Raw genomic sequence first — 57,671 nt, 5'->3', positions numbered from 1 at the left:
GGGTTGGGATACCTATTCAGACGGGGAGAGACCTGTGTAAACCCATGGCTACCGTTAATGTGGAAAATTTCAGGGAAGTCTACCTGGATAATAACGCCACAACCTTTATACGTGATGAAGTAAGAAAGAACCTGGTGGAATATTACAGCGGTTCTTCCGGTTTTGGAAACCCGAGCAGCAGCACAAATCCCGGTATCTTATCCTATGACATAATCCGAAATTCCCGCATACAAATCTCTGATTGCCTTAAGGTAAACCCTGAAGAAATAATTTTTACGGGTTCCGGTTCAGAGGCTAACAATGCGGCCATTAAGGGAATCGCCTTTAAACATCTTGATAATAAAGGACATATTATCAGTAGCAAGGTAGAGCATCCTGCAGTATTAAAGACTTTGGAATATCTTGAAGACCTGGGTTTTTCGGTAACATATCTGAATGTATCTAAGGATGGACGTGTCACGGCCCAATCCGTAAAAAATAATCTGAGAACAGATACCATCCTTGTATCAATAATGGCAATAAATAATGAGATTGGAGTCATAAACCCGATCAGTGAAATTGGAAAATCCTGCAAAGAAGCGGGTGTCCCGTTCATGGTAGACGCCATACAAGGATTTGGGAAGATAACGCTCCTTCCAAAGAAAATGGGGTTATCATTAATGACTATGTCCGGCCACAAAATCTATGCTCCAAAAGGGGTTGGAGCTTTATATGTAAGTAAAGAAATATCAGTTGTGCCACTTATTCATGGTGGAGCGCAGGAATACGGATTACGAGCAGGGACAGAAAATGTAGGAGCAATAATGGCTTTTGGCCAGGCAGCCAGACTGGCCTGCTCTGAAATGGAAAAGGAAAATAGACGCTTACTTGAACTGAGGAACTATTTTCTAGAAGGACTTCGAAAAATTGAACCCGGAATAATTGTAAACGGTTCACTGGAACACCGAACAGCTAATAATCTTAACATAGGCTTCCCGGATGTCGACAGTGGGTCTCTTCTCCTAAGCCTGAATCAAATCGGAGTGTATGTTTCATCCGGCTCCGCCTGTAGTGCGGGCAGTACAGACGCGTCATATACCATTAAGGCACTGGGTGTCGATACCGATCGTTACGGTATTATCCGTTTCAGTTTTGGTCTTTCAAGCACTAAAGAAGATGTGGAATACATGTTCGAATACCTCCCCTCGATCCTTAAACAACTTAAGGCTGAATCTGCCGGAGAGTAAGGTATGGAGATGTAGGAAAGCAGGAGTATAGTGCTTCTATCCAACCCACTGATGTTCCAACTAATGCCTCTCTCAGGACACTCTGTGACTTTTCTTTGACTCGCCTCTAACCAATTTACGTAATTCGCCGCCACCGGGAGGCAGAATAGCCTTGTTCTCCGAAGCAACCCACACAAAACGAAACTCCGATTTACTCCCCTTGTATGCCGGAACACGAAAACGCCGCACATGAAAACCGCAGCCTGTCAATAGCCGTTCGAATTTTTTACTCGGCTCCACCGACCACACAGCCAGACACCCCTGTTTTCGTAACGCGTAGCGACATGCCATAACTCCTTCATAACAATAGAGACGGCGGTTTGCTGAATTAGTCATCGCGTTAGGTCCATTATCAATGTCCAGCAGGATCGCGTCGAATTTGCTCCTGGAACGTGAGATAATTGTCACAATGTCTCCCGTCTTGAGGTCAACTCTTTCATCCTCCAGTAATCGGCCGTTGAGTTCCCCAAGAAACTCGCGATTCCACTCTACTACAGCACTCAACAGCTCACCAACTACCACATGGGTACTTGAGCTAAGCATATCGAGGACCTGGTACAAGGTATAACCCAGCCCCAGGCCGCCAATGAGTACACCTGGTGACATGTGACCCACCAGGTGCGCGCAACCAAGCCTCGCCAGCTCCAGTTCCGACTCATGCTGGCGGCTGCTCATCAACTCCTGACCGTTGATCTTAATCAAAAAATCACGATCATGCTTAAAAAGCTCCATCTCTCCCCCATCCGGGGTCCGGGCAGTGGCTATTCTTACTGTTGGTTTCATAGTGACATCCTAATAATGTATAATGAGATGGAATCTTAGATAGTTGTTTCAAGAACTTTTTGCGGTAATGAACTTTCATTTTTATTTTTCTAGCGTTGTATAATACTCTTTAGCTGATTCTAAATCTAATGTTTCATCATCATTGTCTTCTTTCTCCATTAAATGGTAAAGAGCATAATTTTCAAATATTTCTTCAATTTTTTCAAAAGTTTTAATATCAAGTTGAACTGCAATTCTATGATTATGTTCATCTACAATATAATTTGGGTTCATTTTCATAAATTAAATCTCCTATATTTCATCTTACGTCAGTTATAAGTTATTTCTACACAACAACATGGTAACAAAAAACGTATAGAATGGAAGTCTGAAAAAATGTTTAAAGGGCAAATAATGTGTCGGTAAGTTTTAGTGAAATAGTACTAATTAATCATTTATATTCCTATTAGTTTTATCAATCATTTGTCAGCAATAAATACAACACTAATCCTAACGTTGAGGTGAGCTAACCCGCTTGGCAAATAGAGCGATGAAAATAGATAAACTAAACAAAGAATCTAAAAACATGAAAACCACACATGATAGCGGGGTTAGCTTCAGCGATTGGTTCAAACGGTTCAGATTGTGGTTCGTCCCTCACACAATCTAACCTTATTCGTTAGGCGATCAGTTGTTTTATGATATTTTTTTAACAATTTATTTATTTCATCATCAGCTTTTTTCGCTTCTTGATGGAAATATGCTTTTAACTCCTTTGGCGACTTTTCTTTTGTTATTTCATATTGTGTATCACGTATGCGCCTTACCATATCAATAGTTTTAATCTTGTTCATAAGTAGTTACCTCTCTTGGAGAAAAAATATTTAAAGGTTTAAATCCTAATTCTATGTTTACAGCATTGAACAGCATGATCTTGTCAAAGTGTACTATGTGTTTGAAATTCCAGCTTACTAATATGTCAACTTCAGAGACTGTTGCAAGAGCTATATGTAATAAATCATTTCTGAATTTTTCTCCTAAAATGTTCTGAGCCTTATAGGACTGAAGAAGTTCAAGAGTTTCGGTATATTTTAATTTTACAAACTCTGGTGCCTTATTGATTTCGATAGTAGTGATTTCTGAAAGTACAGGTATATAAATACCATTATTAAAATCTGTTATCAATCCATTTGACCATTTTTCAAATTCTGTATCAAAACATCCTCCAATAACAGAAGTATCAATATATATTCGTTGAATTTTCATTGTTACTATCCCTTTTAGAAGTTGAAAGAATATGTTAACAATAAAGAATTGGTCCTATTCTTTTTCTTCTTGCCATTATCTTAGCTTTCGTATTCTTATAAATCAATTAAATAGGTATGGTGTCCCCCGATTTATCATCTGATTGAGGCGGGTGTTGATCTGCTTGAAGTACAAAAAATTCTCGGCCACCACAGTATTTTAACCACTCCCAAATATACCCACCTGACCTCTCATACAAATCGTAATGCCTTGCAATTAATTAATGATTTGATGAATGGTTTTTCCATAGAATGAGGGAATGTTATACTCCATAATGATACAGTGTTGTTGGGAAACCGTAAAAACCTTTGTCCAAAATGACAGCGTATTACAAGGAAGCGCTGGAGCCATCACTGTTTTGCACACCCACTCTCGCTCTCTCGATTACCACCCGCATATCCATCTGGTAATGCCAGCCGGGGCCATCAATCAGAAGAAAAAGCTTTGGAGCTTCAAAAAAAGCGAAGGAAAGACGCGGTACCTTTTCAATCACAAAGCGCTGGCTAAAGTGTTTCGAGCAAAAATGCTCGATGCCGTGAACAAAGCGGCTCTTACGCTTCCAGTTAATTATCCCAAAACATGGGTCGTCGATTGCAAATTTGTCGGCAACGGTGAAAAGGCACTGGTCTATCTTGGTCGTTATCTCTACAAAGGGGTCATTCAAGAGAAAGATATTATTACGTGCAAAGATGGTCAGGTGACCTTTCGTTACCAGGATAGTAAGAGCAAAAAAATGCTCACAAGAACACTTCCCGGCCCGCAGTTTCTCAGGTTGATTCTCCAGCATGTTCTACCCAAAGGTTTCAGGCGAACACGGAACTTTGGTTTCCTCCACCCTAATAGCAAACGCTTGATTGCATTGCTTCAGTACCTTACCGGTATCAACCCGAATAAGTCGTCAGCCTGGTTCAGAGAGCGTCCAAAGCTTACGTGCAAATGCTGTGGAGGAATAATGAAGATCATAAAAACGATGATACCTCCATCACACAAATCCAGGTCTTTCCCCTACAAGTTAACAAAAGAGGAGGCTGTTCTGGTTATGTAATCGAATCCGCTATGCATCTAAGATTTGCAAAAACGGCATTATCGGGTCGAGATGGCCCCCGTTCGCCCAAATTTGAGGTAAAATGGCTGAAAAACCATGTTCTGTAGCTCCTAAAGCATGACGACAGCAATTGAAAAATCCACTTCTTTGGCTTCATAGCTTCTGCGGTAAAAAAGAGAAGCAATCTTCATAAGATATTTTCTTATACAATGTTTAGCACCCAAACAACGGGCTTGTCCAACAAACGGTTCAGATTGTGGTTCGTCCCTCACACAATCTAACCTTATTCGTTATATTTTTTAGTGGTTAAATGGTATTTTGGTTGAAACCACATTCCAAGAAACCAATTCATTCTCGATGCCATCAATAATGTTCCAACACTCCCCGCGCTCCAGTATTTCTTGATCATGAGCTACTCTATTTCTATCTTCCCTTGCTTTGTCGACTAAATCAAAATTCCGCCATGGGATATGTATCTGGCTTGAATGCATTAAAGCCTTTAACCCATTACGGCTTTCGTTAAAAACGCTTTCATCTCGCAATTGCTTTAGCGTTGTTTCTAATACTGAGAATGCAAAAAGCAAAGTCAAATTATGAGATATATTTCTTAATTGATGAGTGGCGCCTACTCCACCCATACCGCCTGAAGCATTTAGATGTGCCTGAATTCTTGATTGGAAGGATCTTACTCCTTTCCATTCATCTTCAATTTCTTGTTTTACAGTATTGTCTTGAATCATACGATATAAAATATAACGTCGAGGTGAGGTGTGCCGTATGGCGTATAAAATAATGGGTAAAATAAAATAAGCAAGGAATTTAAAACCGTAGAAATCGCACATGATAAAGGCGTCACCTCGACTGATTTGTTGGGCATTTTTTTCATATCTGGTCAAACGTTTCATGTCGAATTGCAATCTTTTTACACTCCTGCCAAGTATCATAAGCCTTTATTAACCTTCCATTTGCAAGGTAAGCCAATGAAAGTTTTTTCAATCCTCTCGCTAAAAATCCTGCCGTTGTGCCGTTTCGCATGTAATGTACACCATCTTTAGTATACTGTAACCCTTTCAAGAGATGCCCCTGCCGTAGAAAGCCAAAACCTAGTTCTGAAAGTGCTTCCCCAATGGAAGAATCTGAAGCACTCTGTTCTTCTCTTTGTTTTAAAACTTCTTTGTAATCTTTAATTGACTCTGTAGTTTTACCGAGTTGTCTAAGAATGCTGCCTCGTATTGCTATTAAATTTGTTTTATCCGACCCAGTTTCTTTCAATGAAATTTTGATGTCATCAAGAGCTTCATTCAGCCTTGCAGCACGGTCTGATTTTACAAATAAACGTTTTGCTATAGAATACTTTGCGCTGGCTAAGGCACCACCTGGATATATTGTCTTTTCAGGTTGAAGTTGTTTCTCATATTTTTCTTTCAAGTCTTGTCTAATCTTTGCAACACTATTTAGAGCCGCTAAACATCCTAAAGGGGTATCGCCATGCAAGCCGTACCATGCTCCAGCACGTGCCCATTCACATAATATTTCGTCCCAGTACTCAAGTAGTTGTCTGTCCTTTATTTCAGTGTATGGACTACTCATTAATTCACGAATAGCAACCCACAGCCTCGTTAGTCTTTTTCCCTCATTTCTCTCTGTACTTAACTTATGTTGAAGAGAGGAAAGAATTTGCTGATTTGATCCTCCTGTTCGGGATTCAAATTGTTCGTCCAAGAATAGTATCTGTGCATTTTGAGCTTGGCGTACTCGATCAATATACAATGCCTGTACTAATCTGGAAATAGGAGTTCTAATTATTCTTAAGGGCCATAGTATTTTTTGCCGTCGCTTCTTTCCGACTAATCTTTTTACGTGATCTATTATCTTAGGTTCGCTCAATCGCTCACGATTTATCCATTCTGGAAAGGCAAAGTTTAAAATATCAAGAAGCCGTTTTAGTCTAGGGTCTGGGTTAAATTCATCCAGGACGAAAAAGTGGATTTCCTTTTCTAATAGAGCAGCTTGATAGAGTTCTATTTCAAAGAAAGAGACAGCAGAGTTAAGTGAATCTATTTTTATAGGTGATCCATGGCGACTACCACCGAGAACACATATAAATATATTTGCTTCACGAACACGCTCTATTAGATCATCAACAGCTTCTAAATGATCTTGGCTTTGTATATCCCTTGGCTTTACTATTTCATCAACATATACTTGAGAACACGCACCTGCCTCCTCGTAAATACGCTTTCGTAACCTTTTTAGTCTATCCTTTGGATCTAAATTGTCATCAACACATATTGATGAAAGAAAAATAGGATAAGTGTGGTTTTTAGATGGAGCATAGTGTTTTTTTAAATTGATTTGCATTATCTTTCTTATGCCTAACGCCCTAAATCAGTTGCCAAAAATGGCAAGCTGATAGATATTGGACAAGCTGAAAACTTTATTAACTATAACATTGACTAAAAACAAGTGCATTTTTGGTCAACTGGATTTTTTTGTTATATGAGTATGTTTAAGTAATTTAGGTTTTAACGCTATGATTTTATTGGGATTTGTTTTTTCTGACTCTTTAATATCTTTGTAAATTTTATCTAAATCAAAATCGAACTTTTTTGCGTGTGCTTCCCTAATATCCCGTATACTTTCAACTATACAATCTTTAATCATTTTGACCTCCCATTAATTCTTCAGGTGTACATATGACTGGTGCTTGATATCCCAATTCAGAACACTGAAATTCTATTAAGTGCCTCATTTCAGCATTTGCTATATGAGTACAATTCCATGTCAGTAAATAATCCATACCATGAACAGTTGCAACTGATACATGAATAGCATCTTCAATCGCTTTTTGAGGAACAAGTTTTTTGGCAATTAATATTTTTGATAGCTTTAAAGCTTCTTCATTTGTTTCAAGTATTGAAATTTTCTCTAGTTCCTTTATTCTTCTTTTAGCAGCATTTTCATCACCAGCCTTTGACTCTTTAACAACTAATTGAGAAATATACATTTCAAAGTGTTGTTGCCTTGTCTCCCACCATTCTTTTGTTATTTGCTGATGGGCGGCAATAATTAAATCTCTGCTAGGTCTTGATGTAAGATAACTTACAATTGTAGTTTCAATATAAACTTTTGGTTTCATTTTCTATTATAATCTAAAAAATTGCCAATTGTTTAATATAACGCAGAAATCAGCCGGAGCGTAGCGATCGGCTGTATTGACTTTGTTATCAAAGCATTATTTACATTTACCTTCTAGATCGCCAATAAACATTTTTGCACCGTCAAAAATGGTGTAACCGCTTTTCGTTTGCGTATAAAAGACTTTACGATTTTCAATATCTATTCCCCACGATTCAACCACACCTTTGTAACTACCGCTCATGTATACACCAACTATTAATTGTGGAGTGACTTCCTTAAAAGATATCTCTTCACTTCCTGTAACGGAACTTTTATTACCATTGATGCTTATATGGATTTTTTTATTGGATAATCCATCTTCATGAATGTTAAATTTGTCATACGCATTACTACCATACCCTTTAAATCCAGAGGCTATCCAGCATTCAGCAAATGCATTATTGGCAATTAATAAAAGTAGCAAAGTGATCGTGATGGAAACAATTTTCATATTAGTTCTCCTGAGAAGCGCAGTCGGCTCTAACGCCCTTGATAGGTGGAGCGAGAGCGGAGCCTGTCAAGGGCGTTAGAGTGTGCAGCACTCAACAGCCACCGATAAGTGTGATGGCCACAGGCCAAGTGAGCGGAGCGAACGGTCACACTTATCAGTGCAATAAGTGGAAAGTTTCCATGATATTACCTGCTATAGATGGAAAATATTTCCACTTATTATGATATTAAACATATAAAAACAGAAAGCCTTGTCCGCTTATTAAAAACAACTTGGCATCTTCCACTTATTGTACTATTTGGAACAAAACATGGAAAACAAGCTTAGTGCTACCGACTGCCTTACCAAAAAAGAGACCCGATGCCTGCTTTATAAGAAGAAGGGGTTCAAATTTCCTCTTGACTACATATCTACCTTAACATCGGATATTGCCTTTGGTTTTTCTTAGAAAAACCAGATAAACCCATTACAAACAATCTGCTGTTTTTTTGTTATCTATAAGGTTAGTGACTTTAGCATTTTCCCTGCTATTCCGCAAGAGGTTTCATTTCAGCATGACCAATTTCTGCAAAGATTAATTGTTTGAAATCAGATCTATTTTGACATATCATTTTATAAATCTCACATTTCTTTATAAGAGACGCTTCGATAAGAAGCCTGTTCGCTACCGTTACAAAAACTATCCTTCGACTACTACCGATCGGACATGGGCGGGCACTCAGGATGTCGTCACACTGGGTAATTTCGAACACTTAATGTAAACTCTGTCGAAGTGTTACAAACTAATGTCATGGCAACTACAGTCCTTTAAGCACTGAACAAATTTATCATATTCTGAAGAAGTCTACTATTCAAATGTGTAGCTATAAATGAAATCTACTGTACTAATATATGATGCGGAGTGCAGCTTATGCTGCGGGTGTATGAGCTGGATTAAATCACACGCAATGGAAGCAGATGTGTTTGAATTTATCGCGTGTCAATCGGAAGAACGTAAGAGCCGATTTCCGAAGATAAGAGAGGAATTATGTAGGGAAGCTATACACATGGTTACCCCTGATGGACGTATCCTGACAGGCGACAAATCGTTGCCGGAAATACTTCGCAACTTAAGATATTTCAGATGGCTGGCAATTTTATTCAAGATGCCTGTAATCAGTTTTCTATCTTTTTTGGTCTATCGCTGGGTAGCAAACAATAGATATATTATTTCACATACTATTCACAAACATCAGTCATAACTGTCAAGTTGAGGTGTATCAAAATGTTCCTTTTTTTAACCTGATCTTCTTTTGTTTTAATTAATGTCCCGAGTAAACACACTTCGCTATACTCTTCAGGTCTGCCGGAAAAGTCAAAGACCAATGTTTCCTGAAATGGCCAGGCAGCACACAAGCTCGATATGCTATTTGACGCACTTGTGTTATTAATAACATACTCTGGGGTTTCAAAAAGACATCTGATTTTATAAAATATTCTCCTTATTTCAAACAGATATATTGTGTTTGAGAAATATATGATCAGGCCGTGTCATTTTCCTCAAAGCAAGGGTCCTTGATGCCCCTCTTCAGCTTCAGTTCCATAAGTCCACAATAACAGCATGGTACAATGAATATAGCTATCAATACTACAGCCATTCCTCCAACGGTGGGTATTGCCATTGGTTTCATTACGTCTGAACCCCGACCGGTAGATAAGAGAACAGGCATCAGGGCAATTATAGTAGTGGCGGATGTCATCAGACATGGACGGATACGTTTAAGGCCTGCCTGCACAGTGGCCTCCCTGGCATCTTGAACAGACTTTATCTTTCTCTTCTTAAATGTCTGGTCAAGATACGTTGTGATAACAACACCATCGTCCACTGCGATACCAAATAGAGCAATAAAACCAACCCATACCGCAACACTAAGGTTGTATCCAAAGATATTAAGAAGGATAAATCCTCCTGCCAGTGACACGGGAATCGCAAAGTAAATGAATAATGTTGTCATTACAGATCGAAATTGTATGTATAGAATAAAAAAGTTCACAAAAAGACATATAGGCAACAAGACCACCAGACGTTTGTTAGCCCTTACCTGGTTTTCAAATTGGCCGGCCCATTTTATATAATACCCTTTCGGCAAATTCAGCTCTCCGGATGCTATCTTTGCCTTTACGAGTTTATCAGCATCTTCAACCACACTTACCTCGTCCCGCTCCCTGGTGTTAAACGTTACATACCCAACCAGGAGAGTGTCTTCGCTCTTAATCATGGAAGGACCTATTGTATATTCTATATCACATACCTGAGCAATGGGTATTTGTGCTCCGGTAGGAGTCGGGACAAGTATCTGTGGCAGCATTTCAAAATCATCCCTTATCTCTCTCATATACCTGACCCTGACCGGATAACGTTCACGGCCTTCAACAGTCCATGTAATATTTTTACCTCCGAGAGCAATCTCTATAACCTCCTGGACCTCCTCTAAATCGACTCCATATCTTGCAATCGCTTCTCGGTCTATTTTATACTCAATATACGGTTTACCAACGATTCTATCAGCTATCACATCCACCGCACCCGGTACTTGTTTTAAAATCTTCTCCAGCTGCAAACCAATACGTTCTATCTCTTTAAGATCATCACCGTAAATCTTTGCGCCCATCATTGCACGTAGGCCTGACTGGAGCATGATCACCCGGGTCTGAATAGGTTGAAGCCACGTGGGCGCAACACCAGGCATATCAGCTGACTCACGTAATTCTTCAAGTATCTCATTCTTTGTGATAGTCCTCTCCTCCGGCCAGACCAAACCGAGAATATGTTTTGTCCACTGTGGAATATACCAATTTGAATACCATCTTTTTATAGTTACATTTCTCCATTGGTCCTTGGGCTTCAGGTTTACAATTGTCTCAATCATTGAGGTTGGGGCCGGATCAAGCGCCGTCTCTGCCCTTCCCATCTTACCAACAACCATATCCACTTCAGGTATCTGCTTCATTAATATATCCTGCTTTTTTAAACCGGTCATTACCTCTGTGAAACCTGCAGCAGGCAAAAATGAAGGCATGTACAATAATGACCCCTCGTCCAGCGCGGGCATAAACTCGCGTCCTATACCGGGAAACTTGTGTTTAAGCGCAACCCATGGGTCTATTTTATCTAAATCCAACTTAACGTAACTCAAACACTTTTCAATCGGATAAGCAATCCGGCCCAGCCCCAGCCATATCGAAATACCACTAAAAACTATAAATACGGGAATTATCAGGAAAAGAACTTTATGGGAGAGTATCCATCTGAGAGTGGGTTCGTATACTGCATAGATAGCTCTGGATATACCGTTTTGTTGTATTGGTTTGAGGCGTTCCCTGCTCATTACGTAAATGAGATATCCTATAATCAAACCTCCAATTACTGAATACACCCAGGCAGTAGATAAACTGACAGTTTCATATCTACCAAATATCAGATAACGAATTATAAAGATTAAGCATATGCCTGGGGCACTACCAAGTATTATTGAACTCCTCCGCCTCCAATTTCCTTCCCTTAAGAACAGGTTACTGAGGACAGGCACTATTGTAATGGCAACAACTACAGATGCGAATAAGGCAAACGTCTTTGTGTATGCCAATGGCTTAAAAAGTTTACCCTCCTGGCTCTCCATAAAAAAGACTGGTATAAAAGAGATTATGGTAGTCGCTACAGCCGTTATGATTGCACCGGCAACCTCTCTACTTGCTTCATAGATAACCTCAATTCTTGGCTTTGAACCATCAGACTCTGTAAGATGGCGATAAATGTTCTCTGTCATTATTATGCCCATATCAACCAATGTACCGATGGCAATGGCGATACCGGAAAGGGACATGACATTTGAATCAACACCAAATCTATACATTGCTGTAAACGCCAAAAGCACGGCCAGTGGCAGGGTAATGGCGACAACAAGAGAACTTCTGATATGGAAAAGGAAAATCGCTATAATTACTATGGTAATGATAATCTCTTCTGTAAGCGCCTTCTTTAACGTGCCAATTGTTTCTTTAATAAGCTGTGTTCTGTCATAAAAGGGGACAATGTGTACACCACTCGGCAAACCTGGTTCTATCTTCCTGATCTTTTCCTTTACACTATTAATAACCCGTAAAGGATTCTCTCCATACCTCATAGTGGCTACAGCACCAACCACCTCCGCACCTTCCTTATCCAGACCACCACGTCTGAAATCAGGTCCAAATGTCACATTTGCTACATTTTTTACATATAGCGGAGTCCCTTCTGTAGACTTAACCACAATTTCTTCTACGTCTTCAATGTTTTTAATAAAACCAATACCACGGATGATATACTCCATCCCGTAATTTTCTATAACTTTTGCGCCAACATCCACATTTGATTTCCGCACGGCATCATAAATATCAGACAGCTTTACCCTGTGAGCTCTCATTTTGTCAGGGTCCACATCTATCTGGTATTGCTTTACAAAGCCGCCAACTGATGCCACTTCAGAAACCCCGTCAACAGCATTCAACTGATACCTCACATACCAATCCTGAAGTGAACGCAACTCGCCCAGATTATAGTTGGATTTTACCAGTTCGGCATCTCCCATCGGGCAGGCCCCACCATCATTGAATACCCGCTTAAGCACAAGCTGATGATCATGTTCAGAGCAATTGCCCGCCTCATCGGAAGCTATGGTAAAATCATCAGGGCAAACAAAAACTCCACCACTATGTTCAGGGCAAAAGAAACCATTTTCAACTGTATACCAGAAAATCTGTCCCAGTGCGGTTGCATCAGGTCCAAGCACAGGAACTACACCATCCGGCAGCCATCTTTGTGCAACATTAAGACGTTCCAATACCCTTGAACGTGCCCAATAGAATTCAACATCTTCCTTGAATATAACGTAAATTACAGAAAAACCAAAACCCGAATATGAACGTACTACCTTAACACCCGGAACTCCTTCGAGGCTGGTAGTTAATGGATATGTAACCTGGTCTTCCACTGTATGTGGGTCGCGACCTGGCCAATCGGTGAATACTATTGACTGGTTTTCACTTATGTCCGGAATTGCGTCTACCGGTACATTCTTGATACTATAATAACCTGCTCCTATAACCAGCAAGGTTATGGCCAGAGTAATAAACGTATTCTCCAGACAAAATCTTATAAGCCTGTTTATCATGTTTTTTTAGTGCTCACGTGACAACACTTCCCTAACTGAACCACACTTCAGCATCCTGGTGCCAAAATAAGGATTGCGCGTCCCCTCCTCTTTCTGTAACCAAGAGGCATTTGCCATAGGGCAGTAGTAGACGTACATTTTTTCAGCACCTTTATTTTTTCCATGAAGTTCTTTAATACAATCAATCATAGATTTGCTTAAGTCCTTAAATTTCTTTCGAGATTCTTCCAGTCCTGTCCCCTTCATCTCAGTTGCATCATTTTCAATATTCCCAATAATTACAGACAGGTTCTCCGGAATACCAGGTCCCAGCCCCTTAATCTTTCCTGTATTACCTATGATCAAATCCAGATTATTGTCAATACCTTCTGTGGAATCAGCTGCAAGACTTGCCGCAACACGATAATAATTATCAAGTATATCCTCCATTACTTCCTGCATCTGATTCAATATGGATTCGTCAATTATGTGTGCCGTAGAGAGCTTACCTTTATCTCTCAGTTCTTCATCCTTCTCTGCCACCGTCGTTTTCTCAAAAGTAGAACCTTCCTGAAACAAAAGGCTTGGTTTGCCTAGTAACTGCATTTGCGAGTCTATAAGAAAATTCCCTTCTGTTACGACATTTTCTCCCACACTCAAACCTTCAATCACAGGATAAAATTCATCAGCTTTTGGACCGAGTACTACATCTCTCAGCACATAGCTTCCCTCCTCTTTTTCCACGTAAACAATATTACGTTTTCCCGTAATAAGCACTGCACTATGCGGAATGGAAAGAACACCCACGTCTTTCTCACTACTTTTCTTGAGATTCCCCTGGCAGGAAGGGCATGTACCTGGAAGTCCGGTTTGTATCTCAATATGTTCAGAACAGACATATACCGCATCATCTCCCTGGGGTTTATCACCTTCATTTTCAATAAGGACCATCTTACACTTGGGACAATTTCCCGGCTCATCCGAAGCTGAGCCTTTACATTTCATAGGGCAATCATAGTGTGGTTGAATTAAACCCGGAACAAACATACCTGTCCTTCCACCAATGAGTTCAAGCTTCATTCCACACTCAGGACAATTCTCCTCTTTGTCTGATATAACGTCAGGATGCATGGGACACATGTATTTCCCCATGATTTCTGAATCAATAACAACACCCTTACCTCCAAGCTTAGCCTTAAGCCTGGCATTAACGTACATACCGGGCTTCAGTTTTCCTTCATGGTTATCCATATTGATACGAACTTTGACGGCCCTTGTTGTCTCACTCAGAAACGGGTCTATAAAAACAACATTCCCGTGAAAAACTTCTCCCGGATAAGATTCTGTAACAACCTCAATCGCCTGCCCATACCTGATCCAGGGAATATCATATTCGTAAATATCAAGATACAGCCAGACACGACTCAGATCTACAATGGTAAAAAGCTTATCACCTGTTTTGAAATACATCCCTTCAACTGCATTTTTCTGAATAATGGTGCCGCCAATAGGCGCATAGATAGTTAAATGAACCTGAGGGGTCTGTGTTCTTTCAAGCTCATCAATTTGTGCCTCTGTTATTCCCCACAACAACAGTCTCTGTTTTGTATTCTCCAGGAGGGACTGTGATGAAGAGATTACATCCTGTATACTGCTATTACTGGACTGTTCTGCTCCATTATATGCCAGTAAGTACTCCTTCTGAGTAGAGAGGAGATCCGGACTATACATACTTACCAGATGTTCACCCTTTTTCACTATAGTCCCGGTAAAATCAACGTAGAGCTTCTCGATGCGCCCGGAAACCCATGCGGTAACATGTGCAACACGACTCTCGTTATAATCTATCTTTCCCAGAGTATAAACGGACTTTTCCAACTCCCTGAACTTTACCGGAGTTGTTCGAATTGATGCAAGATGGCGGGCCCTTTCTCCAAGCCTTAAAACAGCTTTATCGCCTCCACCAGGCTCCTCCCTCATCGGAGTAAGGTCCATATCACAGATTGGACAACGCCCTGACCCTTTCTGTTTAATCTGTGGATGCATACTGCAAGTCCAGAAAAGAATATCAGTGACAGGAGTAGAAGTTTGTGATATGGTTTGCATCGGGTTTCCACTGCTTCTTAAAAGCAAACCGATAACTAAGCCTGCTACAAAAATTCCAATAAAGGCAGGTATTACATTCCATTTAGCCCAAAAATTTTTTTGTCCTGCTACGGGTGAGTCTGGTACGTCTTTCATTCTGGATATCCCCTTTACTTAAACCTATTTTGTTTACCAAAGTAACGGCATAATCAAAGATCGCTGTATCTTAGCAACTAATCCTTTACATTTAGTATACTTAGTATAACAAACTACTGTTCCATATATCCGGGTTAAAACGTGAATATAACCTCGCCTGCTTTTATATGCTACTATACAATATATCATAAGAACTCAGCAATTCTATAATTGAATGTGTCCAATAAGAATGCTAGAATGGAACTAAAGAGAATTAAGTAGTAAACATGGAAACTTCAATTAAGTGCTGATAATCTATTACCTGTTTGAGGAGGGATTATTATGAGTAAAGACAGAACTCGCAGAGAGTTTATTAAAGAGGCGTGCGTAAATACATTTCTGGGTGGTATGTTTTTATCACAAATACCATTGCCTCTTGATCCTCTTCCCGATGATATTAAAACCGGTTTAAAACCGAAAAACACAAAAACTCTACAATCCCTTGTAGTTGATGTTAAAAGCAAGTCAGAAATTATTAAAGGAATGACGCCGGATATTTCATTGGTTAAACGGATGATGAGTTCTGGAATAACTTCACTTACCGGAACAGACAATCCGAAAGACGCCTGGAAATCACTCTTTCATGAGGATGAAAGGATAGGCATAAAGATAAACGGTCTTGGCGCCGATATCCTTGCAGGTAATTATCAGATTTGCTGGGCTATTGTTGATGCTTTAAAAAGCATTGGAGTAAAAGAAAACAATATCATCATTTGGGACCAATATCAGCATTTTTTTCTTTCATCAGGTTTCAAAATAAACAGATCTTTCAAAGGTGTGAGAGCATATACAACAGACGGAGGTGGAGGAAAAGAGGCCCTTGATTCCGGCAGTTCATACAGAGAATATGACAGTGGCTATGGAGCTGTTAAGATAAGCAAGATATTAACGGAAGAAGTTGATTCAATGATTAACCTGGGTTTATTAAAAGACCATGGTCTCGCGGGTGTAAGCATCGCGCTTAAAAATATTTCTCACGGTGTTATCAGCCATCCCGATAACTTCCATGATAATTCATGTGATCCCTTTATTGCCGCCATTAATTCAATCCCCGTGATAAAGGACAAAATCAAACTCCACATCTGCAATGGAATAGTTGGCCTCTACGAAGGAGGACCAATGCCAAAAAAAAGGCATACATGGAGCAATAACGGAATTATTTTGAGCAGAGACCCTGTAGCCCTTGATACAATAGGAATGGACATTATTGAGGAAAAGAGAAAAAAGAAAGAACTTCGTTCACTATTTGATCGTCCCAATCTCCCGAAACATATAGAAACTGCTTCCAAATACGGTCTTGGTGTAAGCGACCTGAATTTGATAAATCACAAAATAATGATAATTTAACCATGACAGGGAAACATAGGGACAACCCTAATACTGTTCGGCACGATTTTTGAGTACGCCTTTCCATCAGAATTGTTCACGCCCATCATCCTCAATTGTGCTCCTTCAGAACTTCTTTAACATTACTCTCCCACCCAGACTGCAGGCAGGTATTCAAAAATTCTTTTCTGCTTTTTTCTACTTGAACTGCTTCGTTGAAAAGTTATTTGAAATATTTTTAATATCATAAATCGTGAAATTCCATAACTTATTACATATTAATAGTTTATGCATTTTATATACTTGATTTCTCTCCCCTCTCATGTTAGTAATTACCATTATGAATAGGGGAAACACTGATAATATAGACAAAGAACTCAACCGTGTTAATACCATACAAAGACTCCCTGTCCTACGATCCTTCAAACTTCTCCTGAGCAGACTTCACTCTCATGCGGATTGCCACAATAGACAACTACATTACGATCAATATGTCAGCCTGCTATTACTCTATTTCTTCAATCCAACTTTCACGGGACTACGATCTATCCAACATGCAAGTGAATTAGATAATGTACAAAAAAAGCTTGGTATCAAACGCACCAGCCTTGGCAGCATGTCAGAAGCCAGTCATGTATTTGATCCACAACTCCTGAGACCAATCATCAACGATCTTGTACGTGATGTCAGTCCCCCTGAAACTTGACGATCGTTTAGATAAACTCAATATGGATCTTGTTGCTTTTGATGGCGGCTTACTAAAAGCACTCCCAAAATGCTATGGGCACTATGGCTTGACGAAGACCATCGGGCCGTAAAAATGCATTTAGAATTTAGTATCCATAAAGGTGCTCCTCTTCAAGTTCAAGTTACCAACGCTAATGAGAGTGAGATAGCTAAACTTGAGTCAGTTTTAACACCAGGCAAACTTTATTGCTTAGATGCTGCTTATGCAAAATATAAATTTCTGGAAAAGATTATCCGGAAATCAAGTTCCTCTGTTGTCCGACTTAGAGATAACGCATCATATGAAACGATTAAAGAGCACACACTGACTCAAGCGGACCGTGAAGCTGGGGTTGAGTTTGATCGTACTATTTGGCTTGGGAGTAAACAGAAACGTGAGGACATCTCCAAGCCTATAAGAATTATACAGATTCACTATTACGATGAACGGGTACTCTCAGGCTACTACAAACGTAAATCTCGTGTCTCAAGCAAGAAGACATTCAGGACTCGATCTGCCGAGCAAACAATATTGATTGCCACTGACCGCATGGATTTACCGGCAGAGATCATCGGGCTTATCTATCGTTATCGCTGGCAAATTGAACTCTTCTTCAGATGGTTTAAGTGTATATTGGGTTGCCAGCATTTATTGGCACAATCTCAAAACGGAATTACCATTCAAGTCTACTGTGCTTTGATTGCTAATCTGTTGATCAGGCTTTGGGCAGGCCGCAAACCAACAAAACGTACCTTCGAGATGATATGCCTTTACTTTCAAGGATGGGCTACGCTCGATGAACTCATAGCACATATTGAAAAACTTAAATCTGACAATCAAAAATAAGAGTATATGGTTAATTGTCACCATCAACCTCTCAGGGGAGAGGTACGTCTTTATTTTCTCTTTTCATCATACTTTCGCTTCCTCTTGTATTTTAATAACCTCAGGGTACAATGACCATCCACAAAATCTAACATCTGAATTCAAAACCAAATACCGTGCCGAACAGTATAGAACAGTATAGAACAGTATAGAACAGTATAGAACAGTATAGAACAGTATAGAACAGTATAGAACAGTATAGGGACAACCCCCATATTTTTATATGGGGGTTGTCCCTATGTTTCCCCCTATGCCAAGTGTGCGCGAGGTGGACAGTTTGTTGACACGGCCTTTATGCAAACCCTAATATCAATACCTGTTTTAAGGAACCTCAGCAGGTATTATTACCGAGTCAGTACAGAATTCCTCTCCGGTCGTTGGGTCAATCAGTCTTATATGCCATACAACACCTGTTTTAAAATTAAACACGCCTTCTGGAATCAGCTCTATATTATTTCTGTTAAATGGGGCAGCCGGAAGTGCCGTTTCAAGATTAAGCAAAACGATATTATTAACAATTCCCGGAAACTCCGCCCACATCTTTATCTCAATAGGTTTGATAACAGCGCACAGATTACTAAAATCCACAGCAACGCCATATAAAGGTGACGTACCCGTCAACTTTATTGCGCACGGAGGAAAACAATCAGAGTCAGCACAGTCAACATCTCCATCCCCATCATCGTCTATTCCGTTAGTACAATTTTCGGTTTGTATAACGGTAAATGTCTGCCCGGCAATAGTAAGAGTGCCAGTACGTGACACAGAACTTGTATTTTCTTCAATAGAATATGCTACTGTCCCATTACCACTTCCGTTACTTCCTGATGTTATTGTTATCCAGGAGTCATTGCTTAAAGCAGTCCAATCACAACCACCAGGCGCCGTTACATCTACAGTACCAGTACCTCCACTTGTATCAAAATGTCCACTTTCAGGTGAAATGGAAAATGTACAAACTCTCACGGTAAACGTTTCTTCGGCTATGGTCATTGTGCCAACTCTTGCATTTGTGCTTGCAGAAACAGAATAAAGCACCTCCCCATTACCGCTTCCGCTACTTCCTGACGTTATCGTTATCCAGGAGTCATTGCTTAGAGCAGTCCAATCACATCCACCTGGCGCCGTTATATCAACAGTACCCGTGCCTCCGCCTGTATCAAAAGACCCGCTTACAGGTGAAACAAAAAAAGTACATTCAATCACACCGTTCCTTACTTTAAACAAATAACGTCCTGGCAGATTGCTATTGTTGCTATTGTGAATAATTCCTGTAACCATGTTTGAATCAAGCAATGCTCCGTTTACCGCTGAACCCGGAAGCTCTAAGAAGGTCCCCGCATTAGTTGTACCGTTAGAATATCCTGATCTTGCAGAATCACCACCTAACCCTCCAGTTCCACCACTTGCATCCCCAGTTTCCCATTCAATTTTATCGTAGTTCAATTCAATGTCAAAATTACCAGTTCCAGTATCAGATCTATCAATTAACACAAGCTGAAAACTGTTGAGTTTATCTGCATTCTGATTATAATAACCAACATTTTCCCAGTTGACCCCAAACGCATTATGGCCACCAACTGTACCCGTTCCATATGTTACAGAACTTGAATTCCTGGTATCAACATCAGCAAAGAATGGAGCAATGATTTGCTGGCCAGTAGTGGTAAGATCGAATGGTGTATACGTAGTTAAAGGGCTATCGAAGGTTATGTTGCCGTTATTGTTGACAAACAGGCTGGAAAAGTTTAAGCCAAAAAAGTTTACGGTGAAACCGATTTGCACTTCTCCTGTTGACTCATCATCATTACTTGCCAGCGTATAGGTATTAAAGCCATTTCGAATAGCACGCTCCATCCAACCCGAGAATGAACCTGTATAGTCTTCTCCAGACAAAAAAGCTAATGTATGAGAGCCTTGCATCGTTACATCGATACTACCGTTACTGCCAATATCAAGTGATGCGGTAACGACATTTGCATTATCTATATTCAGTTTAAGGGTTACGTCAGTAATTCCGTTTAGTAAACTGGTAATATTTGAATCACTTATCACTACATCTAAGTTATTTGTCAGAGAACCAAAAGTTGCAAAAATTTCACCCGATAATCTCTTTTCTAAATTGAAAAATGCTGATTCTGCAATAACAGGCGATTGACCAGGTACCACTGTAGACAATGTGAGTATGCTAATCTGAAAACCACTTCCCTCATTAATTCCATTCGTAAATCTAAATTTACACTCCACCGTTCCTCCAGAACCAGAATTGAAGAAATACGTATTATCATTCAATTCTGCTCCAATCACATTGTCCTCATCACCTGTAAACGAAGACGCATCATTGCCATTAAGATTCAGGAATCCCCCGCTCTCAGCATTAGCAGAAAACGGAAAAAGAGTGCGGTATGTTGAAGCCCCACTTGGCCCGTCGGGAGGTTCTACATCGTCATTAAAATTGTCTATAAATATGGAATTACCTGAAACCTGTGTATATTTACTAACATCGTAGCTAAATTCTGCTCCGAAAGAGAAAGAACTATTAATAAAAAATGTTAGTATAAGGCAATACAGTAGATAAAAAGATTTCATAATTATTTTTTATTTTTATTAACAAACCAGTGCCATGCCAATCAACAATTTCTTAGACAATAATTTCATATATCACCTTCTTATGGCTTTCCTGTGGGAGTCTTAGATACTACTCGTTCTTTTTTTTCCTTCCTTTTCTCTACCTTCTTCTCTTTTCTCTCTTCCGCTTTGATATACTGCTCTAATCTATACAATCCTGCCAACATATCAGTACCTGTAATATATGTTTTATTGTTGCCTGACGGCAACAGACCCATATGCTGAGTTTCCCTATAGGCATATCGCTTACTCATACCGATATCAGGCAAGAGTGGGCCATTCTTTTTCTTAAACCCCTTTGATATAAAGCGGGTGAAGCGCCTGGTCAGAGCTATCGCACGCATGGTCAGGCCTCCCTTTATCTTAAGTAATTTAGAGATCATAAAAGCCATTGTCCCGCGTGTAAGCGGCGTTTCAGCCTTGTATTTCCAACTCTTTTCTACAATCCCTTTTTCCTCAAGTTCTGCCACCATTTCGTTGAATGTCATTGTCGCAGCAGACACTTCCGCAAAACAAGATATTGCCCTGCAACCATCCTCGTATGTAACAATTTCCCTTTCAATCAGGTCCCTGTATATATTATCACCATTACCTGCTGAGGCGCATCTGCCCGGAGACAGCAGCAGTAACGCTAAAAGGGATAAAAAAAAGTAGTTGATTATACGTTTTCTGTTGATTGTAAAGCCCATTTTATATCTCTCTTTAAAACTGAAACACTATCCTGCACAGTACGTAATCCCTGGCATCTTTGTCACTGTACGCGTTCCCCGGGTAAAACCTGCCGTAATTTACAGATGCCTTTAAATCTGAAAATATTTGCCACGTAATATTCACGTCAAACTCCTTACCGATGTTTCGCTGCGGTCTGTCTGCCCTGAAGTCAGATATTGCCGCCTCTTTCTTGTCTTTACGAAACAGGAAAAAGTCTACTTCCGCGCGAACACTCCTGTTTCCTTTACTGATGAATTCTGATGGTGTAAAGGACGTTCCAAACTTAAGCATCTGAAGGTTGGATAAGCGGGGAGCGAGGCTGTTGCCAGTACTTTTATAACCAAAGCCCAGAAAACCTCTGTCTGTAGTCCCCTCTTTATTACCAAACGCAGTTGTCGTTACCCTGCCCGGAGTTACACGGTCAGAATCACCTGAACCAAACAGGTACTCCGCCGTAAAACGTGGTTTTGTTAATATATTATATGTGTAAGCCAGATTGGCGTCTAGCGCCCAGGCATCTATCTGTACGTTATCGGGTGATTCTCCGGCCGCTATTGAAGCCGCGCTAGCCTGAGGAAAGCTCTTACCGTCCTCCAGGACTCCCTCTATATCATAACGAAGTCCATTTATAATTCTACCTCGGGACCCGATACCATAATATCTGGAGTCGTATTCGTAATCCTGAAAAGAGACTTCAATATTTTCTCCGCTATCGTCTTCCTGTATCAGCGCATATGCATAAGGCCTATGTTGCTTGAAACCGTTATATGTTATTTCGGTACCATAAAAAAAACGTTTACTGGAGCGGAAACCCGGTACGCTGAAATCGATATTCTCTTCGTCATTGAGGTTTCTGAATCCGAACAGTTTAACATCCAGCCACTTACTTTTTCCTTCCAACTGAACACCATTCGCCCTCCTTGTATATACCATCTGGTTTCCCAGGGACGAGCGGAACCTCCCGGCCGTTAATTTCATTTGAAACGGGGCCTCATAATTGAAGTATTTTTTTAACGCCCTATCAATTGACAGGGTATACGTACCATAGTTAAAGCCCTCTTCAAGGTTCCACTTAAACTGGTTCTCTGTACTCCTGTACTCATCTCCCTGGTTCCAATCAATATACTTGAGATGAAGTCTCATATAAAAATTATGTATATCGCCAACGTTCATGTTGCCCCACAGATATGTGTTACTGACTCTCTGTGTTCTACGTTTATCTGAAACACCCCTGTTATCGATATCGTCAAATGTGAGAAAAGAGAACCTTTCATAACCTCCCCAATCCCACGGAAAGCGTTGCGCAAGGTCACGCTTCAAATCCATTTCACGCTGCGCCTCCAGGTCCTGCTTCAGCTGCCGCACTCCGGTCGCCTGCTCTATCAAGGTCTGGCCGGAAACAATATTGTCTGCTTTAATGCCTGTGTAGCATACATAAAACATAATGCAGATAACGCCGAACTTATTTAATTTACTACGCATTTCTATCTCCGCCTGTCTGAAATAAAAGACTACTCGCCCAAACGTGCAATTCGCTACAGGCTGGAAGCCTTCGACATTTTTTTTGCTAACCGTACGTGGTTACATGGACAACCTTGTTTGTCCGTACCATCCTAAAGAGTCAAAAACTTTGAAATTCCTATACAGATTACTTATTCAGTAATCGGGCCCAAAATATCACCAAGATCGGGGCAGCTTATACTTCCGAAATCTGGGGCTAAAGTACAGGGTGGGCCCTCATGTCCCCCAGGTTCTCTAAAATCTCCAGATTCTATAGATTCTCTAGCTCCTCCACCATTTTCATTTTCACTTGTACCCGGTCCCTCTTCCATACCAGGGCCTGGAGTGGGAGGATTCCAAACTGCTGGCATTCCTTCCAATCTTGAACTACCATTATAGCTATAGCCTTCGGCATCCTTCTGAAACTTTTTCACAGATTTTTTCGAATTACTGCTACCGGAAGAACTTCCCGGTAAAGTACCCAGGTTTTTACCACTCTTCAGATTTGTCGTATTGCCATTTTCGTCAGTTATGGTTGCCTCACCTTTCACACTGTCAACAACACTCCCACCAGTGCCATCATCTGCCTTTTTTAAGGTCATCTTACTTCCTTCACCGAGATTTACATCTCCAGCGCCAGTTGGGATAGAAAGTCTTCCTGATAATACTTCTAACGTGATCATTCCCGGCGCCGGTTCAAAAATATTTGCCTCTACGCCACCTGTGATCTCAAACCGTAATACATCATCTTTACTTTTAAACTCCATTAATCCCTGGAATACTTCCATTAATGTATTGATTCCATCATAAACCAGACTTATTATCGTGCCCCTTACGGACGCCACACCGGTAGGTGTTTCAAACTCAGTCAGGACTGACTTGCTTGGAGTTATGTTTGCCCACAATTTTCCCATCTTCAGGTCAACTCTTCTGACAACGTTTCTTTGAGTATCGGCAACTGTCCTGATAAGGCCCTTTTTCCCTCTCTCTGCTTCGCTTAACTGTTTTGTTGTAATTTTAAGTGTAGTATCTTCTTTGACTTCCAGGTGTGTATTGTCGTTAAAAACTATTTCTGCTGTGGAAACAGGCTTAGTTTCAACCTCATCTTCATCATAAACAGAGGAGTTTCTTATCCTGTTACCGATTTTTCTTACCTCTTTCCGCGCCCCATCATGCTTAACACTTACCTGTCCCTTATATTTAGATATTACGGCTATTCTCTCCTGCGACATCAATGTCTGCTGAAAAGAGAGAAAAACAAGAAATATCGTAAGGAATATTTTCAATTTCAGTCCACACCTGGGTTTTACAGAAAAGTAGCGAATTATCATAACACGTTTTCCTCCAATGAATAAAGGCCTAACTGCCTCAGCGCTATTCGCTCAGGTTTTTGCCTATTTGCCTATATATTCAACTGCTATATCTTTTTTAAAGCGTCTAATGTTTTTAATTTGGAGGGAGAGAAGAGACCTTCTGCCCCTTCTTTTCCTTAGCTGTTTCACCTGTTTCTTTGTCAACTGCAACAGTATACTTTTTATTGTTTGTCCTGATAGTATCATTGTACATTGCACCGACTACAACTTTTTTGATTTCACCACCCTTCAACGATATAGTTGTTGCAGGAGTCATTATTGTATACTTATTTTCAAACGAAACATTATCATTTAAGGTGCTGATGACAGAACCAACACTTAAGAAGAGGTTTGTACCGACAACGTTGTCCGTTACCGAGAATTTATTAATAGTGAGATGAGAAAAGGAATCTACCATGATGAAACTGCTATCGGCAAATACAAGCTGTAGATTTGAGAAAGGGCCTGTGCGGATCTGGTCTCCCGCAGAAATTATACTTTCTGTGGTTGCAGCGGCCCACGTTTGTGTATCTGCCTTCTTTATCTCCACATCACCTTTTGCATCATTCACAAAAGCGTAGAGTTTATGTGTGGTTTGAGCGCCAACTGGCAAGGCACAAACAGATACAAGAAAAAATGATAGAACTAATAAACCTTTAACAGTAGATATCAAGTTCATTATAATTACCTAAATAATTATTCAAATTGCGTTTATGGTACAATATTTTACTTACATGTCAATATAAATTATACTTGCGGGATGGCATGGACCACTTTGTGTGTCCATGCAAAGCGTTGTAATAAACTGAAAACACGGACAAACAAAAGTTGTCCATGCCATCCTACGGGACCAAAGACTTTGGAATTCCTGTATAATTATGTTAAAGTTCCTGAGCTAAATTATTATTTTGTAATCACTTTATTATCATTCAATTTTACCAGCTTTTTCTTCCGGGCTCCTGTTCCGACAAGGAACATTGCTTCGAGAGCATTCTGCCGCTCTTTCTGCGAGACTAACTCTTCCCTCAGCAGATTGTTCCCGGCCTTGAGGGCGGTATTATCTCTTCTGGCAATCTCATTGTCCATCTTGAGTTGCTCGATCTGTACCTGCTGCTCCTTGATGGCATTAAGCATTGACCATAAGATCGGATCACTCTGTATCTGAAGAAATCCCTTCGCATTTTCACTTACCGCCTCCGGCAGAATCTTTTGGACCTCCTGAGCGCTAAAGCCGATATGCTCACCATTTTCAGGAAGATTCATTAAATTGTCCTTCTTGTATCGGAATTTTATTGGCTGTAGTTTTAATACCTCGTCAATCCCCGCATCAAAAGTACCATGAATGACTTTAAGTCTTTCGTCCGATAATACTGTCCACGATGTTCCATTAACTTTAGAAGCAGTACCATCACCACCTAGAAACATTCCGTTAGTACCTGTCGAACTATAGAGGTTAATAGCCCCATTACCAGTGCTACTTATTGAAAACATCTCCGCAACTCTTGTACCGGTGCCGGTGTTGACGAATAAGACACCATCACCTCCCATACCAGCAGTTTCAGCACTACTACTTGCTGGCCTTACGATAACAACTCCATTCCCTCCCACACCTTCAGTCATAATAGCTAATTGCTGCTCAGTCGCATTAAGCACTTCGAAGACGCCACCTTGTGCATCATCAACATCAATCAAAATCCGATCTTTACCTGCAGAGTCACGAAGCTCAATGATGGGTTCTACATCAAATCCAATTGCGAGACGATTATTGTCTGCAGAGTCAAGGAAAGTAGCTAATCCCTTCACAGTCAGCTTATCAGTCGGACTTGTCGTGCCGATGCCGACGTTGCCGCTTGAAAGAGTCGTGCCGGTCCCGTCAATGCCTGTCCCAAAAATAAGATTACCAATGTTTAAGGTATTAGAACTCGTGGGAGTCGTCAAATCTATGTCATAGCCTAAAACGATGTTGTTTGACCCGGTTGTTACATTATCTGCCGCTCTGTACCCGAGAAAGATGTTATTGGATTGGCTGTTTCCATTCACACCCAATCCTGCCTGGTACCCTAAAGATACATTATTATTTCCTATCTGATTATAATTTAATGCCGCGGACCCAATGGCAGTATTATTGAGACCTTCAGTGTTGTTACCCGATGCCAAAGTACCATTGGCGGTATTATTGGAACCTGTGGTGTTCGATGTTAACGCGAGGTCTCCATTTGCAGCATTCTGGACACCTGTGGTGTTGTATCGTAATGCCATGAATCCAGTTGCAGTGTTTTGGAAGCCTGTGATATTTTGGTTTAATGCATGGAACCCAGTTGCAGTATTTCCTGAACCAGAGGTATTTTGGTTTAAAGTACCTGTTCCTAATGCCGTATTGTTGTTGTTCGTCCCATCATCACTAACTCCGGCACCGGAGCCCAGAAATACACTTGTTGTATTCGTAATACCGTCTGAAAGGTCATTGATAGCAGAAGCGCCACCACCGCCTCCGACACCCAACTGTACATCGGTGCCCGCATCATCCGTAAACCATAATTGGTTGGGGGTAGCCGTTTTTACCCAAATCTGGCCGTACGCAGCAGTATCGGCGTTTGCCGATGCCTGCTCCTTTAAACTCATCGTCCCTGCTAACGTAAGCTTCTGGTTCGGCGATGCCGTCCCAATACCAACGTTGCCGGAATTCTTCACTGTAAGCCCATTGTCCGTAGTAGATTGAAATGCGTGGAGAACATCCCCGGTACCCTCTACTGCTACATAAAGCGCTGTTCCTGATCCGTCAGTATCTATCTGCATGGCATTTGAAGTGCTTGAAAGATCGTCTTTCACGCTTAGAATTGCTGACGGAACTGTCGTGCCGATACCGACTTTGCCGGTCCCCATAATACTCATCGTCACATCAGATTCACTCTTGACACCGCCTTTGTACTGACTGTGAAAATGGATATTGTTAGAGGTGCCGTCCCAGACGGAACCAATTCCCGCAACTGTCTGATCAAACTCATCGCGCCATACAATACTGCGGAAATTGTTTACGCTTCCTCCAAATACACTACTGATACTTAATATCTGCTGGTGGGCCCCGGTATCAGATTCAAAAATCTCAAACCTCCTGGACGGTGACGAAGTCCCTATACCGACTTTGCCGTCATTCTTTATGATAAATGGCGGTGTCACCCACGTTGAAAATCCGCCTCCATCAAGAAGGTCTCCGGTGCTCCCTGACGATGCTGTCCTGAACAGGATATCTCCTAAAGAGGTAAATGCCAAGGCTGCAGACGGGCCGTTTTCTATCCTGACATCATTCACGCCATCCCAGAACGAATTAAGCCCCATCACTTTCCAGCCACCATCTGAAAACGTCCAGCGATCTCCAATCTGAAATATCTCTTTAGGAGTAGCAGTCCCAATGCCAACCTTCCCATCTGACAGGACATCCATTAGAGAGACGCTCCCGGAGTCCTGCACCTCAAAAGCATCGTTTCCATCATTAGACGGGAGTTTAGCCACGATATTAGCGGCATGAATTCCACTCGGCAGCGCAAAAACAGCTGCCAGAATGGCTACTGACATAAGGAACAAAAGATAATGCTTCTTGTCTGTTTTCATAATATTTATACCTCCTTAAACTAAGCCTTCTGCAATTTTTTTGCCACCCTACAGTGTTATAAAAATATTGAATTTCCTTACGGTATTATCACGGAGTTATCGTCAAAGGTCTCACCCGAAACAGGGTCTATTAACCTTATCCACCATCGAACACCTGTTATAAAATCAAATGACCCCTGGGGAATTAACGTGATATCTATGCTTTCAAGTCCGGCAGGAAACGAGGTTTTGCGGCCAGCGCCGACGTTCAATAACACAATATTCACTCCCCCATACTCAGCCCAAATCTTCAGCTCTATCAATTGGGGCTCTGAACAAGGGTTGCTGAAACTTACCTTCACACCATATTTCGGCCCGGGCGGTATTAAATCTATTGAGCATGTTGGAGTGGGACATTTGACAATAAAGCCATTAGTACGTGTAACTGATTGGGTATCCGGGTTCATCACCACAACGTCCCACCCTCCGGTAGAGACGTTTGTAATATCAAAGGCGCACGTTATCATTGTAGGACCGACAACGGTCACACCCGTAGCATTAATATCAGATTCGCCGGCCTTTACAAGTCTGACCGCGGCCCCGTTGTCAAATCCACTGCCGGAGATGTCCGTTATATTAACTACTCCATCACTTGTACCGATTGAAGGTGTAATAGCCGTTATTGTCAGATCTGAAACGTTTGGATCTGTACTATTGATACCATTGTTATATTCCTGTAAGTTAGTAAGACCGTCTCCATCCGGATCCAGACCACTGTCATCCACCAATGGGCCAAGCCCATTAGTAACCTCCCAGCCGTCATCCATTCCGTCACCGTCACTGTCGGTATTCTTTGGGTTTGTACCGTTTAAACTCTCATCTATGTCAAGAAGGCCGTCATTATCAAAATCGGTCGTCCCATTTGCCGTGGCAAGATCTCCGAAATTACTTATCTCCCATGGGTCCGGTATGCCGTCACCATCACTGTCAATAGCCTGAAACCAGTTGTTGTTATTACCGGAATCAACAGAATTGTAATCGCCGGGCGACCCTGGAGCAAGCGACTCTCCAGTGGCATCCAGATCCTTTACATCAATATAGTCTATCAACTGCGTACCACCGGACTGAAGATCTATACGGGCCTGTTGACCATCAGCGCTGCTTCTTAAAAATAGTAAATTTCCAACAGCTCCCTGCAGTGTCAGCAAATTGGTTATTGTCTGAGTGTTGGCAACATCAAGTTCCAGCCTTTTACCGGTATTAGTTGTAGCGCTGAAATTGTAGAAAGTGCTATTGCCTGAAATACCAACAGGGCTCTGACCGTCTATCAAATTTACCAAACCTGTCCCCGAAGTAAACGTCCCGGTATTTACCCAGTTTCCACCTACTTCGAGAGTGCCGGTACTTGTCTGTAATGTTCCGTTATTAATAATATCGTATGGTATGGTAAGAGCGCCGTTGTTAATATCAAGAGACGCCCCACTCCCGACTGTGACACCTCGTGGTGCGGCTACAACTGCAGTGATATCCTGTTCTGTGCCTGTCACACCAGCAGCGTCCTGCGCGTAAGACCAGGACGAAATTAATAACGTAAATACCACAATATAGAGTAAGAAGAAAAGCACAAAATAGTCCGTCAGGCCTGTTCTGAATGAAGCAGATGTGTTTTTCGTCAATGCCGCACGTGCCATTAAGCCGTCAGGACAGATGTGCCTGAGGAAACCTCTGCCAAGTAGTGTTAAACATAAATAGTAACAAGCCTGCTTTGATAAAAAATCCAGTATACTCATCAATGTTTTTCCTGAACCTATATGCGGTGGCATTGACAAACAAAGTTTTTCCATGCCACCCTACAATATCAAACGCCTTTAGTATTTAGTAGTAGTTCTGAGCTATATAACTGCAGATTTACATTACGTTATAGCTCTGTTTATGCTACAATTTACAAATGTAAACAACTTTGTCAATACTAAACTTACCCTTGAAGTAGATTTTTTTATGAAATTTTATCGATATCTTTTTAATAATCACTAACTAAAATGAGTTTTATTAAAAGTATAAAGCCCGGCAAAAAAACCATATCAATCCTTATTTCAATCTTTATCTTAATTATTGTCATTACAATCTATAATCTTGAAGACCGTGATACGTTTAAGCTGCTGAGGATTTTCAAAGCCATTGAACAGAAATCCATGGATATGAGATTTCAAATAAGGGGAAAGCGCGACACCGGTGACGAAATTGTAATAGTCGCAATAGATGAAAACAGCATAGAAAAACTGGGACGTTACCCGTGGTCAAGACGTTATATCGCAGAATTAGTTGATAAAGTATCAGCAGCGAAAGCGAAGCTACTTGCTCTGGATGTTATCTACTCTGAGGAACAAAACACTGATATTTTGAAGACCTTTGACATACTGACCAGAGATTACAATGAGTCCCCTCTGTGGAAAAACCTGCCTGAAGAGACCGATAAAGAGCAGTTTCTGTCTGCGTTATATGAAAAACGAAAAACATTTGATGAAGATAGCAGGCTCAAAGAGGCTTTTAGAAGAGCGGTGATGGATAGTGGAATGGATATTATTTCCGCGATTGATTTTGTTTACATGACACAAAGAAACACTACCGGATTTACGGGTAAAGAGGTCTCATCCCTCGGCAAAGAATTACTGAAAGAATCCGCTTATTTCCCGGTCCTGGTAGGAGGGGATATAAGTAGCAAGAAGAAGAGCCCTGATGGTAATCAATTAACAGTACTAACTTCTAAAAACCGAAAAGAGATAATGAATAATATTCTGGCACTTTACAGGCCAAAGACGGCCGTTGGGGTCATCAATATGATTGATCCGTTCGCGGAGTGGGTAACTTATCAGGGATTTGTGGATACGAATGTTGATTATTCCGGAATTGTCAGGAGTGAGTATATGGCTATTCATTTTGAAAATGAATTTTATCCCCCGCTTGGTGTCCAGGCGGCCAGAATATATAAAAATATCGATTATGGCGAGCTGAAGCTGGTGCTGACAGAAAAGCTGGTCTTTAAGGAGACTGAAATTCCCATAGATAGCTGGAACCGGATGATGATCAACTACTGCGGCCCTGAATCCACGTTCAAATATTTTTCGTTCTGTGATGTCATAGAAGGTAAGGTATCTCCTGATGCATTCAACAATAAAATAGTTTTTCTAGGTGCAACTGCATTTGGTCTGGGCGACTACATAGCGACCCCATTTTCATCGCAGACACCGGGCGTAGAAAAGCATGCTACAATTACAGAAAATATATTACATGAAAAGTTTGTGGTAAGAGGAGAGTGGGAAGTGCTTCATGACATAATCGCAATCATCTGCATAAGCCTTGTAATGGGCATAGTCCTGCCACTGCTTCCCTCAATCTGGGGGGCTGTGGCAAGTATCTTTTTATGGGCCGGGTATTATTATTATGTTTATGAAAGATTCGTAAATGATGGGACATGGTTGAACGTAACGTACCCGGGTATTACAATAATTATATGTTTTTCTTCAATTATTTTGTATCGCTTCATGTCCGAAGAAAAACTGAGAAAAGGGGTCAAAACCGCGTTTGAGAACTTTATGGATCCGAAGGTAGTACATGAAATATTGAAAGAACCCGAAGATATAAAGCTCGGTGGTGAAGAGAGGGAGGTCACCGTATACTTCTCCGATATTGAAAAATTCAGCTCTATTTCAGAAAAGCTGAAACCGTCCGAATTAATAGAACTTCTTAATGAATATTTAAGTGAGATGACAGACCAGATACTTGGCTATGGAGGATTTCTGGACAAATACATCGGAGACGCAATCGTCGCGGCGTTTGGGACACCACTGGAGCAACCTGACCACGCGCTAAAGGCATGCCTGGCGTCCATTGATAATCAAAAAAGAATATGTGAGTTGAACACAAAATTTAAGAAGGAAGGACGGCTCCAGATAAAGGCCAGGATCGGCCTGAACACTGGCCGTGTACTCGTGGGAAATGTAGGTTCAACTAACAGGCTTTCATATACCGTAATCGGAGATGAGGTCAATCTCGGTGCCAGACTGGAAGCCGCCAATAAGTATTATGGAACTTATACAATGATAAGTGAAAGAACTTATGAACTGGCCAGTGACCATATAGAGGCGAGAGAGTTGGATATGATCCGGGTTATCGGAAAGAAGAAACCGGTCAAAGTATATGAACTCATTGGCCGGAAGGGAGAAATATCAAATGCGAAACGTATAGTTTTAGAACTTTATGAAGAGGGGCTGATAGCGTATAAAAAAAAAGAGTGGCAGAACGCAATAGACATGTTTCAAAAAGCGGTGGTCAAGGTCCCTCATGATGGACCAGCATTAACATATTTGGAAAGATGTAAAGCATACACACAGAATCCTCCTCCGGAAAATTGGGATGGTGTTTACATATTAACAGAAAAGTAACTGTGCAAAATATATGGAAAAGAAACTAACGATATTCGAAAAAAACAGTGAAGATATAATGGAATTCTTGGGGAAAGTTTCTCTCTTTAAGGAGCTGCCTAGAGAATCATTAGAAAAAATCTCTGCAAAGATCCAAATTAACTCCTTCTCCAAAGATAATATTGTTATAAAGAGAGGTTCGGTCGGGGCCCGCCTTTACTTGATCAAAACGGGAAGCGCCCGAGTTGTATCTGAATCAGAACACGAAGAATTTATTATTGCAACTATACCAAATGGGAAATGTTTTGGTGAAATGTCTCTGCTTACCGGTGAACCTTGTTGCGCCACAGTAAAAGCAAATGAAGATTCTCTTCTTTATTCTATCACAAAGAGTGATTTTGATGACATTATCTCAAAAAACCCCCATATTAATAAACATTTTAATAAATTGCTTTCCGAACGAATTGAAAATCAAAACATAAAAAATATTGGTCTGAAAGAATATGAGATTGCTTTAAGCAGATACCTTCAGAAAACAAAGAATTACCAGTATAGCGGTGTAGTCTGGAAATCTAAAAAAATGCAGAGTGTATTTAAGGAAGCCAAAAAATTCTCAGAAAATGATGCTCCTGTCACCATCATCGGTAAACCAGGTACGGGAAAAGAGATTATTTCCAGAAAGATACATACAGACAGCGCAAAGGCGAAATCCCCTGTTTTTGAAATAGTACTACCAAAAGAGAGAAGGATGGAAAGAATACCCATCCATAATGAAAGAAGACAACTTGATCAAGTCGAGTCTGAATTGTTCGGAAAGGAAAAAATTACATTTACCACCGAGGAAGAAAAAAGAATTGGATATCTGGAATTGGTAAATAATGGAACACTGATCATCAAAAACATAGAAAACATGTCTTTAAACATTCAGAAAATTTTTCTAAAATTTATGAAAACCGGGGAATTCCTGAGAATAGGAGGAAGCAAACTGGTACATTCAAATGTCAGGATCATTGTTACCACTACAGATATCAGCTTAATGCAGAAGCAACTGTACCAGCCATTGTTCCGTATGTTAAGTAGCCAGAAACTGGAAATCCCACCACTATGTGAACATAAAAAAGACATTCCATCTCTTATGGAACATTTTGTTGATAGAATAGATAAAATAAGGCACACACAGACAAAAAGATTTTCAAATGGCGCCACAAACAAATTACTAAAATATGACTATCCCGGAAATGTAAAGGAACTGGAAAATGTGATTGAGCGAGCAATCACGCTTTCAAAAGCAGACACAGACATTGAAGAAGAAGTAATCTTCCTGGGTAATCCAACAGGTATTGAGGATGAAAAAAGGGTCAACCTTTTAAACATATCTCTGATCGAAAGATTTTGCAAAAGCCCCAGGATTATTTCCGTATTCAAGGCCACCACATTGATAATTTTCATTTCACTCCTTTGCATGCTCATAATACAATCTGATATTTCAATAGGTGGAAAAAATATTACTTTGATTCTTCTCTGGCAGTTAGGCATACCTCTCTTATTTGTACTGTTTCTTTTTGCGGCCCGTTTTGGATGCGGAATATGTCCAATATACTCTATTACCAGATTTCTCAATAAACGTAATTTAAAAATACCGGTTCCAGATTTTATTAAAGAATATGATGCCTGGATTATGGGTACAGGGTTTACATCTATTTTATTCTTAGAAGAATATACTCATATGGCCTCATCTGTAAATAAGACAGCCTACCTGATATTCAGTATTTTGTTTTTAGCCATAATTGTTGACTTGATTTTTGAAAAGTCTGCATGGTGTCGTCACCTATGCCCTATGGGCGGAATGGCTGCGCTGTTTTCCATGTCTTCTATGATAGAAATACGTGCAAACAAGAACGTATGTACTACAATATGCACAACACATGATTGTTTTAAAGGTTCTGAAAGGGCAAACCCGTGTCCAATGTTTTTGCACCTGCAATTCCTGTCGGATAACAGAAATTGCAAAGTCTGTCTGAATTGCATTAAAAACTGTACACACAATGCGGCACGCTTAAATCTCCGAATCCCCGGTGCAGGAATAAGTTCATTAAGGCAGGCTTCTCTGGCCGGAGCCATATTTTCAATTATACTTTCCGGTTTATTAGTTGCTGAAATCTTTTCAATAGCAGATACTATCCAGGCAAATTATCTTTTCATATTTTCCGCTTCCATATTTTTTTCACTAACCCTGAACATTACAACAAACTACATTGCCGCACTGATATCAAAAGAGACAGTAATTTGGCACATTAAACTCTTTGGTTATTCAATCATCCCACTTATCTTATTCGGGTTCATATCACTTTATTCTATTGAGGTCTTTGGCACTGTAAAAGGGACTTTAATGATATTCAATACCTTTCAACTGGATATTAATTTCACAACAACCTTTCAAGTATTCTTTGTTCTCACTGGTCTACTCATAACCGAATATCTCATTTATAAAATTATTCAGAATAAAATCAATCCAAAGAGACATCTTCAAATATTTGCAATCCAGGGAATAGTACCATTTGTATTAACCATCATTTATATCATTCTGTTTTTCATCTCACAAACATGGGGACAACCCCCATATTATTGTTGATATTGATTAATAATTAATTAAAATAGCTCACATGCCTAGAATTGCAAGAGTAGTGGTTCCACAATATCCTCATCATATTACTCAAAGAGGAACAAATAAGTTAGAAATATTTATTGACAATGAAGACCGTCATCACTTTCTAAAGCTTCTTAATGAATTGACAAACAAAACAGAATCAGAAGTAGGGGCATACTGTTTAATGGACAACCATTTTCATTTGCTTATTTCACCAAACAGCAGAGATGGTTTAGGTCAATGTTTGCATGGTACTACTTTTCGATATGCCCAATATTTTAATATGAAATATAGTAGAAGCGGGAGGCTATGGCAAAATCGCTATTTTTCGTGCCCTATTGATAAAAATGAATATTATTGGGCAGTTGTAAAATACATAGAGATGAATCCTGTAAGGGCAGGAATTGTTAAAAAGCCTGAGCTGTGGGACTGGTCAAGTGCCAGTGAACATATAAAAGGTGAACATGATGGAAAGATTAATCTTCACAAATGGTCAAAAGAAGATAGAGAACAATATATGGAATTAATACTTGATGAGAAAAATGAAAATAATATCAGAAAAGCAACTTCAACAGGTAGGCCATTAGGTGGCGTAAATTTCTTTGAAAAACTAAGAGGAATTCTTAACCGAGATTTAAGCCGTAAGAAGGGAGGAAGACCTCGCAACAAGAAGCAAAACCAATAACATGGGGGTTGTCCCCATGTTTTTTTTTTGTGGTATTTTTTTTGTGGTATTTTTTTTGTGGTATTTTTTTTGTGGTATTTTTTTTGTGGTATTTTTTTTGTGGTATTTTTTTTGTGGTATTTTTTTTGTGGTATTTTTTTTGTGGTTGATGTAGTATGTCGATTTGTTTTAATTGAAGTGAAGTGAGCAAATTTCTTTATAATCTATCTTCGAATTAAAAGAGAGGAAACACTGAATGAACGTTATTAGTAATACAATCAAAGGGTTGCACCCCGCCTATTTTGCGATGGTAATGTCTACGGGCATAATTTCCATTGCATCCAAACTTTTAGGTTTTACCGATATTGCATACGCGCTTTTTTATATAAATATTGTTGCATATGCGATTATATTGCCTATTCAGATACTACGTGCATTTATGTTCTGGGATAACTTATATAAAGACCTTTGCAATGCCAAACTAAGTCTTGTTTTTTTTACTACAGTTGCGGCGACAAATGTGCTGGGTGCACAATTTATTACTATAGTAAATCAACCGGAAATCGCAAAAATTTTCTGGTATTTTGGTATCCTTCTCTGGGTTATTGTTTCGTTATTCGCGTTCAGCATACTCTTTATCAAGTGCGAGGAAGGTCCGGAATCAGTTATACACGGAGGCTGGCTGATAGCTACCGTGGGAACACAATCAGTGGCAGTTCTCGGTGCGGCACTTGCATCTGAATTTGTAAGCGGTGGGAGTTTTGTGTTGTTTTCTTCACTTGTGTGGTGGATGATCGGAGCATTCCTCTATGTAATTTTGATTACACTGCTGTTCTATCGATTGGTATTCTTCAAGCTAGTTCCGGAGGCATTGATACCGCCTTACTGGATTAATATGGGGGCAATTGCCATCACCACTCTAGCAGGTTCAATAATATGCTTAACCATCCCTAAAATAGGTGGAGTTTTTACTGATTTCTTAACATTCACAAAGGGATTTACACTGTTTTTCTGGTCATTCGGTACATGGTGGATACCGCTTTTAATAATTTTAGGAATCTGGAAGTTCTTTGTACGTAAACAACAGTTTAAGTATACGCCGCTAGATTGGGGCATGGTCTTTCCATTGGGTATGTATACGGCCTGTACATATAAACTTTCACAGGCTTTAGAAATTCCGTTTATTGCAAACATTTCAAAATATTTTATCTATCTCGCTTACATTGGATGGACAATTATATTTGTCAGTATGCTGATTTCAATATTTAAGGCTGTAACGGCAAAGGAAACTACTGCAAAATAGCCAGATTGATTTATTTCCAATTGTATCGCAGTACATGTAATTTAAAGTATGTACTGTGATGCAGGTTATTCTCAATGAATTAGGCAAAGTGCATAAACATTCAACACTATATGATATCGGGCTACCAGAAGCAGGATCCGGTACTGATTACATAAAATAAACTTACTGGTAATTTGTATGCTACTATTACCATTTTCTGTGCTTTAATTCCCCTTTTCTACTCTTTTGGATAATCAATAAAGTCTATGCTATCACCTATACAGAGTTTCCTCACTACCAAATAATTTTTCTCTTTAGACTTTTGATTGGAAACAAGTTTTACCGTAAACATTTCCCTGTCAGGATTACTAGGCATTGAATTAAAACGTCCTGCTATCTTTGTAGCATCAAACAACGTAAGTGGCACCGTTAATGAAATCACATGTTTGCCTAATAATTCGTGGTTGCCGTCTACAATCTTACTTTTCTTGTTTCCCTCATTTTTCACCACTGTCTTGTTCCCCTTTGTCCAATGTAGTCAATTAGATTTTACCTGATATTATCAAATGCCTGGTACAGTTTCGGATATTTTCTGCCAATTTTCTTATCCTCTGAAGAGTTGAAAAATACTATTTACTAGCATACTTTGTCGAATATAATAGTCAATCATATTTACTTCAATAATTAACAAAAATGTTTTCAGACTTTCCTTTGCAATGGAAAGGATCCAATGATTGCAAAAAATATAATAAACAGAGGGGTTATAACAGTAAGAGAGAACGAAAACCTGGCCCAACTTATGGCAAAATTTCACACTTATAACAATCACACACTTCCCGTCACTGGCCAGGACAACAACATTTTAGGGATCATTAAATCTTAGGAGCTTATTCCGGAGCTGTTATCACAGGAGCAGGGCAAGTATAAAAGAGGTATATGGGGTTTGCCCTCATGGCGCACGCTGGTGTAGCCATCGGACCAGTCATGATGGTAAAAGTAAGTCTCCATCATAAACGGCGGAGCAACTCATAACACTATTTTTGCCACAACTGTTATTTATGAACTATGCGGTTCGGCAGCAACACGTTATGTTTTATTAAAAGCTAAAGATATTTAACTCTATCTCAACGCCTCTATTTCTTTTCTAATAATATTTGCGCTGGGTATATCGGGAGCAATCTTCAAAACTGTCTCTAAATCATCTATTGCTTTCCCATACTCTCCTTTCTCTTTAAACGACTGCCCCCGGTACCTGAAAGCAACCGGATTACCGGGAAACAGCTCAAGGGATTTATCAAAATCAGCTATAGCCTCATCTAGCCTTCCGGTCTGCAGCAGGAGTACTCCCCTGTCTATATACAATCCTGCCATAGAAGGATTTAAGGTTATTGCCTTACTGAAATCCCGGACTGCCTTCTCAAGCTCTCCGGTTTCCTTATACATCTTCCCTCTCAGGTAATATGTAAAGACCTTATTCGGAGTTAAACTGATGCATTTCCCAAAATCTTCAATTGCTTCTTTCAGTTTATTACAGTCAGCAAAGAATATTGCCCTCGAAAAATATGCATCACTGAGATAAGGGTCTAATTCGATTGCTTTATTTAGATCATTCATTGCATTATCAAATCTACCTGTTTCCGCAAAAGCGACACCTCTGTTACAATACGCCTGTGCGTAATCAGGATCAATTTCAATTATTTTATCGTAATCTAATATTGCTTTATCTATTTTCCCAATTTTCTTAAACGCAATCGCCCTGTTTAAATAGGACAGTGTAAACCTGGGACTAATAGCAATCGCCTCATTAAAATCTTCTATTGCCTTGCCATATCTCCCCTCAACGCCCAGAAGCGAACCTCTGTTATAATACGCTGAGGCATATTTCTTATTAAGTGATATTGCCATACTATAGTTCTTTATTGCCTCAGCAATTAAACCCATTTTTTCGTAAACCACCCCCATGTTACAGAAAGCGCCAGGGTTTTTAGGATTTAATAATATAGACTTTTTACAATCTCCAAGAGCTCCCTTATGATCCCCATTCTCTCTTCTTATTTTAGAACGATTTAATAATATATTCGAAATTACTTCCTTTTTATTCAAACTCTGTAAATAGCATCCATGGGTGATACTCTCTTCATCAAATCGCTCCACACTATTTGATACATAAAATGAGTCCGGCAGACTCATTCCCTTGTGACCCATCTCAATATTTATCTTCTGTTTGCCATCATCATATCTGACGAAAATATGCTCCGGAACATTAACGCCAAACAAAGGTAACCCGAGTCTCTCCGCAATAGAGAGGTATAAGATAGTTAGTCCTATACAATTTCCTTTTCTCCGATCAATTACTTTATTTAAATATAAATCCTCCAGATTACCAGTCTGCACATAAACAAATCCCAGTTCATCAAATAGAAATTTATTTATTATTTTTATTTTCGACATTGGCCCATCACCATCTGTGATTCGTACCTTTATCATTCTTGCGTACCAATCAACACACTCCACATAATCCTCTATCTTAATTTCAGAATGCTCCTCATTTGCTAATAACAACGAAACTTCAGCCAGACCAATGTGCTCATCGTCCTCTGATATCAAATATTCAAACAATGCATTGCCTGAATATTTTGACTGACTGTATTGAATGTTCTGAGGACTTTCAAAGATGTTTTCTGCAAATATACTTTTTGAGCTACCGGCTATAAGCAGAACAGATACCAATAGATTTATAAAGCAGACGCTTTTTACTCTTTTATGACTCTTCTTCATGACAGTTTTCGCGGCAATCAATCTATCTTTGTACTTAAAAATTTAAAAATGGACCAATTACATAAAAGTCCTTGACTCACAAGAATATTTCCAATAGCATTTATTTCACATAAACTTCATTCTATTTATCAAAACCCATAAAAAATGCAAAAGAAAACACTCTTAATATCTGGAATTCTATCTTCAATTCTCCTTATATCAACTTTTATTTTTGCCGGAGAAGAATCTTCATCTTTATTTGAAGGCTTCAGCTTTCCAATGGGAGAAACCAAAGCAGAATTTATAACTGAATCATTCGAAGATCTATCGAATATTCTTGGCAACTACAGCAAACTTACAGAATCAGAGAAGAAAGATTCATGGATTAACAATTATAAAGGAAAATACGTAAGATGGAATGGTGTTGTTAACTATAAAGGCTTAACCAATGACGATTGGAACAGAATTGGTATCAGGCATAATGTAGACACAAATGTTGAGATGATGCTGGGTAAAGACAAAAAGGGAGTTGTCAAGATGATAAACAAAGGCGACCGCGTCACCTATACAGGAAAATTATCGTTTCTGTTTAACAGAAACCTGATGTTTAAACTGGAAGACGCAAATGTTGAAACTGTTAATGATGTAACTATAGATGAATTAGCGAATAAATTAAAGGAGGACGTCACTACATCTTCATCGCCCTTTAATATACCAGAAACATCAGCTAATCCGAACCCTAAAGAATCTCCTGAAGGAGAAGATATTTTATCTTTTGAAGGCCTGAACAAAATTTTTGGCAAGAATAGTAGCATCTCACAATCACGAAAAGAAGAGCTGTGGAAATCTTACAGAGGAAAAGAGATAGAATGGCAAGGGGTTGTCAATTACAAGGGGCCCGGAAAGAATGATTTAGGCAGGATTGGCATAAGGCATAATGTGGGTACAAATGTTGAGTTAAAAATTGATGCAGACAGTGAAAACTTAATTAATATGATACAAAGAGAAGACAAAATTACTTACACCGGTAGACTGGCAAAACTGTTTGGAAGAAATCTCCTATGCAGTGTTGAAAATATAGAAATAAAAACAATTGGAGATAAAGAAGTCGCGGAAATTGAAAAAGATGCATCAGTATCAGACACAAATAATATAACGGTGCCTGAAGTTATAAAAGAACCGGAGATTATATTGGAAGAATCAATGGCACCAAAAGTTACTAAAAGCAAAGATGTAGAAATTATTGAGGCTATGGACGGATCGATAAAAATTCCTTTTGAAGACCTTGACGCGCTATTCGGCAAGGAAAGCAGAATGACTGAATCGCTTAAGGATAAACTTTGGAAAGAGTATAAAAACAAATACATCAGATGGACGGGAGTGGTCGTTTTCAGAGGAAAAGGAAGGGTTAGCGGTCTAAGGATGGGAATAAAGCACCACAAAGGTACCGATGTAGAGTTAGTTTTCTCTAACGATAAAGAGCGCCTGGTTTTAGGTACAAAAAAAGGCGATAAAGTAACTTATACCGGCAAGCTTGTTACCCGGCGTGGTTACATCCTTCCATATAAACTAGAAGATGCCAACATAGAAAGTATTTTAAAAGAGTCGAGAATAAAAGAATAGTTTGTTGTCTCCGAAAGCTTCCTGTCAAAAGTAGATACCATGGCAGATATAAATTACATAATTTTATTCCATATATCAACAGATAGTGAGGTGTATAATGTTAAAAAGAATATTTTTCTCATTTTTCATTCTACTTGTACTGATTTGCTTCAATAGTGTTATTTTAACAGCACAGGAGGTTTCTGAACATGATAAATTAATTGTTAAAGGAAACAGGTTGATTACAAAAAAGAAGTACAATGAAGCGCTTGAGGCTTACCAAGGAGCGACAAAGCTCAAATCAGAGTCCTTTATAGGTTGGTACAACAAAGGCATCACCCTTGATTTGCTTGGCAGATATGAAGAGGCTGTGGATGCACTTGAACTGGCAGTAAAAATTGAACCCGATAATCATGAAGCCTGGTTTGTAATGGGTAACGCGCTGGACCATAATACAAAATTCGTAGAATCTATCTCCGCGTTTGATAGAGCTTTGGCACTCAAACCTGACTATGTTGCAGCCCTCTACAAAAAAGGGAATGTACTTGACCACATTGGTAGATATAAAGAGGCAATAAAAACATATGACAGAATAATTGATTTAAAGCCCGATTCACATGAAGCGTGGAATAATAAAGGGCTTACACTTGCACGAATACCCGAAAGAAGAGTAGAGGCAATAGAAGCATACGACAAGGCAATTGTCATAAAATCGGATTATTATGAGGCATGGGTGAACAAGGGAAATGCTCACGTGCGCGTAAGAAACTATGAAGATGCCGTTAAATCCTATGAAAAGGCAATTGAAATAAAACCTGGAGAACATGCTGCCTGGGCAGACATCGGTTTTACACTTGCCGATCTTGGAGAAAATGAGAAAGCAGTAGACGCGTTTAGAAAAGCGGTAGAGATTAAACCAAACTCTTACGCGTCATGGAATGGTATAGGTCTGGCGCTTGACAAATTGGGAAGACACGAGGAATCAGTAACCGCTTATATAAAAGCATCTGAGATAGATCCTGACTCATACGGTGCATGGACAAACCTTGGGCTTGCTTACTCCCGCGTAAACAAACATAATGCTGCCATAGACGCGTATAACCACGCCATCAAGCTTCAACCGGATTCATACGAAACGATAACAAACAAAGCCCTTGAGCTAACAAGGATAGAAAAGTATTCAGAGGCACTTACCGCTATTGAAAAAGCTATTAACCTCAAACCCGATTATCCCCAAGCCTGGAATGTCAAAGGCGACATACTGACCAATTTAGCAAAGATAGATGGAGCCATAAAAGCCTATAACATGGTCATTAAAACAATTCCTGATAATGATGCCTATGAGGTGCCACGTCTTGGCAAAATCAAATACAGAGCTTTGAACAAGAAGGGCCTTGCATTAGTCCGCAATCAACAATTTACAGAAGCGGCAGCAGAGTTTGAAAAAGCCCTTAAAATAGATCAAAATTCCTTTGCAACCTGGTTAAATAAAGGACTTGCTGAAGTAAGAATTGGTAAACTGGACGAAGCGCTAAAGGCATTTGAAAGGGCGATAACGTTAAAGCCGGGCTTCCATGAAACATGGAATTATAAGGGCTTTGTACTTGAAGATCTTGGAAGATTGCAGGAAGCCGTCTCCGCATATAACGAAGCATTCAAGGTTAATCCTGGTTTCATCGCAGCACTTAACAACAAGGGTCTTGTTCTTGATAAACTAGGAAAACACGACGAGGCGATTGAGGCTTATAAAAGCTCAATACAGGCAAATCCCGCATTTGATGCCGCATGGTTTAACATGGCCTGTTCATACTCCCTACTGGGAGAAAAAGACAATATGCTACACTCATTAAAAAAAGCAATAGGTTTAAACCCCAGGTATAAAATGGCACTACAACAGGTACCCGACTTTCAGAATTACAGAAACGACCCCGAATTTCTAAAGATAACAGGGAGATAATCATTAAATACAGGAGACATAAGCGATTGAAGTTTAATCCTTTTTATTCTCAGGCCCTACAAAGTGTAAATACTTATGGCTAGTCAGTATATCCGGATGTATATACCAGTCTCCCGTAAAAGCCTTATGAGCAATTCTATATGCAGACTCAGACTCTGAGGTAACACTTACCGCATAAGTTAACCCACTCGCAACGCCACCTAGAAGAGCATATGCTGCCTTAAATGGCATATATACAGCAGTTGTAACAGTGCTGGCAGCAACCAATCCAACTTTTCCTGCAGTACTATGGTCCGAATATTTCTTTGCTTCCGCATCATTAATGAAACTACCTTGTACAAAAAAGCTGATACTTAAAACCAATACTGATATTACAAATATTTTTTTCATTTTCATACCCCCCCCTACAATAAATTAGTATTTTCAATATTACCCTGTGTACCGACATCAGGCAGTCTGGTTAAATGTACGAACAAACATACATTTTAATCATAAAATAGATAACCGTGGGATGATGGATGGAATATCAGGATGAAACATTAACTATTTAAAACTATATACTGCGTCTTTCCAGTTTTGCTATATAACACAGAAAACTAAAACTTTCAAGCTTAAAAAAAACCGTCGTAAAATTAAATTTTTTTGTACTACCGATTACGTTTTATTCTTGGTATTTTCAATACTTATCTTTAATCTCTGTTAATAATTCTAACTGGCAATATGATAAATACAAATTAAATGCTCTTGACAATTATTAATACAACAAATATCATTATTTATAAAGAATAAATTGTGATTAAAGTCTCTGTTCATTCAAAACAAAAGAGCACAGACTCATCAAATTAACTATAAAGGAGAGCAAATGAATACAGGCAAATTTAGTACGATTATCTGTTTATTGGCTTTTTTCGTTATTAACACTATAATTCTATCAGTTACTATTGCAGATGAACAGCAATCAGGGGTCGGTTATGGCAGAGGAGGAAGAATGTCTGGTGGTGCGTCATCAGCACGTGAAGATGAACCAATTAAGCCAATCTCAATAAACTTTGACTATAATAGAGCAAAGGTAGAATTAGGAAAGAAATTGTTCTTCGAACCCCGATTGTCTAAATCCGGATGGATCACCTGTAATTCCTGTCATAACCTCGCAACCGGCGGGGCAGATAATTTACCAACCTCTATCGGACATAAATGGTTTTTAGGGCCGATAAACTCACCTACCGTCCTGAATTCAAAATTCAATCTGGCCCAGTTCTGGGATGGTCGTGCAAAGGATTTAAAAGAACAGGCAGGAGGCCCGATAGCCAATCCTCTTGAAATGGGTTCAAACCACGAGTTGGCAGTGAGCATTTTACAATCAATACCAGAGTACGTACAATGGTTCAGTGAAATATATGGACTGGATGAGATGTATGGAGATGAAATAATAACTATAGACCAGGTCACTGATGCTATCGCTGCGTTTGAGGAAACGTTAGTCACACCAAACTCAAACTTTGACAATTGGCTGAATGGATATGACAATTCAATTTCCGAAATAGAAAAGGAAGGATATGATTTATTTAAGGAGAAAGGGTGCATTGTCTGTCATAACGGTGTCGGTGTAGGAGGAAACTCTTATCAGAAATTTGGAATTGCAAAACCGTATGACAAAGATACTCATACTCTTGGAAGATACAACGTAACAAAAGACGAGAAAGATAAATATGTTTTCAAAGTCCCTCTCTTGAGAAATATTGAACTCACGGCCCCCTACTTCCACGACGCAAGTACCTGGGACCTGGCAGAAGCTGTTAATATCATGAATGAATATCAGTTGGGGCTGAAACTTACTGATAGCGAAACAAGCAAAATTGTGGCATTTCTACGGACCTTAACCGGAGATCAACCTTCAGTAATTTTTCCGATACTGCCGCCATCAACTTCAACCACTGCTAAACCTAATCGAAATTGACTATATTAAACCAAATTTGCGAATTTTGCGTTTTTGTAACTTCATGTAGTTAAGTCTATGGTATTTTACGATTGGATAACTTATACCTAAAGGGACCAGCAACACCCAGACTGCATCAGAAATTTCCAAACGTACGAGCGGCATTGATGATGCAAGGTTCATGAAAGCTGTGTAACCTTAAAGTGCCCTCCACCCAATTTGTACAATTTTGATAGGTTTTTCTCATTAATAAGGATATGAAAATTGACACCGGAATTTATGAATGTACGACCCAGCACCTGGCTATGCTCATAAATATATGCCAGTAATTTACCATTACTGGCATCACATTCCAGCTTAATCTCCGTGACACCTCTATTTGCAAAACCAACCATTTTCTCTTTCAGCATGTCCAGACCCTCTCCGGTCAATGCAGAAATAGTTACTACGTTGTCATATTTACTTTGAAAAAACGTGGTAATTGACGAATCTTTCAATACATCTACTTTGTTGAGAACCATTATTAATGGTTTTTTGTCACAATCTAGTTCTTTAAGAACATTATTAGCGGCCGCAACCTGTTCAACCACATCAGAAGAGCTGACATCAACAACATGTAACAGGAAATCTGCCCATATTACTTCTTCAAGGGTTGCTTCAAAGGATGAGATTAAATGGTGAGGAAGTTTCCTGATAAACCCTACGGTGTCGCTTAAAATAACCGTCTTGCCGTTTCCCAGGTCACATAAACTGGTTTTCGTGTCAAGGGTGGCAAAGAGTCTATCTTCAACAAGTACTCCGGCTTCTGTCAAACTGTTCATTAAGGTTGATTTACCGGAATTAGTATACCCTACCAGCGAAACGGTTGTGTGTTCTTTTCTTGCCTTTGCCTGCCTCTTCCTGCGTTCCGTTACCTGCCCGAGTCTTTTCTTCAAAGCAAGTACTCTTTTTGACACCAACCGTTTGTCTACTTCTAATTGCTTTTCTCCCGGCCCCCTGGTCCCGATACCCCCTTCTATTCTGGACAGATGAGACCACATTCTCTTCAAGCGAGGTCTTGTATATTCCAGTTGTGCCAGTTCGACCTGCAATTTTGCCTGAGCAGTCTTAGCCCTCGCGGCAAAGATATCCAGGATCAATTCGCTCCTGTCAATTACCTTCGTATCAATGATTTTCTCCAGATTACTGACCTGCGCGGGAGAAAGGTCGTCATCACAAATCACGACATCTATTCTTTTATCTTTACAAAGTTCTGCCAGTTGAGCAACTTTCCCCTTACCTATGTAGAGAGAAGGATCCACTTTTCTCCTTCTCTGCACAACACTATCCAGCACTTTTGCTCCCGCCGTTTCAGCCAGGCTCTTAAGCTCTTCAAGGGGAGCTTCGTCATTTTTGTCTTTATGCAACAATGTATAAAGCAATATTGCACGTTCAGCCCTTACGGATAAATCAGTTCTCTTTAACTCTACCATTTACTGATTGCAATTAACGCTTTGTCTTACAAGCCGCCCTTTTCTTTGTAGTTTTTTGAACTGCTTTTTTTACCACTTTCTTAACTGCCTTTTTAGCTACTGTTTTCGTTACCTTTTTGACAACATTTTTAGCCGGTTTTTTCGCTGCCGTCTTACTGGCCGCTTTATATAAAGACTGCATATAAGTTTTTGTTTTTTTCAGACCATGTTTTTTTGCCTGAAAACGTACAGCTTCCAGTGTTCTCTTAAGTTTTTTTGCAAGTTTTTGTGTATCGGTTTTTGGATATTCTTTTATTAACGTACTCAACTCTGCCTTTGTCCATAATTTAACAGGCGTTTTTTTAGCTGTTTTTTTTGCAGCCATATAGATCTCCCTCTTCTAAATTTACAAAAACGAGAATATAATTATAAATTAAAACCATCATTACTCTTTTACTCTCTCCCACGCTATAAGTGGCTTGTATCATGTGACTTAATTATTGTCAAGAAAAAAACAAACATATACATGTTTTCATTACAATTTCTACGCACTCTCTTATAAGTATACTATAGAGTATTGCTATTAAACTTTTTTCAAACACTCAGTAGAAGTGGTAAATCGGTCTATTTACCGCTGGTAATTCAGTAAATTATCAGTGAATAGGTTAACTAAGTATGTATATTTTTCTTGATTTAAATTGTCAACCATATAAGATTAAAAGTATTGTATATTTGATCCTTTCACCAGGTAATATTATTATAATTATGAATACACTTATCGCGCTGCCCGCTTACAACGAAAGAAAAGATATAGGATTTATCATATCCCAAATAAAGAGCTATGATTTAGACATACTGGTAATAGATGACGGATCTACAGACGGAACGCAAGAGCAATTGTCGAACATAGAAAATATAAACACCATCGTCCACGAAATAAATCTTGGCTATGGACAAACCATTATTGACGCCTTCAAATATGCGATCTCACATGGATATGACAGCATAATTACAATGGATTGTGACGGTCAACATATACCTGATGAAATCCAGATTTTTCTGTCACAAATATCAGACTACGATATTGTGTCTGGGTCAAGGTATCTAATAGAAGCCAATAAATCAGATCCACAAATTCCACCCGACAGGTATGCAATAAATATGGAAATCACCCAACTGTTAAACGAAACAACTAAGCTTGATTTAACAGATTCGTTTTGTGGCTTTAAGGCGTACAAAACTGCAGCAATAAAAAAATTGAGGCTGACAGAGACTGGTTATGGCATGCCTCTGCAATTGTGGATACAGGCATGGAAATCAGGACTCAGCATTAAAGAAATACCGGTTAAACTTATTTACAATAACGCGGAGAAACGTTTTAGCGGGGACCTTGATAACCCTACAATAAGAATTAATTATTACAAAGAGATAATAAAAAGAGAATCTAGTGAAAACTCAAGAAATCAGGCAACTATATATATTTGATGCACAAAATCAGAAAAACTTTAAAAACAATTAGGCTTAGTAGTGATTATCCAACACCATATACCTTCTTTATACATTCACATTCCATTTTGCATAAGTAAATGCATATATTGTGATTTCAACTCAATTGTAACAAATTCACAGGTAGTTGATGAATATCTTGGGACGATTGAAGAGGAGCTTCAATCCACTATCAAAAAATATTCGTTCAAAACTGTTTTCATAGGTGGCGGTACTCCTACTGTCTTAAATGAAACACAACTGGACAGGCTGTTGAGTGCGGTCACCAAATATGTCGATATTCCCAACCTCAAAGAATATACAATTGAAGTAAACCCGGGGACATTGAGCGACGAAAAAGCCATCATCATGAAAAACAGCCATGTTAACAGGGTCAGCATTGGCATTCAATCCTTTAACGACAGGTATTTGAAACTTCTCGGACGAATTCATTCTGCAAATGAAGCAAAAGATATTTTTTCAAACTTAAGAGCAAAAGGATTCAACAATCTCAGTGTTGATATGATTTACGGTTATCCTGCTCAGACTTTAAACGAATGGCAGAAGGAGCTGGAAGAGTGCTGCGGGTTAGGCCCTGAACATATCTCTGCTTATTGTCTTACGTACGAACAGGGAACACCAATTGTTGAGATGACAAATTCCGGGGCTCTAAATAAATTAAGTGAAGAAGAAGAGCTGAAGATGTACGAATTCACAAATGATTTTCTCTGTGATAAAGGTTATAATCACTATGAAATATCAAATTTTGCAAAGCAGGGTAAAGAGTGTCGACATAATACCGTCTACTGGGAAAACAGAGAATACATTGGAATAGGCGCCGGGGCATTTTCTTACGTCCATGGTGAACGATACAGTAATATAAAAAATGTAAAAGAGTACATCTCTTCAGCTAAATCAAAGAAGAGGTTAAAATGTTTTTCTGAAAAATTACCTCAAAAGCAAAGAGCGTCTGAAATACTTATTATGGCATTGAGGATGACGTCCGGTATCTCAAGAAAGGACTTCATTCAAAGGTCCGGTTTTGATTTAAACGAACTCTTTCAAAAACAACTAGACAACCTGACACAGGCAGGTTTGATAAACTTTGATGATGAAAGAGTTAAATTAACCAGAAAAGGTCTGTCTCTGGCAGACTCAGTAATGACGGAATTTATGTAATAATTTTGTTAAGGAGCTATTAATTTGATAAACGCAATAGATTTAAGAAAAGGACTGGTCATAAAGATTGACGGAGAACTTTACACGGTGGCCAGCTACCAACACGTTACCCCCGGTAAGGGACGCGCTCATATGCAGGTGAGCATAAAGAGTTTAAAACAGGGCAATGTTACACAAAAACGCTTCAGGCCATCAGACAAGGTGGAAGATATATTTGTAGACCACAGAGACATGGAATACCTATATCAGGAAGGAGACAGCTATTGTTTTATGGATACAGAAAGCTACGAGCAGGTATTCCTTTCAAAGGAGGTCCTTGGAGACGCAATGTCGTATATAGCGCCAAACGCTAAAGTATCGGTTTCGCTCTACAATAATAATGCCATCGGAGTAGAACTCCCCTCCTCTGTCATACTTAAAATTACAGAGACAGACCCCGGCACAAAAGGAGACACCGTAACAAATGTATTCAAACCGGCAACACTGGAAACAGGCTATGTGACCAAAGTACCACTTTTTGTGAATACCGATGAAATGGTAAAAATTGATACACGTACGGGTGAATTCATGGGCAGAGCATAGGATAAATAAGCGTGAAGTGAACTAAAGCTATGGAGAAAAATGCAGACAAACATAGAAGAATCTATAAAAATATATGGTAAAAAGATTGATGACTTACTTAAAGAGATCATACCGCCGGATAGAGATGATTTTTTAAGCGAACCTATCTGGCACCACCTGAAAACAGGAGGGAAACGAATAAGACCTGCCATATGCTTGATTACGTGCAAAGAGTTGGGTGGCAATCCCGATGAAGCGCTCCATTTCGCGTTGGCAATAGAGATATTACATAATATGTTTCTCCTGCACGATGATATTGAAGATGAAGACACCATGAGACGCGATCAACCAACCGTGTGGGTCAAATACGGCATTGCAAATGCCATCAATTCCGGTGATTATCTACTGGCACGGGCCTACCACTCTATTCTGATAAGCCCGATACCATCAGACAGGAAGTTGAAACTATTAGAGATATTTAATTTGACATACGAAAAAACAGTAGAAGGCCAGGCACTCGATATAAACGCGAGAGGGGTTGCGGATTATACCGTTGAGAAGTATCTTAAACTTGTAAGACTGAAAACGGGGTACTATCTCGCATGTGGAATGGTCGGAGGCGCCATAGTAGCATCAGAAAATTTTGAGGGAACTATAGATAAGATCTGGGCGTTAGGTAAACTAATGGGCCCCGCCTTCCAGATAAAAGATGATTTAATTGATTTAACAGTAGGCAAAGGACGCGGAGGTGTTATAGGCTCGGACATTCAAGAGGGAAAAGCCAGTTTCTTATATGCGTACACCTCAGAACAGGCAGAAAATAACGACAAAAAATCACTGATTGAAATAATGACTAAACAGAGGGAAGAGACAACCGATGATGATGTAAAACATGTCCTGGATATCTACAATAAATATGGCGCTATAGACCATGCGCAACAATATGCCGATGATTTAATAAAACAATCTTATGTTATAATCGATAAAATACCAACAAACAACAAGACAGTTTTCAAAGATATTGCAAACTTTATGGCCCAACGTATGACTTAACAAATTTTTTTAACAAGAAGGAATAATACATGAAAAACATCTTTAAGACAATAAGTTACAATCCAATTATTTGCCTCTTGCTGGCAGCATTCTTTATATACGGATGCGGTAAAGAAGGAGGAACAGAGGTGGCATCTGTTTCAGAAGAGGTAAAAACTGAAACATCAACAGAAGAAAAAGTGGAGGAAAAACCCGAGGTAAAACTTCCAAACCTCGGTACAGACGCGGAAGATTATTACACCTTCGGTATCGGAGCAATAAAAGACGGAAAATTTCCTCTGGCAGTCCAGGCATGGCTAAAAGCTGTAGAAATTGAACCGACTATGGTAAAAGCATACAATTACCTGGGACGCGCGTACTATACACAGGGTATGATAGAAGGCGCTATCGATGCATATAAGAAAGCAGTAGAGCTCGACCCTGCCAACCCGAAAAGTTACATAAACCTTGGTATTGCCTATAGATATGACCAGGAATATGATGCGGCAATAAATGAACTTAATAAGGCAATTGAATTAAACCCTCTTTCAGCTCTTGCGTATGATGAGATTGGAATGGCCTTGATGAAGCTGGAGAAACATGAAGAGGCCATTGCCGCGTTTCAAAATGCGGCAGCTATCGATCCAAAATTTCCACAACCGCACAACAATATAGGGGTCATTTACCTGATGCAGGGAAGATCAAAAGATGCCGATACTGAATTTAAAAAGTATGAAGAATTAATGAAAGAAAAAAGCGCGCAACAGGCAAAAATAATGGGTGGTCCACATCCCTGAACATTCAATTTATCTGTAGTGGCAATCCATGATTTACTACTACAATTATAATTTATTTAAGAACAATAAAATAAGAACAGGAAACTAATCAATGAAAAAACAGATATCAATCTCTTGCCTGGCTCTGGCAATTGCATTCATTTCCCTTACTTCAGGTTACGCGCATGAGGGAGGAGATCTCTCAACAAAAGAGCTTGCAAGCCAGATTGGAAAAACAGAATCAGAACTAAAGGAAATAGACAAAAAAATCATTGCATACAATAATACCGTCAAGTCCAACCCGGATGACGCGGAAGCGCATTTTAATCTTGGTAAACTGTATGAACAGAAGATGAAATTCTATGACGCGATAACGGAGTACCAGAAAACAATCCAGTTAAATCCCGATTTTCTTGAAGCGCGCGTAAACCTCTCCCTTGTCTATACGGAACTCAATATGTTTTCAGAGAGTGTCAATGAGCTGAAACAGGTACTGAAGATAGACCCTGATAACGTTGACGCTCACAAATACATCGGACGCTCTTATTATAAAACAGGCCTGCTGAACGAGGCTATGGAAGAGTTTAAAATAGCCCTGAAACTTGAGAAAAAAGACCCGGAACTTCACTGCTACCTTGAAAGCGTTTATTTCAGTATGGGACGACTCGATGACGCGGTTGCTGAACTGAAAAAGGCGATTGAAATCGATCCACAATTCAAAGTAGCACACCTTAATCTCGGTTTTGTCTACTTTGAACAGGGCAAACTTGATGAGGCGATGGAAGAGTACGAAACTGCGATTGGTATCGACCCGAAATTCGCTGACGCATATAGTAATATGGGGCTGGTCTATTGTGAGAGAAAAATGTTTGATGAAGCCATCTCTATACTCAAGAAGGCCATAGAGATAAACCCCACGTTACCCGACGCCCACAACAATCTGGGCTATGCGTACTGGCAGAAAAGTATTAAAGAAAACAATAAAGAGTTTAAAGATAAAGCCATGCGTGAAGTTACTATATACAAAGGGTTGATTGGGGCAAATTAGATATTTCTTTTTACCTTGGTTTTTCAGGTGCATTAGTTATGGGAGATCAAACCTTACCAGGTGCAATTCCCATGGAGGTCATGGATTTGATCATTATCCCAAAAACCAGGGCTTTCGATGTAAACCCATTAAACCCTAATATCGCAACTTCCATTGCAAAATAGACAATACGCAATTGCTCAGTTTATGGTAAACAACTGAAAAATTCCGTGCTCATCCTGTCCCCATTCGTTTGCCAGTTTATCCGGAAACGGGACAGGTATACATGAATAGTCTGTTTCAATCTCTTTTTCCTTCTCAACAACCACTTTCCCCCCTTAATTTAATGTATAGGAATTTCAAAGTTGATGACGTTGATATTCTTTAATCGTGCCTTCCTCAGAATGACATGCCGACTTGTCATTCTGCTCTCCATGCTCTCTTCTCCTATAGGGACATGTCAATCTTCTGCTCACCAGGCTTCTCCCTGATTTGCCATCGTATCTGCCCCAGGTCCTGCTGTTTTATACTATCAAATATGAATAACAGATCGATGTCTCCGCCGAGCGCAGTGTCTCTGGCACGGGAACTGAACAAAACAACTTTTGCCTGTTTATCAAAAACAGAAACACTCTCTTTAATAGTTTGCTGTTCCAGTTCGCTGAGGCGTATAATATTCTACAGAAAAAATACTCAATAAAGTGTATTCGTACCAATTGGTACAATTAGTGTCTGGATTGTAGCACCTGTTTTTTCCGTAATCAAGAAATAATAAGGTGTTTAGTGAAACCGCTTTAAAACCCAATCATTCTATTGTAAAATGTGATTATGAGAAAAACTTCTATAATAATTGCCATTATACTTTCCGTTGCCCTTATCACTATAATATCGGTCATATCCGCCTGTGTCTTTCTCATAAACAAAGGAAAGTTAACGCCATACATTGAGCGCAGGATCAAGGGAGATACAAAGTTTGATATGAGAATCGCGGACATACATCTTGACATTTTTAACGGACTTCAGTTAAAACAGATCAATGGAACCTGGTTAAGCGGCCAGGTTCATTTTGCGCTTGAATGTAGCACCATTACTATTGATTATGGGCTATCTGGTCTTTTAAAGAGACGTATTAGACGAATAGACATTTCTGACGCTCAGATCAATCTCCATGTACAAAGTAATAAAACAGCCGGTCAGACTTCAGATGACAAAGAAACGGCACCCATGAACATAAAAGAGTTTTATCCAGGACATCTCTCTGTTGACGCTGTCTCTATAAATAACACAGATGTACAGATTGTGTTAGATGACAACAAACTAGCATTAACAAAAATGAGCATGAATGGTAAAGATATCCAGTTTGCAAATCCTTTTGATATCTCAATAAAAGGAGATTTTTCTATTTCACACCTTACAAAAAATACTACTTCAAACTTACCCGGAACAGTTGAGATAAACACAAAATACAGTATACTAAATGATGAATTGATCATTCTGGACAACTCTTTTTTTCTCATAAATGATTTAGAGAAATTTTTTGTCAATGGCAAAGCACGTTCTCTACTCTCAACACCTGAAATTAAATGTAATATAAGCTCACACGGGCTCTCTATCAATACTATCTACGATTTATTAAATGATATTAAACTGATAGAGCTCCCCCCTCTTACTATAGAAGGAGAGTGCGACATTGATATTTCTGTCCAGGGAAACTTTGAGAAAACAGAAATAAGCTTAAACAGTCCAATAAACAACCTGGACCTGAAGAGTGGGGATATGGCCTTTAGGGCAGATGTTCTGGAAATACCGGTCGAGGCAATGCTCTCCTTCTCTGATCATCAAAGAGTAATAAAAGTAGACAGTAAGTTTACAGTACATAATGGTTTTTTTCAGATACCGAAAGTACAAGTAACAGACATAGACATCCCAATAGTTTTCGCCATCGATTATCCGGACCAGATAACCCTCGCTTCGAATGAAATTCATGGAAAATTACACTATGATGACACTCTCTACTCTATCAATAAACTAATTTCAAACTTTAAAACTGTTATTGATTTGAAACGTCCGGAGAGCACAATGTTTGAGACACAGATTGATACGATGTTTTCAGATCCAGCGCGTATTACCGGAAATATTGATATTAAGGAGAAAGTAATCAGAGAAACCTCCTTTAAACTCCATAACATGAACAGTAGAACCCTCTCGGAAACGTTTACTCACTTTATCCCCGAAGGCTATAAGGAGTGGTCATTAAATGGCGATATCTCCATAGATTCTATCATTGATGTTATTGGAGGAGATAGATCTCAGAAAACAAGAGCGGTCACGGACTTGTCATTTTCTAAACTCAAATTCTCATCTCCCGACTATGACTATTTTGGAGAAAAAATAGACGGAACCATCAAAATAGATACTGCTATGGACGCCAATTTCAGCAAGTTCTCCTTGCAGACAAGCGGTACATTTAGTCCATTCCTTATCCAACTGGGAGAATTTACTACAGACATGAGAGGTATGAAGACACGTTTTTCCATCAGTTGCAATTATGACACTTCTGAAAAAAGTCTTACAGGAGTTAAAAGCGAATTGTCCTGGAACAATCTGGGGACGGTCACAGCAGAGGGAAAAATTCTACACCTGAACAGCAATCCACATATTGATATACAATTAGCGGTAAAGAAGTTCTCAAATACAGCACTATTTGAAACCTTTGTTAAAGACACGGTAGAATACTCTAACCCGGTACTGTTTAATACCAGTGTTGAGGGTGAATCAAGTACACACTTTCAAATTAACGGCCCTAAAAATGATTTAACGATTAATGGCCATCTGGACGTAAATGACCTGGGAATCACCTACGGAGAACTGTCTATTGAAGACGTCAACATTGATCTTCCCATCACAATGGCTTATCCCCGTTCCAAAACTCCTATGCGGAAACAGGATGTTCCTCTGACGCAATATGGAGTCGTACAATTAAATAAGCTCTCATACGGCCCACTTGAAATTAAGGATGTCCGGATTAATCCTATTATCAACTCAAATAATTTCTTTATAAAAAATCCTTTTAAAATACCTGTATTTGATGGCACAATAGAGATCAGAAATATAGCTGTGGAAAATATGATAAACAGTGATAGAAAGTTTAAACTTGGATTTCAGTTAAATAATATCAGCCTCAAAGATTTGTCTACAACTTACAAACTGACACCCTTAGAGGAGACATTAAACAGCTCGGCCATCTCTTTCCAACAGCAGGGGCAGAAACTCTCTTCAAAAGAAGAGATAAACATTAAGCTATTTGGCGGAGATATTACCATTAGAGACTTAACGTTGAACAATTTCATGACGTCTATGATGGAGATTGGATTATCAGCAGAAGTTAAACACCTGGATTTGGGACAAATGTCTAATACCTACCGTGAGTGGGGCAACATTACAGGCATAATAAACGGGCAGATAAAAGATTTTAAATTAGTCGCCGGAGAACCATCCGGCTTTGAAATTCAGATGAGGACCGAAAAAACATCCGGTATTAAACAGTCCGTCAGTACAAAATTCCTTAAAAACTTTGTTCCCGGTATTGGAAAAGCATTGGACAAAGTAGGGTTTACAAATTATAAATATGCTGTAATGGGACTACATGCCAGACTGGAAAATGACTATATAAAATTGCGGGGGGCTGTAAAAAAAGACGGAAAAGAGTTGTTTATGAAAGGAGCAGGGATGAAAAGGCTTGAGATTGTGTTCCCCAATGCCGAAAAAAGAGTACCATTCAAGACATTCCTCAGCTCATTCAAAGGAATATTAGATTCAGATGTTGATGGCACTCAAGTTCAGATTAAATAAAAAATGAAAACAATTGAAAGGAGTTAATTTATGAAGAAGCAGATGATAAGATTTCTTGGATTACCACTTCTGGCATTTTTTGTCATTAGTTGTGCCGTGATTACTGTTAACGTTTACTTCCCAACCGAAGCAGTCGAAGAGGCTGCCGAAATAATTATTGACGAGATCCAGGGAGAAGACGGCACACAAGACAACACGGTCAATAGTGATCAACAAAGCTATTTTCGAAAGAGTATACCTTTTAACCTCTTCGGAAACTCAACAGTTTACGCGGGTGAAATAGACCTCAACCTGACAACCCCTGTTATCCGAAAACTGATCGATTCCATGAAGGCCCGTAATGCAAAAATCATGGAATTTAAGGAGAAAGGCGCCATTGGTGAAACGAATGACGGTATGCTTGCGATAAGGGAAATGGGTGGTCTTGGAGGAGAGGGTATCAGGACGGTCAAACGCTTGGTGAGGGCTGAAAATAACGACCGTGAAGCTCTCTATAAGGAGTTGGCAACCGCAAATAAAATCGCGCTGTCAGACGTTGGAAAAATAAAGGCCGTCTTCGCGAAGACCCTTAAACAAAAAGCCAGACCCGGCCACTGGCACCATGATGAAAATGGGAATTGGACGCAGAAGTAATAACAATGAAGACGCTCTTGTTTTTATTAATCAGTGATATATACTTTCGTAATATATCACTGATTAATGCAAGGAGGTTATTATAATAAGTGAACACACCAATATTTAAAATCTTCAGTGATGCAATAATTAACAGCTAATGAATGGAGGCGTTATATGGAATCTGTAAAAATATCACCAAAGTATCGAGTAGTAATCCCCCAAAAAAACTTCGGAAAACACTTAATCTAACGAAT

The 57,671-nt window shown here is 39.5% G+C and carries 50 protein-coding genes and 1 pseudogene (1 of these 51 running past the window's edge); 25 read left to right on the top strand and 26 right to left on the bottom strand.

The window, feature by feature from the left end; genetic code table 11:
- Positions 1-1,226: the 3' portion of a TusE/DsrC/DsvC family sulfur relay protein gene (locus tag SCALIN_RS19245; RefSeq protein ID WP_096896069.1), read on the top strand. Its footprint begins 214 nt before the window's first position; the window shows 1,226 of its 1,440 coding nt (coding positions 215-1,440); its start codon lies beyond the left edge, outside the window; it ends in the stop codon at positions 1,224-1,226.
- A gap of 72 nt (positions 1,227-1,298) precedes the next feature.
- Here SCALIN_RS19245 and SCALIN_RS19240 read toward each other — a convergent pair whose 3' ends face one another.
- From SCALIN_RS19240 to SCALIN_RS19225, 4 genes are all read right to left on the bottom strand, one after another.
- Positions 1,299-1,871 (bottom strand): spermine/spermidine synthase domain-containing protein, encoded by a 573-nt coding sequence (locus SCALIN_RS19240; RefSeq protein ID WP_230406661.1) that lies wholly within the window; start codon positions 1,869-1,871, stop codon positions 1,299-1,301.
- 258 nt (positions 1,872-2,129) lie between these two features.
- Entirely contained in the window at positions 2,130-2,327 is a 198-nt protein-coding gene (locus SCALIN_RS19235; RefSeq protein WP_133112069.1) for a hypothetical protein, read from the bottom strand.
- A 338-nt stretch (positions 2,328-2,665) separates the two neighbouring features.
- Complete coding sequence (locus SCALIN_RS19230; protein WP_096896067.1) at positions 2,666-2,881, bottom strand: hypothetical protein; 216 nt, start codon at positions 2,879-2,881, stop codon at positions 2,666-2,668.
- Positions 2,868-3,293: a PIN domain-containing protein gene (locus SCALIN_RS19225; protein WP_096896066.1), complete on the bottom strand. Its 426-nt coding sequence runs from the start codon at positions 3,291-3,293 to the stop codon at positions 2,868-2,870. Before SCALIN_RS19225 ends, SCALIN_RS19230 begins: the two co-directional genes overlap by 14 nt.
- Before the next feature lie 129 nt (positions 3,294-3,422).
- On the opposite strand from SCALIN_RS19225, the gene SCALIN_RS24175 reads away from it, so the two are divergent.
- Both SCALIN_RS24175 and SCALIN_RS19215 read left to right on the top strand, forming a co-directional pair.
- Positions 3,423-3,587, top strand: a complete 165-nt coding sequence (locus tag SCALIN_RS24175) for a tyrosine-type recombinase/integrase (RefSeq protein WP_203415581.1) — start codon at positions 3,423-3,425, stop codon at positions 3,585-3,587.
- A pseudogene (locus SCALIN_RS19215) lies at positions 3,583-4,377 on the top strand (IS91 family transposase); the annotation flags it as partial. The gene SCALIN_RS24175 and the pseudogene SCALIN_RS19215, both read left to right, overlap by 5 nt.
- 110 nt (positions 4,378-4,487) lie before the next feature.
- Here SCALIN_RS19215 and SCALIN_RS22440 read toward each other — a convergent pair.
- From SCALIN_RS22440 to SCALIN_RS19190, 6 genes are all read right to left on the bottom strand, one after another.
- Positions 4,488-4,649 (bottom strand): hypothetical protein, encoded by a 162-nt coding sequence (locus tag SCALIN_RS22440; protein ID WP_162532133.1) that lies wholly within the window; start codon positions 4,647-4,649, stop codon positions 4,488-4,490.
- A gap of 27 nt (positions 4,650-4,676) precedes the next feature.
- Entirely contained in the window at positions 4,677-5,282 is a 606-nt protein-coding gene (locus SCALIN_RS19210) for a hypothetical protein (protein ID WP_096896065.1), read from the bottom strand.
- On the bottom strand, positions 5,260-6,738 hold the full coding sequence (locus SCALIN_RS19205; protein WP_096896064.1) for a hypothetical protein: 1,479 nt from the start codon (positions 6,736-6,738) through the stop codon (positions 5,260-5,262). Before SCALIN_RS19205 ends, SCALIN_RS19210 begins: the two co-directional genes overlap by 23 nt.
- 117 nt (positions 6,739-6,855) lie before the next feature.
- The gene (locus tag SCALIN_RS19200; RefSeq protein WP_096896063.1) at positions 6,856-7,041 is read right to left on the bottom strand and encodes a hypothetical protein; all 186 of its coding nucleotides are present in this window, start codon (positions 7,039-7,041) and stop codon (positions 6,856-6,858) included.
- On the bottom strand, positions 7,034-7,516 hold the full coding sequence (locus SCALIN_RS19195; RefSeq protein ID WP_096896062.1) for a type II toxin-antitoxin system VapC family toxin: 483 nt from the start codon (positions 7,514-7,516) through the stop codon (positions 7,034-7,036). The genes SCALIN_RS19200 and SCALIN_RS19195 overlap by 8 nt, the downstream gene beginning before the upstream one ends.
- Before the next feature lie 96 nt (positions 7,517-7,612).
- Complete coding sequence (locus tag SCALIN_RS19190) at positions 7,613-8,008, bottom strand: hypothetical protein (protein WP_096896061.1); 396 nt, start codon at positions 8,006-8,008, stop codon at positions 7,613-7,615.
- Positions 8,009-8,318: 310 nt separating this feature from the next.
- Between SCALIN_RS19190 and SCALIN_RS22435 the strand changes: the two genes are divergently transcribed.
- Positions 8,319-8,456 carry a hypothetical protein gene (locus SCALIN_RS22435; protein ID WP_162532418.1) on the top strand — a complete coding sequence of 46 codons (138 nt, stop codon included), beginning with the start codon at positions 8,319-8,321 and terminating at the stop codon, positions 8,454-8,456.
- A gap of 421 nt (positions 8,457-8,877) precedes the next feature.
- A complete protein-coding gene (locus tag SCALIN_RS19180; RefSeq protein ID WP_096896059.1) occupies positions 8,878-9,249 on the top strand; it encodes a thiol-disulfide oxidoreductase DCC family protein in 372 nt (123 codons plus the stop codon).
- Between the two features lie 279 nt (positions 9,250-9,528).
- Here the strand turns inward: SCALIN_RS19180 and SCALIN_RS22900 are convergent, their stop codons facing one another.
- Both SCALIN_RS22900 and SCALIN_RS19170 read right to left on the bottom strand, forming a co-directional pair.
- Positions 9,529-13,197 (bottom strand): efflux RND transporter permease subunit, encoded by a 3,669-nt coding sequence (locus SCALIN_RS22900; protein ID WP_096896058.1) that lies wholly within the window; start codon positions 13,195-13,197, stop codon positions 9,529-9,531.
- Positions 13,198-13,203: 6 nt separating this feature from the next.
- On the bottom strand, positions 13,204-15,417 hold the full coding sequence (locus SCALIN_RS19170) for a heavy metal-binding domain-containing protein (protein ID WP_096896057.1): 2,214 nt from the start codon (positions 15,415-15,417) through the stop codon (positions 13,204-13,206).
- Positions 15,418-15,738: 321 nt separating this feature from the next.
- On the opposite strand from SCALIN_RS19170, the gene SCALIN_RS19165 reads away from it, so the two are divergent.
- From SCALIN_RS19165 to SCALIN_RS19160, 3 genes are all read left to right on the top strand, one after another.
- Positions 15,739-16,803 carry a DUF362 domain-containing protein gene (locus tag SCALIN_RS19165; protein ID WP_096896056.1) on the top strand — a complete coding sequence of 355 codons (1,065 nt, stop codon included), beginning with the start codon at positions 15,739-15,741 and terminating at the stop codon, positions 16,801-16,803.
- A 319-nt stretch (positions 16,804-17,122) separates the two neighbouring features.
- Positions 17,123-17,488, top strand: coding sequence for a hypothetical protein (locus SCALIN_RS21795; protein WP_133112067.1), 366 nt, complete (start codon positions 17,123-17,125; stop codon positions 17,486-17,488).
- A gap of 69 nt (positions 17,489-17,557) precedes the next feature.
- Complete coding sequence (locus SCALIN_RS19160; protein ID WP_096896055.1) at positions 17,558-18,355, top strand: IS4 family transposase; 798 nt, start codon at positions 17,558-17,560, stop codon at positions 18,353-18,355.
- A 360-nt stretch (positions 18,356-18,715) separates the two neighbouring features.
- Here the strand turns inward: SCALIN_RS19160 and SCALIN_RS22430 are convergent, their stop codons facing one another.
- The 7 genes from SCALIN_RS22430 to SCALIN_RS19125 form a co-directional block, all read right to left on the bottom strand.
- Entirely contained in the window at positions 18,716-20,983 is a 2,268-nt protein-coding gene (locus SCALIN_RS22430; RefSeq protein ID WP_162532416.1) for a nidogen-like domain-containing protein, read from the bottom strand.
- 80 nt (positions 20,984-21,063) lie between these two features.
- Positions 21,064-21,711: a hypothetical protein gene (locus SCALIN_RS19150; RefSeq protein WP_096896054.1), complete on the bottom strand. Its 648-nt coding sequence runs from the start codon at positions 21,709-21,711 to the stop codon at positions 21,064-21,066.
- 13 nt (positions 21,712-21,724) lie between these two features.
- Positions 21,725-23,215, bottom strand: coding sequence for an alginate export family protein (locus SCALIN_RS19145; protein ID WP_096896053.1), 1,491 nt, complete (start codon positions 23,213-23,215; stop codon positions 21,725-21,727).
- A gap of 170 nt (positions 23,216-23,385) precedes the next feature.
- Complete coding sequence (locus SCALIN_RS19140; RefSeq protein ID WP_096896052.1) at positions 23,386-24,564, bottom strand: FecR domain-containing protein; 1,179 nt, start codon at positions 24,562-24,564, stop codon at positions 23,386-23,388.
- Positions 24,565-24,679: 115 nt separating this feature from the next.
- A complete protein-coding gene (locus SCALIN_RS19135; protein WP_096896051.1) occupies positions 24,680-25,264 on the bottom strand; it encodes a FecR domain-containing protein in 585 nt (194 codons plus the stop codon).
- 224 nt (positions 25,265-25,488) lie between these two features.
- Positions 25,489-28,194, bottom strand: coding sequence for a tail fiber domain-containing protein (locus tag SCALIN_RS19130; protein WP_096896050.1), 2,706 nt, complete (start codon positions 28,192-28,194; stop codon positions 25,489-25,491).
- A gap of 77 nt (positions 28,195-28,271) precedes the next feature.
- Positions 28,272-30,017: an autotransporter outer membrane beta-barrel domain-containing protein gene (locus SCALIN_RS19125; protein ID WP_133112065.1), complete on the bottom strand. Its 1,746-nt coding sequence runs from the start codon at positions 30,015-30,017 to the stop codon at positions 28,272-28,274.
- A gap of 195 nt (positions 30,018-30,212) precedes the next feature.
- On the opposite strand from SCALIN_RS19125, the gene SCALIN_RS19120 reads away from it, so the two are divergent.
- From SCALIN_RS19120 to SCALIN_RS19105, 4 genes are all read left to right on the top strand, one after another.
- Complete coding sequence (locus SCALIN_RS19120; protein WP_096896048.1) at positions 30,213-32,615, top strand: CHASE2 domain-containing protein; 2,403 nt, start codon at positions 30,213-30,215, stop codon at positions 32,613-32,615.
- 13 nt (positions 32,616-32,628) lie between these two features.
- The gene (locus SCALIN_RS19115) at positions 32,629-35,226 is read left to right on the top strand and encodes a sigma 54-interacting transcriptional regulator (protein WP_096896047.1); all 2,598 of its coding nucleotides are present in this window, start codon (positions 32,629-32,631) and stop codon (positions 35,224-35,226) included.
- 31 nt (positions 35,227-35,257) lie between these two features.
- On the top strand, positions 35,258-35,926 hold the full coding sequence (locus SCALIN_RS19110; protein ID WP_096896046.1) for a transposase: 669 nt from the start codon (positions 35,258-35,260) through the stop codon (positions 35,924-35,926).
- Positions 35,927-36,161: 235 nt separating this feature from the next.
- Positions 36,162-37,208 (top strand): tellurite resistance/C4-dicarboxylate transporter family protein, encoded by a 1,047-nt coding sequence (locus SCALIN_RS19105; RefSeq protein ID WP_096896045.1) that lies wholly within the window; start codon positions 36,162-36,164, stop codon positions 37,206-37,208.
- A 217-nt stretch (positions 37,209-37,425) separates the two neighbouring features.
- Here SCALIN_RS19105 and SCALIN_RS19100 read toward each other — a convergent pair whose 3' ends face one another.
- Complete coding sequence (locus SCALIN_RS19100) at positions 37,426-37,698, bottom strand: hypothetical protein (RefSeq protein ID WP_096896044.1); 273 nt, start codon at positions 37,696-37,698, stop codon at positions 37,426-37,428.
- Between the two features lie 219 nt (positions 37,699-37,917).
- Here SCALIN_RS19100 and SCALIN_RS19095 point away from each other — a divergent pair, with 219 nt between their 5' ends.
- On the top strand, positions 37,918-38,070 hold the full coding sequence (locus tag SCALIN_RS19095) for a CBS domain-containing protein (RefSeq protein WP_096896043.1): 153 nt from the start codon (positions 37,918-37,920) through the stop codon (positions 38,068-38,070).
- A gap of 236 nt (positions 38,071-38,306) precedes the next feature.
- On the opposite strand, the gene SCALIN_RS19090 is transcribed toward SCALIN_RS19095, so the two are convergent.
- Positions 38,307-39,965, bottom strand: coding sequence for a tetratricopeptide repeat protein (locus tag SCALIN_RS19090; RefSeq protein ID WP_133112063.1), 1,659 nt, complete (start codon positions 39,963-39,965; stop codon positions 38,307-38,309).
- Positions 39,966-40,109: 144 nt separating this feature from the next.
- On the opposite strand from SCALIN_RS19090, the gene SCALIN_RS19085 reads away from it, so the two are divergent.
- Both SCALIN_RS19085 and SCALIN_RS19080 read left to right on the top strand, forming a co-directional pair.
- On the top strand, positions 40,110-41,567 hold the full coding sequence (locus tag SCALIN_RS19085; RefSeq protein WP_096896041.1) for a hypothetical protein: 1,458 nt from the start codon (positions 40,110-40,112) through the stop codon (positions 41,565-41,567).
- Between the two features lie 97 nt (positions 41,568-41,664).
- Entirely contained in the window at positions 41,665-43,503 is a 1,839-nt protein-coding gene (locus SCALIN_RS19080) for a tetratricopeptide repeat protein (protein WP_096896040.1), read from the top strand.
- A 33-nt stretch (positions 43,504-43,536) separates the two neighbouring features.
- On the opposite strand, the gene SCALIN_RS19075 is transcribed toward SCALIN_RS19080, so the two are convergent.
- On the bottom strand, positions 43,537-43,893 hold the full coding sequence (locus SCALIN_RS19075) for a hypothetical protein (protein WP_096896039.1): 357 nt from the start codon (positions 43,891-43,893) through the stop codon (positions 43,537-43,539).
- 598 nt (positions 43,894-44,491) lie between these two features.
- Between SCALIN_RS19075 and SCALIN_RS19070 the strand changes: the two genes are divergently transcribed.
- Positions 44,492-45,460 (top strand): cytochrome-c peroxidase, encoded by a 969-nt coding sequence (locus SCALIN_RS19070; RefSeq protein WP_096896102.1) that lies wholly within the window; start codon positions 44,492-44,494, stop codon positions 45,458-45,460.
- A gap of 158 nt (positions 45,461-45,618) precedes the next feature.
- Here SCALIN_RS19070 and hflX read toward each other — a convergent pair whose 3' ends face one another.
- Together hflX and SCALIN_RS19060 are read right to left on the bottom strand one after the other, a co-directional pair.
- Positions 45,619-46,911, bottom strand: a complete 1,293-nt coding sequence (hflX, locus tag SCALIN_RS19065) for a GTPase HflX (RefSeq protein ID WP_096896038.1) — start codon at positions 46,909-46,911, stop codon at positions 45,619-45,621.
- 13 nt (positions 46,912-46,924) lie between these two features.
- Positions 46,925-47,275, bottom strand: a complete 351-nt coding sequence (locus tag SCALIN_RS19060) for a hypothetical protein (protein ID WP_096896037.1) — start codon at positions 47,273-47,275, stop codon at positions 46,925-46,927.
- Between the two features lie 380 nt (positions 47,276-47,655).
- Here SCALIN_RS19060 and SCALIN_RS19055 point away from each other — a divergent pair, with 380 nt between their 5' ends.
- From SCALIN_RS19055 to SCALIN_RS23545, 7 genes are all read left to right on the top strand, one after another.
- The gene (locus tag SCALIN_RS19055) at positions 47,656-48,375 is read left to right on the top strand and encodes a glycosyltransferase family 2 protein (protein WP_162532415.1); all 720 of its coding nucleotides are present in this window, start codon (positions 47,656-47,658) and stop codon (positions 48,373-48,375) included.
- A 42-nt stretch (positions 48,376-48,417) separates the two neighbouring features.
- A complete protein-coding gene (gene hemW / locus SCALIN_RS19050; protein WP_096896035.1) occupies positions 48,418-49,554 on the top strand; it encodes a radical SAM family heme chaperone HemW in 1,137 nt (378 codons plus the stop codon).
- Between the two features lie 24 nt (positions 49,555-49,578).
- Positions 49,579-50,136, top strand: a complete 558-nt coding sequence (gene efp / locus SCALIN_RS19045; RefSeq protein WP_096896034.1) for an elongation factor P — start codon at positions 49,579-49,581, stop codon at positions 50,134-50,136.
- A gap of 39 nt (positions 50,137-50,175) precedes the next feature.
- A complete protein-coding gene (locus SCALIN_RS19040; RefSeq protein WP_096896033.1) occupies positions 50,176-51,168 on the top strand; it encodes a polyprenyl synthetase family protein in 993 nt (330 codons plus the stop codon).
- Positions 51,169-51,197: 29 nt separating this feature from the next.
- Positions 51,198-51,944 (top strand): tetratricopeptide repeat protein, encoded by a 747-nt coding sequence (locus SCALIN_RS19035; protein WP_096896032.1) that lies wholly within the window; start codon positions 51,198-51,200, stop codon positions 51,942-51,944.
- Between the two features lie 91 nt (positions 51,945-52,035).
- On the top strand, positions 52,036-52,971 hold the full coding sequence (locus SCALIN_RS19030) for a tetratricopeptide repeat protein (protein ID WP_096896031.1): 936 nt from the start codon (positions 52,036-52,038) through the stop codon (positions 52,969-52,971).
- A 38-nt stretch (positions 52,972-53,009) separates the two neighbouring features.
- On the top strand, positions 53,010-53,135 hold the full coding sequence (locus SCALIN_RS23545; RefSeq protein WP_261341052.1) for a hypothetical protein: 126 nt from the start codon (positions 53,010-53,012) through the stop codon (positions 53,133-53,135).
- A 15-nt stretch (positions 53,136-53,150) separates the two neighbouring features.
- On the opposite strand, the gene SCALIN_RS23540 is transcribed toward SCALIN_RS23545, so the two are convergent.
- Positions 53,151-53,279: a hypothetical protein gene (locus SCALIN_RS23540; RefSeq protein WP_261341051.1), complete on the bottom strand. Its 129-nt coding sequence runs from the start codon at positions 53,277-53,279 to the stop codon at positions 53,151-53,153.
- 118 nt (positions 53,280-53,397) lie between these two features.
- Positions 53,398-53,592: a nucleotidyltransferase domain-containing protein gene (locus SCALIN_RS24170; protein WP_420885448.1), complete on the bottom strand. Its 195-nt coding sequence runs from the start codon at positions 53,590-53,592 to the stop codon at positions 53,398-53,400.
- A 186-nt stretch (positions 53,593-53,778) separates the two neighbouring features.
- Between SCALIN_RS24170 and SCALIN_RS19020 the strand changes: the two genes are divergently transcribed.
- Positions 53,779-56,802: a hypothetical protein gene (locus tag SCALIN_RS19020; protein ID WP_096896030.1), complete on the top strand. Its 3,024-nt coding sequence runs from the start codon at positions 53,779-53,781 to the stop codon at positions 56,800-56,802.
- 30 nt (positions 56,803-56,832) lie between these two features.
- Positions 56,833-57,435, top strand: a complete 603-nt coding sequence (locus SCALIN_RS19015; RefSeq protein ID WP_096896029.1) for a YdbL family probable chaperone protein — start codon at positions 56,833-56,835, stop codon at positions 57,433-57,435.
- Positions 57,436-57,671: the final 236 nt, after the last annotated feature.

Source organism: Candidatus Scalindua japonica, from assembly GCF_002443295.1.
In the GTDB taxonomy this organism is placed as follows: Bacteria; Planctomycetota; Brocadiia; order Brocadiales; family Scalinduaceae; genus Scalindua; species Scalindua japonica.
This window is presented reverse-complemented; position numbering and strand designations above follow the sequence as displayed.

Coding starts and splice junctions, on each gene's coding strand:
- SCALIN_RS19115 (WP_096896047.1), top strand. CDS start 32,629: ATGGAAAAGAAACTAACGATATTCGAAAAAAACAGTGAAGATATAATG.
- SCALIN_RS19240 (WP_230406661.1), bottom strand. CDS start 1,871: ATGTCACCAGGTGTACTCATTGGCGGCCTGGGGCTGGGTTATACCTTG.
- SCALIN_RS22900 (WP_096896058.1), bottom strand. CDS start 13,197: ATGATAAACAGGCTTATAAGATTTTGTCTGGAGAATACGTTTATTACT.
- SCALIN_RS19190 (WP_096896061.1), bottom strand. CDS start 8,008: ATGAAAATTGTTTCCATCACGATCACTTTGCTACTTTTATTAATTGCC.
- SCALIN_RS19210 (WP_096896065.1), bottom strand. CDS start 5,282: ATGAAACGTTTGACCAGATATGAAAAAAATGCCCAACAAATCAGTCGA.
- SCALIN_RS19225 (WP_096896066.1), bottom strand. CDS start 3,293: ATGAAAATTCAACGAATATATATTGATACTTCTGTTATTGGAGGATGT.
- SCALIN_RS19200 (WP_096896063.1), bottom strand. CDS start 7,041: ATGATTAAAGATTGTATAGTTGAAAGTATACGGGATATTAGGGAAGCA.
- SCALIN_RS19070 (WP_096896102.1), top strand. CDS start 44,492: ATGTCTGGTGGTGCGTCATCAGCACGTGAAGATGAACCAATTAAGCCA.
- SCALIN_RS19030 (WP_096896031.1), top strand. CDS start 52,036: ATGAAAAAACAGATATCAATCTCTTGCCTGGCTCTGGCAATTGCATTC.
- SCALIN_RS19180 (WP_096896059.1), top strand. CDS start 8,878: ATGAAATCTACTGTACTAATATATGATGCGGAGTGCAGCTTATGCTGC.
- SCALIN_RS19095 (WP_096896043.1), top strand. CDS start 37,918: ATGATTGCAAAAAATATAATAAACAGAGGGGTTATAACAGTAAGAGAG.
- SCALIN_RS19080 (WP_096896040.1), top strand. CDS start 41,665: ATGTTAAAAAGAATATTTTTCTCATTTTTCATTCTACTTGTACTGATT.
- SCALIN_RS19165 (WP_096896056.1), top strand. CDS start 15,739: ATGAGTAAAGACAGAACTCGCAGAGAGTTTATTAAAGAGGCGTGCGTA.
- SCALIN_RS19120 (WP_096896048.1), top strand. CDS start 30,213: ATGAGTTTTATTAAAAGTATAAAGCCCGGCAAAAAAACCATATCAATC.
- SCALIN_RS19135 (WP_096896051.1), bottom strand. CDS start 25,264: ATGAACTTGATATCTACTGTTAAAGGTTTATTAGTTCTATCATTTTTT.
- SCALIN_RS19090 (WP_133112063.1), bottom strand. CDS start 39,965: ATGAAGAAGAGTCATAAAAGAGTAAAAAGCGTCTGCTTTATAAATCTA.
- SCALIN_RS19125 (WP_133112065.1), bottom strand. CDS start 30,017: ATGGAAAAACTTTGTTTGTCAATGCCACCGCATATAGGTTCAGGAAAA.
- SCALIN_RS19140 (WP_096896052.1), bottom strand. CDS start 24,564: ATGATAATTCGCTACTTTTCTGTAAAACCCAGGTGTGGACTGAAATTG.
- SCALIN_RS19170 (WP_096896057.1), bottom strand. CDS start 15,417: ATGAAAGACGTACCAGACTCACCCGTAGCAGGACAAAAAAATTTTTGG.
- SCALIN_RS19205 (WP_096896064.1), bottom strand. CDS start 6,738: ATGCAAATCAATTTAAAAAAACACTATGCTCCATCTAAAAACCACACT.
- SCALIN_RS19020 (WP_096896030.1), top strand. CDS start 53,779: ATGAGAAAAACTTCTATAATAATTGCCATTATACTTTCCGTTGCCCTT.
- SCALIN_RS19060 (WP_096896037.1), bottom strand. CDS start 47,275: ATGGCTGCAAAAAAAACAGCTAAAAAAACGCCTGTTAAATTATGGACA.
- SCALIN_RS19160 (WP_096896055.1), top strand. CDS start 17,558: ATGCTATGGGCACTATGGCTTGACGAAGACCATCGGGCCGTAAAAATG.
- SCALIN_RS19055 (WP_162532415.1), top strand. CDS start 47,656: ATGAATACACTTATCGCGCTGCCCGCTTACAACGAAAGAAAAGATATA.
- SCALIN_RS19130 (WP_096896050.1), bottom strand. CDS start 28,194: ATGAAAACAGACAAGAAGCATTATCTTTTGTTCCTTATGTCAGTAGCC.
- SCALIN_RS19230 (WP_096896067.1), bottom strand. CDS start 2,881: ATGAACAAGATTAAAACTATTGATATGGTAAGGCGCATACGTGATACA.
- SCALIN_RS19195 (WP_096896062.1), bottom strand. CDS start 7,516: ATGAAACCAAAAGTTTATATTGAAACTACAATTGTAAGTTATCTTACA.
- SCALIN_RS19035 (WP_096896032.1), top strand. CDS start 51,198: ATGAAAAACATCTTTAAGACAATAAGTTACAATCCAATTATTTGCCTC.
- SCALIN_RS19085 (WP_096896041.1), top strand. CDS start 40,110: ATGCAAAAGAAAACACTCTTAATATCTGGAATTCTATCTTCAATTCTC.
- SCALIN_RS22435 (WP_162532418.1), top strand. CDS start 8,319: ATGGAAAACAAGCTTAGTGCTACCGACTGCCTTACCAAAAAAGAGACC.
- SCALIN_RS19145 (WP_096896053.1), bottom strand. CDS start 23,215: ATGCGTAGTAAATTAAATAAGTTCGGCGTTATCTGCATTATGTTTTAT.
- SCALIN_RS19040 (WP_096896033.1), top strand. CDS start 50,176: ATGCAGACAAACATAGAAGAATCTATAAAAATATATGGTAAAAAGATT.
- SCALIN_RS19075 (WP_096896039.1), bottom strand. CDS start 43,893: ATGAAAAAAATATTTGTAATATCAGTATTGGTTTTAAGTATCAGCTTT.
- SCALIN_RS22430 (WP_162532416.1), bottom strand. CDS start 20,983: ATGAAATCTTTTTATCTACTGTATTGCCTTATACTAACATTTTTTATT.
- SCALIN_RS19015 (WP_096896029.1), top strand. CDS start 56,833: ATGAAGAAGCAGATGATAAGATTTCTTGGATTACCACTTCTGGCATTT.
- SCALIN_RS19110 (WP_096896046.1), top strand. CDS start 35,258: ATGCCTAGAATTGCAAGAGTAGTGGTTCCACAATATCCTCATCATATT.
- SCALIN_RS19105 (WP_096896045.1), top strand. CDS start 36,162: ATGAACGTTATTAGTAATACAATCAAAGGGTTGCACCCCGCCTATTTT.
- SCALIN_RS19235 (WP_133112069.1), bottom strand. CDS start 2,327: ATGAAAATGAACCCAAATTATATTGTAGATGAACATAATCATAGAATT.
- SCALIN_RS23545 (WP_261341052.1), top strand. CDS start 53,010: ATGGGAGATCAAACCTTACCAGGTGCAATTCCCATGGAGGTCATGGAT.
- SCALIN_RS21795 (WP_133112067.1), top strand. CDS start 17,123: ATGAATAGGGGAAACACTGATAATATAGACAAAGAACTCAACCGTGTT.
- SCALIN_RS19150 (WP_096896054.1), bottom strand. CDS start 21,711: ATGGGCTTTACAATCAACAGAAAACGTATAATCAACTACTTTTTTTTA.
- hflX (WP_096896038.1), bottom strand. CDS start 46,911: ATGGTAGAGTTAAAGAGAACTGATTTATCCGTAAGGGCTGAACGTGCA.